The organism is Candidatus Kinetoplastibacterium crithidii (assembly GCA_027557655.1).
Lineage (GTDB): Bacteria > Pseudomonadota > Gammaproteobacteria > Burkholderiales > Burkholderiaceae_B > Kinetoplastidibacterium > Kinetoplastidibacterium crithidii_C.
On the sequence record CP064915.1, the window covers coordinates 692,060 to 749,730 of the forward strand.

59 protein-coding genes and 1 pseudogene (2 of these 60 running past the window's edge) are annotated in these 57,671 nt (G+C 30.1%); 31 read left to right on the top strand and 29 right to left on the bottom strand.

Translation table 11 applies throughout. The annotated features are described in order from the left end of the window. Positions 1-242, bottom strand: partial view of a type II 3-dehydroquinate dehydratase gene (aroQ, locus tag I1N47_03220; protein WBF65431.1) — the 5' portion only. It extends 193 nt beyond the left edge of the window; only the first 242 of its 435 coding nucleotides appear in the window; it begins with the start codon at positions 240-242; its stop codon lies off the left edge, out of view. A 360-nt stretch (positions 243-602) separates the two neighbouring features. Here aroQ and I1N47_03225 point away from each other — a divergent pair, with 360 nt between their 5' ends. The 4 genes and pseudogenes from I1N47_03225 to I1N47_03240 all read left to right on the top strand — a co-directional run bounded on the left by I1N47_03225 (position 603) and on the right by I1N47_03240 (position 5,002). After that, a complete protein-coding gene (locus tag I1N47_03225) occupies positions 603-2,495 on the top strand; it encodes an RNB domain-containing ribonuclease (protein WBF65432.1) in 1,893 nt (630 codons plus the stop codon). Between the two features lie 98 nt (positions 2,496-2,593). Then, a complete protein-coding gene (gene aroE / locus I1N47_03230; protein WBF65917.1) occupies positions 2,594-3,457 on the top strand; it encodes a shikimate dehydrogenase in 864 nt (287 codons plus the stop codon). 19 nt (positions 3,458-3,476) lie between these two features. Beyond that, positions 3,477-4,203 (top strand): annotated as a pseudogene (locus I1N47_03235) (LptF/LptG family permease). Beyond that, positions 4,172-5,002 (top strand): symmetrical bis(5'-nucleosyl)-tetraphosphatase, encoded by an 831-nt coding sequence (locus I1N47_03240; protein WBF65433.1) that lies wholly within the window; start codon positions 4,172-4,174, stop codon positions 5,000-5,002. Before I1N47_03235 ends, I1N47_03240 begins: the two are co-directional and overlap by 32 nt. 9 nt (positions 5,003-5,011) lie before the next feature. Here the strand turns inward: I1N47_03240 and ruvX are convergent, their stop codons facing one another. Together ruvX and I1N47_03250 are read right to left on the bottom strand one after the other, a co-directional pair. After that, a complete protein-coding gene (gene ruvX, locus I1N47_03245; protein WBF65434.1) occupies positions 5,012-5,413 on the bottom strand; it encodes a Holliday junction resolvase RuvX in 402 nt (133 codons plus the stop codon). Positions 5,414-5,448: 35 nt separating this feature from the next. After that, complete coding sequence (locus I1N47_03250; GenBank protein WBF65435.1) at positions 5,449-5,613, bottom strand: rubredoxin; 165 nt, start codon at positions 5,611-5,613, stop codon at positions 5,449-5,451. Positions 5,614-5,733: 120 nt separating this feature from the next. Between I1N47_03250 and I1N47_03255 the strand changes: the two genes are divergently transcribed. Both I1N47_03255 and hemL read left to right on the top strand, forming a co-directional pair. Then, on the top strand, positions 5,734-6,381 hold the full coding sequence (locus I1N47_03255; protein WBF65436.1) for a thiamine phosphate synthase: 648 nt from the start codon (positions 5,734-5,736) through the stop codon (positions 6,379-6,381). Between the two features lie 4 nt (positions 6,382-6,385). Then, positions 6,386-7,672, top strand: a complete 1,287-nt coding sequence (gene hemL / locus I1N47_03260) for a glutamate-1-semialdehyde 2,1-aminomutase (protein ID WBF65437.1) — start codon at positions 6,386-6,388, stop codon at positions 7,670-7,672. A gap of 6 nt (positions 7,673-7,678) precedes the next feature. Here the strand turns inward: hemL and I1N47_03265 are convergent, their stop codons facing one another. After that, complete coding sequence (locus I1N47_03265) at positions 7,679-8,536, bottom strand: pantoate--beta-alanine ligase (GenBank protein WBF65438.1); 858 nt, start codon at positions 8,534-8,536, stop codon at positions 7,679-7,681. A 47-nt stretch (positions 8,537-8,583) separates the two neighbouring features. Further along, positions 8,584-8,772 carry a DUF3460 family protein gene (locus tag I1N47_03270; protein WBF65439.1) on the bottom strand — a complete coding sequence of 63 codons (189 nt, stop codon included), beginning with the start codon at positions 8,770-8,772 and terminating at the stop codon, positions 8,584-8,586. Between the two features lie 441 nt (positions 8,773-9,213). On the opposite strand from I1N47_03270, the gene rplU reads away from it, so the two are divergent. The 3 genes from rplU (at position 9,214) to obgE (ending at position 10,943) form a co-directional block, all read left to right on the top strand. Further along, the gene (gene rplU / locus I1N47_03275) at positions 9,214-9,528 is read left to right on the top strand and encodes a 50S ribosomal protein L21 (GenBank protein WBF65440.1); all 315 of its coding nucleotides are present in this window, start codon (positions 9,214-9,216) and stop codon (positions 9,526-9,528) included. Positions 9,529-9,566: 38 nt separating this feature from the next. Continuing rightward, on the top strand, positions 9,567-9,818 hold the full coding sequence (gene rpmA, locus I1N47_03280) for a 50S ribosomal protein L27 (protein WBF65441.1): 252 nt from the start codon (positions 9,567-9,569) through the stop codon (positions 9,816-9,818). 96 nt (positions 9,819-9,914) lie between these two features. Then, a complete protein-coding gene (obgE, locus tag I1N47_03285) occupies positions 9,915-10,943 on the top strand; it encodes a GTPase ObgE (protein WBF65442.1) in 1,029 nt (342 codons plus the stop codon). Here obgE and moeB read toward each other — a convergent pair. The 3 genes from moeB to gpmA are packed head-to-tail and all read right to left on the bottom strand — an operon-like array spanning position 10,940 to position 13,896. Continuing rightward, entirely contained in the window at positions 10,940-11,701 is a 762-nt protein-coding gene (gene moeB / locus I1N47_03290) for a molybdopterin-synthase adenylyltransferase MoeB (GenBank protein WBF65443.1), read from the bottom strand. The genes obgE and moeB overlap by 4 nt on opposite strands. A gap of 57 nt (positions 11,702-11,758) precedes the next feature. Next, entirely contained in the window at positions 11,759-13,096 is a 1,338-nt protein-coding gene (locus I1N47_03295; protein WBF65444.1) for a S41 family peptidase, read from the bottom strand. A 56-nt stretch (positions 13,097-13,152) separates the two neighbouring features. Next, a complete protein-coding gene (gene gpmA / locus I1N47_03300) occupies positions 13,153-13,896 on the bottom strand; it encodes a 2,3-diphosphoglycerate-dependent phosphoglycerate mutase (protein ID WBF65445.1) in 744 nt (247 codons plus the stop codon). A gap of 130 nt (positions 13,897-14,026) precedes the next feature. Here gpmA and I1N47_03305 point away from each other — a divergent pair, with 130 nt between their 5' ends. The 3 genes from I1N47_03305 to I1N47_03315 are packed head-to-tail and all read left to right on the top strand — an operon-like array spanning position 14,027 to position 15,993. Then, positions 14,027-14,452: a rhodanese-like domain-containing protein gene (locus tag I1N47_03305; protein ID WBF65446.1), complete on the top strand. Its 426-nt coding sequence runs from the start codon at positions 14,027-14,029 to the stop codon at positions 14,450-14,452. A gap of 48 nt (positions 14,453-14,500) precedes the next feature. Continuing rightward, on the top strand, positions 14,501-14,917 hold the full coding sequence (gene secB, locus I1N47_03310) for a protein-export chaperone SecB (GenBank protein ID WBF65447.1): 417 nt from the start codon (positions 14,501-14,503) through the stop codon (positions 14,915-14,917). 20 nt (positions 14,918-14,937) lie between these two features. Continuing rightward, positions 14,938-15,993 (top strand): NAD(P)-dependent glycerol-3-phosphate dehydrogenase, encoded by a 1,056-nt coding sequence (locus I1N47_03315; GenBank protein WBF65448.1) that lies wholly within the window; start codon positions 14,938-14,940, stop codon positions 15,991-15,993. Here I1N47_03315 and I1N47_03320 read toward each other — a convergent pair. Then, positions 15,990-16,472, bottom strand: coding sequence for a tRNA (cytidine(34)-2'-O)-methyltransferase (locus I1N47_03320; protein ID WBF65449.1), 483 nt, complete (start codon positions 16,470-16,472; stop codon positions 15,990-15,992). The two genes, I1N47_03315 and I1N47_03320, sit on opposite strands and share 4 nt — an antisense overlap. A 79-nt stretch (positions 16,473-16,551) precedes the next feature. Between I1N47_03320 and I1N47_03325 the strand changes: the two genes are divergently transcribed. Further along, positions 16,552-17,442 carry a methyltransferase domain-containing protein gene (locus I1N47_03325; protein WBF65450.1) on the top strand — a complete coding sequence of 297 codons (891 nt, stop codon included), beginning with the start codon at positions 16,552-16,554 and terminating at the stop codon, positions 17,440-17,442. On the opposite strand, the gene I1N47_03330 is transcribed toward I1N47_03325, so the two are convergent. From I1N47_03330 to def, 4 genes are all read right to left on the bottom strand, one after another. Beyond that, complete coding sequence (locus I1N47_03330) at positions 17,439-18,131, bottom strand: response regulator (protein WBF65451.1); 693 nt, start codon at positions 18,129-18,131, stop codon at positions 17,439-17,441. The two genes, I1N47_03325 and I1N47_03330, sit on opposite strands and share 4 nt — an antisense overlap. 274 nt (positions 18,132-18,405) lie before the next feature. Then, entirely contained in the window at positions 18,406-19,746 is a 1,341-nt protein-coding gene (gene rsmB, locus I1N47_03335; protein WBF65452.1) for a 16S rRNA (cytosine(967)-C(5))-methyltransferase RsmB, read from the bottom strand. Positions 19,747-19,755: 9 nt separating this feature from the next. Next, positions 19,756-20,724 carry a methionyl-tRNA formyltransferase gene (locus tag I1N47_03340; GenBank protein WBF65453.1) on the bottom strand — a complete coding sequence of 323 codons (969 nt, stop codon included), beginning with the start codon at positions 20,722-20,724 and terminating at the stop codon, positions 19,756-19,758. Between the two features lie 16 nt (positions 20,725-20,740). After that, complete coding sequence (gene def, locus I1N47_03345) at positions 20,741-21,256, bottom strand: peptide deformylase (protein WBF65454.1); 516 nt, start codon at positions 21,254-21,256, stop codon at positions 20,741-20,743. Positions 21,257-21,377: 121 nt separating this feature from the next. Here def and I1N47_03350 point away from each other — a divergent pair, with 121 nt between their 5' ends. After that, the gene (locus tag I1N47_03350; protein ID WBF65455.1) at positions 21,378-22,079 is read left to right on the top strand and encodes a YggS family pyridoxal phosphate-dependent enzyme; all 702 of its coding nucleotides are present in this window, start codon (positions 21,378-21,380) and stop codon (positions 22,077-22,079) included. Between the two features lie 102 nt (positions 22,080-22,181). Then, a complete protein-coding gene (gene ilvA, locus I1N47_03355; protein WBF65456.1) occupies positions 22,182-23,690 on the top strand; it encodes a threonine ammonia-lyase, biosynthetic in 1,509 nt (502 codons plus the stop codon). A 58-nt stretch (positions 23,691-23,748) separates the two neighbouring features. Here the strand turns inward: ilvA and cydC are convergent, their stop codons facing one another. Genes cydC through I1N47_03380 form a run of 5 tightly spaced genes read right to left on the bottom strand, consistent with a single transcriptional unit; the run spans position 23,749 to position 30,069 of the window. Then, positions 23,749-25,437, bottom strand: coding sequence for a thiol reductant ABC exporter subunit CydC (cydC, locus tag I1N47_03360; protein WBF65457.1), 1,689 nt, complete (start codon positions 25,435-25,437; stop codon positions 23,749-23,751). 10 nt (positions 25,438-25,447) lie between these two features. Beyond that, positions 25,448-27,172 carry a thiol reductant ABC exporter subunit CydD gene (cydD, locus tag I1N47_03365; protein WBF65458.1) on the bottom strand — a complete coding sequence of 575 codons (1,725 nt, stop codon included), beginning with the start codon at positions 27,170-27,172 and terminating at the stop codon, positions 25,448-25,450. A 24-nt stretch (positions 27,173-27,196) separates the two neighbouring features. Next, positions 27,197-27,298 (bottom strand): cytochrome bd-I oxidase subunit CydX, encoded by a 102-nt coding sequence (gene cydX / locus I1N47_03370; protein WBF65459.1) that lies wholly within the window; start codon positions 27,296-27,298, stop codon positions 27,197-27,199. Positions 27,299-27,317: 19 nt separating this feature from the next. Beyond that, entirely contained in the window at positions 27,318-28,472 is a 1,155-nt protein-coding gene (cydB, locus tag I1N47_03375; GenBank protein WBF65460.1) for a cytochrome d ubiquinol oxidase subunit II, read from the bottom strand. Positions 28,473-28,512: 40 nt separating this feature from the next. Then, positions 28,513-30,069 carry a cytochrome ubiquinol oxidase subunit I gene (locus I1N47_03380; protein WBF65461.1) on the bottom strand — a complete coding sequence of 519 codons (1,557 nt, stop codon included), beginning with the start codon at positions 30,067-30,069 and terminating at the stop codon, positions 28,513-28,515. A 1,124-nt stretch (positions 30,070-31,193) separates the two neighbouring features. Here I1N47_03380 and raiA point away from each other — a divergent pair. Together raiA and I1N47_03390 are read left to right on the top strand one after the other, a co-directional pair. Beyond that, the gene (gene raiA, locus I1N47_03385) at positions 31,194-31,493 is read left to right on the top strand and encodes a ribosome-associated translation inhibitor RaiA (protein WBF65462.1); all 300 of its coding nucleotides are present in this window, start codon (positions 31,194-31,196) and stop codon (positions 31,491-31,493) included. 269 nt (positions 31,494-31,762) lie between these two features. After that, on the top strand, positions 31,763-32,689 hold the full coding sequence (locus I1N47_03390; GenBank protein ID WBF65918.1) for an HPr kinase/phosphorylase: 927 nt from the start codon (positions 31,763-31,765) through the stop codon (positions 32,687-32,689). Positions 32,690-32,713: 24 nt separating this feature from the next. On the opposite strand, the gene I1N47_03395 is transcribed toward I1N47_03390, so the two are convergent. Together I1N47_03395 and rsmI are read right to left on the bottom strand one after the other, a co-directional pair. Then, positions 32,714-33,235, bottom strand: coding sequence for a methylated-DNA--[protein]-cysteine S-methyltransferase (locus tag I1N47_03395; protein ID WBF65463.1), 522 nt, complete (start codon positions 33,233-33,235; stop codon positions 32,714-32,716). Continuing rightward, positions 33,228-34,166 (bottom strand): 16S rRNA (cytidine(1402)-2'-O)-methyltransferase, encoded by a 939-nt coding sequence (gene rsmI / locus I1N47_03400; GenBank protein ID WBF65464.1) that lies wholly within the window; start codon positions 34,164-34,166, stop codon positions 33,228-33,230. The genes I1N47_03395 and rsmI overlap by 8 nt, the downstream gene beginning before the upstream one ends. A gap of 156 nt (positions 34,167-34,322) precedes the next feature. Here rsmI and I1N47_03405 point away from each other — a divergent pair, with 156 nt between their 5' ends. From I1N47_03405 to I1N47_03420, 4 genes are all read left to right on the top strand, one after another. Next, complete coding sequence (locus I1N47_03405) at positions 34,323-34,943, top strand: BON domain-containing protein (GenBank protein WBF65465.1); 621 nt, start codon at positions 34,323-34,325, stop codon at positions 34,941-34,943. A 228-nt stretch (positions 34,944-35,171) separates the two neighbouring features. After that, the gene (gene argB / locus I1N47_03410; GenBank protein ID WBF65466.1) at positions 35,172-36,068 is read left to right on the top strand and encodes an acetylglutamate kinase; all 897 of its coding nucleotides are present in this window, start codon (positions 35,172-35,174) and stop codon (positions 36,066-36,068) included. 199 nt (positions 36,069-36,267) lie between these two features. Continuing rightward, on the top strand, positions 36,268-37,758 hold the full coding sequence (locus I1N47_03415; protein WBF65467.1) for a DASS family sodium-coupled anion symporter: 1,491 nt from the start codon (positions 36,268-36,270) through the stop codon (positions 37,756-37,758). 9 nt (positions 37,759-37,767) lie between these two features. Then, entirely contained in the window at positions 37,768-38,811 is a 1,044-nt protein-coding gene (locus tag I1N47_03420; GenBank protein ID WBF65468.1) for an Ldh family oxidoreductase, read from the top strand. A 38-nt stretch (positions 38,812-38,849) separates the two neighbouring features. Here the strand turns inward: I1N47_03420 and rodA are convergent, their stop codons facing one another. Genes rodA through I1N47_03445 form a run of 5 tightly spaced genes read right to left on the bottom strand, consistent with a single transcriptional unit; the run spans position 38,850 to position 44,375 of the window. After that, complete coding sequence (gene rodA, locus I1N47_03425) at positions 38,850-40,004, bottom strand: rod shape-determining protein RodA (GenBank protein WBF65469.1); 1,155 nt, start codon at positions 40,002-40,004, stop codon at positions 38,850-38,852. Positions 40,005-40,045: 41 nt separating this feature from the next. Next, complete coding sequence (gene mrdA, locus I1N47_03430) at positions 40,046-41,887, bottom strand: penicillin-binding protein 2 (protein WBF65470.1); 1,842 nt, start codon at positions 41,885-41,887, stop codon at positions 40,046-40,048. 9 nt (positions 41,888-41,896) lie between these two features. Further along, positions 41,897-42,445 carry a rod shape-determining protein MreD gene (mreD, locus tag I1N47_03435; protein ID WBF65471.1) on the bottom strand — a complete coding sequence of 183 codons (549 nt, stop codon included), beginning with the start codon at positions 42,443-42,445 and terminating at the stop codon, positions 41,897-41,899. Between the two features lie 5 nt (positions 42,446-42,450). After that, positions 42,451-43,293: a rod shape-determining protein MreC gene (gene mreC / locus I1N47_03440; protein WBF65919.1), complete on the bottom strand. Its 843-nt coding sequence runs from the start codon at positions 43,291-43,293 to the stop codon at positions 42,451-42,453. A gap of 38 nt (positions 43,294-43,331) precedes the next feature. Beyond that, positions 43,332-44,375 (bottom strand): rod shape-determining protein, encoded by a 1,044-nt coding sequence (locus I1N47_03445; GenBank protein WBF65472.1) that lies wholly within the window; start codon positions 44,373-44,375, stop codon positions 43,332-43,334. Between the two features lie 175 nt (positions 44,376-44,550). Here I1N47_03445 and gatC point away from each other — a divergent pair, with 175 nt between their 5' ends. From gatC to gatB, 3 genes are read left to right on the top strand one after another with little or no spacing between them, the layout of a single operon-like run. After that, positions 44,551-44,865 carry an Asp-tRNA(Asn)/Glu-tRNA(Gln) amidotransferase subunit GatC gene (gene gatC / locus I1N47_03450; GenBank protein WBF65473.1) on the top strand — a complete coding sequence of 105 codons (315 nt, stop codon included), beginning with the start codon at positions 44,551-44,553 and terminating at the stop codon, positions 44,863-44,865. Positions 44,866-44,867: 2 nt separating this feature from the next. After that, the gene (gene gatA / locus I1N47_03455) at positions 44,868-46,394 is read left to right on the top strand and encodes an Asp-tRNA(Asn)/Glu-tRNA(Gln) amidotransferase subunit GatA (protein WBF65474.1); all 1,527 of its coding nucleotides are present in this window, start codon (positions 44,868-44,870) and stop codon (positions 46,392-46,394) included. Positions 46,395-46,403: 9 nt separating this feature from the next. Continuing rightward, positions 46,404-47,849, top strand: a complete 1,446-nt coding sequence (gene gatB / locus I1N47_03460) for an Asp-tRNA(Asn)/Glu-tRNA(Gln) amidotransferase subunit GatB (GenBank protein WBF65475.1) — start codon at positions 46,404-46,406, stop codon at positions 47,847-47,849. Between the two features lie 12 nt (positions 47,850-47,861). On the opposite strand, the gene pyrE is transcribed toward gatB, so the two are convergent. Further along, on the bottom strand, positions 47,862-48,539 hold the full coding sequence (pyrE, locus tag I1N47_03465; protein ID WBF65920.1) for an orotate phosphoribosyltransferase: 678 nt from the start codon (positions 48,537-48,539) through the stop codon (positions 47,862-47,864). Positions 48,540-48,642: 103 nt separating this feature from the next. Between pyrE and xth the strand changes: the two genes are divergently transcribed. The 5 genes from xth to I1N47_03490 all read left to right on the top strand — a co-directional run bounded on the left by xth (position 48,643) and on the right by I1N47_03490 (position 53,927). Then, on the top strand, positions 48,643-49,428 hold the full coding sequence (xth, locus tag I1N47_03470; GenBank protein WBF65476.1) for an exodeoxyribonuclease III: 786 nt from the start codon (positions 48,643-48,645) through the stop codon (positions 49,426-49,428). A 159-nt stretch (positions 49,429-49,587) separates the two neighbouring features. Beyond that, complete coding sequence (locus tag I1N47_03475) at positions 49,588-50,223, top strand: LysE family transporter (protein WBF65477.1); 636 nt, start codon at positions 49,588-49,590, stop codon at positions 50,221-50,223. Between the two features lie 43 nt (positions 50,224-50,266). Beyond that, entirely contained in the window at positions 50,267-50,992 is a 726-nt protein-coding gene (locus I1N47_03480) for a uracil-DNA glycosylase (protein ID WBF65478.1), read from the top strand. 300 nt (positions 50,993-51,292) lie between these two features. After that, positions 51,293-52,690, top strand: coding sequence for a DEAD/DEAH box helicase (locus tag I1N47_03485; GenBank protein ID WBF65479.1), 1,398 nt, complete (start codon positions 51,293-51,295; stop codon positions 52,688-52,690). A gap of 22 nt (positions 52,691-52,712) precedes the next feature. Next, the gene (locus I1N47_03490) at positions 52,713-53,927 is read left to right on the top strand and encodes an SAM-dependent methyltransferase (GenBank protein WBF65480.1); all 1,215 of its coding nucleotides are present in this window, start codon (positions 52,713-52,715) and stop codon (positions 53,925-53,927) included. Here I1N47_03490 and I1N47_03495 read toward each other — a convergent pair. Then, entirely contained in the window at positions 53,904-55,001 is a 1,098-nt protein-coding gene (locus tag I1N47_03495) for a tRNA nucleotidyltransferase (GenBank protein WBF65481.1), read from the bottom strand. The genes I1N47_03490 and I1N47_03495 overlap by 24 nt on opposite strands. Before the next feature lie 82 nt (positions 55,002-55,083). Here I1N47_03495 and I1N47_03500 point away from each other — a divergent pair, with 82 nt between their 5' ends. Beyond that, entirely contained in the window at positions 55,084-55,728 is a 645-nt protein-coding gene (locus I1N47_03500; GenBank protein ID WBF65482.1) for a 5-formyltetrahydrofolate cyclo-ligase, read from the top strand. A gap of 97 nt (positions 55,729-55,825) precedes the next feature. Here the strand turns inward: I1N47_03500 and I1N47_03505 are convergent, their stop codons facing one another. Next, positions 55,826-56,029, bottom strand: coding sequence for a DUF1289 domain-containing protein (locus tag I1N47_03505; GenBank protein ID WBF65483.1), 204 nt, complete (start codon positions 56,027-56,029; stop codon positions 55,826-55,828). A 23-nt stretch (positions 56,030-56,052) separates the two neighbouring features. Further along, positions 56,053-57,210 carry a methionine adenosyltransferase gene (locus I1N47_03510; protein WBF65484.1) on the bottom strand — a complete coding sequence of 386 codons (1,158 nt, stop codon included), beginning with the start codon at positions 57,208-57,210 and terminating at the stop codon, positions 56,053-56,055. A gap of 395 nt (positions 57,211-57,605) precedes the next feature. Between I1N47_03510 and dapF the strand changes: the two genes are divergently transcribed. Further along, a protein-coding gene (gene dapF, locus I1N47_03515; protein WBF65485.1) for a diaminopimelate epimerase crosses the window boundary here: on the top strand, positions 57,606-57,671 show its beginning. Its footprint extends 825 nt past the window's final position; the window shows 66 of its 891 coding nt (coding positions 1-66); the start codon lies at positions 57,606-57,608; its stop codon lies beyond the right edge, outside the window.

Below are 57,671 nucleotides of genomic sequence, written 5' to 3' on the forward strand. Positions count from 1 at the left end.
GTAAAAGCTGCTGCATTAATAATAATAAAATTAACTCTACTACTATATGCTGTATGGATATGCTCTATCATCCTGCTTTCACTATTCTCTTGATGAATAGAAAGATGCACATCAAATTGTTCTGCTATTTTTTCTAAATGAGAATTTATCTCTTGTAGAGTACTACTACCATATATATTTGGTTCTCTAGTACCCAATAAATTCAAATTTGGACCATGCAATAACAATATTTTTTTTGCCATAATAATATCAATCCTCTAGCAAAATAGTTATACTAAAAATATGTCAATAACCATGTATTATTTATAATAGACTATAGTTTATATTTGGAAAATGAGAATATATTTAATTTAAAAATGATAATTTTTATATAAATTAAATATAAAATTACTAATTATACTCTAATTTTACCTATCAAATATTTGCATAATTTGTAATTTACAGCATACATTACAAATAAGTAAAAATAATTTAAAATTATATAAAGACTATTTAATTAATAGAAATAAATAATACATGATTATAAACATTAGCTAATAAAATAGTAATAAAAATATAATAATATAAAAAATAAAAGCGTTATAGATAAATGGAATATAAACATGTATTTGCTTTATGAAGATAACGGCTGTCTAAAAACTGGCACCATAATATCTAAAACAGAGTCTAATCTGCTAGTAGAAACAGAACATGGCAAAAAAATTAAACTTAAAAATCATAGTTGTTTATTGCAATTTGATGATCCTTTACCTAGCAAATTAATAGAAGAAGCTACTGTTATAGCTAATAATATAGATATAAATTTTCTCTGGGAATGTGCCTCACAAGATATATTTTATGCGTATGAATTAGCAAATGAATATTTTGGTCATGATCCTAGTGCTGTTGAACAAACAGCGATACTACTTAAACTACATTATTCTCCTATTTATTTCTATAAAAAAGGAAACGCTCAATATAAATCAGCAACCAAGGATAAACTATTGCTAGCTCTAACAGCAATAGAGAAGAAAAAAATACAGGAGCAAGAAGAAAAAAAACTAGTAGAGGCACTAATTAGTGGAGAATTACCTCCCATAATAAAGGAAAATGCTCTTGATTTAATTATAAAACCTGATAAAAACACTATATACTGGAAAGCTTTAGAAAAAGCATCTGTTATTTTACATAAAACACCAGAAAAACTATTACTAGAATTAGGAGCCTGGCCTAATCTATTAACCTTTTTAAGAAAAAAATTTATAAAAAACAATTTTCCAAGTGGAATTGACTTTCAAGATAATATATCCGCAAACATTACAGATGACTTACCAATTTCAGATGCTGAAATCTACTCTATAGATGATATAAGTACTACAGAAATAGATGACGGAATATCAGTTAGTAAGATAGATGAAAAACTTACAAAAGTAGGCATACATATAGCAGCTCCTGCATTGGGCATACAACATGGTAGCATGTTAGACAAAATTGCAAGATCACGTTCTTCTACAATTTATTTGCCTGGAGAAAAGATAACTATGTTACCAAGCAAAGTAATAGAAGAGTTTTCATTGCACTCTGACAAATTATCACCTGCTATATCTTTATATGTTATATTAGACGACAATGGAATAATTGTAAAATCAGAGTCATTAATAGAAAAAGTTAAGATTAAAAAAAATTTACGAATTGCAGATATAGAAAATATATTTACAGAATCTAATCTTAATAATCTAGATGTAGATATTCCATTTTCCGATTGGATAAGACCATTATGGAAAATAGCACAACTTTTATCTCTAAAAAGAGAGCAAAGAAGAGGATATCCAGAAAACTTATCTCGTCCAGAATATAATTTTCGGATATGTGGTGATACTGATAATCCGAGTTCTATAATTACAATAGAAAAGAGATCAAGAAATAATCCTGTTAGTAGGATTGTAGCTGAATTTATGATTCTAGCTAATAGCGTATGGGCCAACTTATTAAAAGAATATGGAGTAACTGGAATATATAGGTCTCAACAAATGTTTGGAAGAGTAAGAATGAGTACAATCCCATTGCCTCATGAATATATTGGAGTTGATCAATATATTTGGAGTACATCCCCTCTAAGAAGATATATAGATTTAGTTAACCAATGGCAAATTATATCAATAATAAAACATAATGTATCTGCACGACTAGCATCTCCTTTCAAAAATAAAGATAGTAATTTATTTACTATAATTCAAGAATTTGAATTTAAATATAATGCAATTTGTGCATTTCAAAACGAGATTGAAAACTTCTGGTCTGTACAATGGTTAATACAGAAAAAAATAGAAATAATAAACGGATTCATAATAAAAGAAAACTTGGTCAAGATAGATGAAGTCCCTATTATTATAACAGTTGATAATCTTCCAAAGCTAGAAAAAGGAACACATATAAAAATTAGAATTATCTCAATCAATTCTTCTACACTAGAAATAAAAACTCAATATATAGAGAGTATTGATTGTGAAAGTTAATCAAAATTTTTGCTGTAAGTTTTACAATCAAAAAAATGACAATTAACAATAACCAATACACAAAACATCTATTTTAGCCTCTATTTTTTTAGGAAAGTATTATGCTTACACACAATATTCCTTGCTATGCAGTTGTTGGAAATCCTATAGAACATAGCAAATCACCAATAATACACAAAGCCTTTTCTATACAAACAGGAATATCTATAAAATATGATAAAATCCTTACATCAGAAGATAATTTCTCAAAAACAATAAAAAATTTCTTTGAATCAAATGGACTGGGATTAAACATAACAGTTCCTTTCAAAAAAAAAGCATTCGAAATAATCCCTTATAATAATATTTCTGAAAGAGCTAAACTAGCCAAAGCTATTAATACTATTTGGAAAAAAAATAATAATCTGTATGGATGTAATACAGATGGAATTGGATTATTAAAAGATCTTCATCGTCTGAATTTCAAATTAGAAAATACTAACATACTAATTATCGGAGCTGGTGGAGCGACCAGAGGAATTTTAGGACCATTAATCCTCGCTAAACCATCAAAAATACATATAGTTAACCGTACAAAAATTAATGCAGAAAACCTGTTAAATGATTTTACTCAATCATCACTAATAAAGACAAACTTAAACATAAGCTACGGAGGACTGAGTGAAACTGACTCAGATAAACCATGGGATATAGTCATTAATACTACAGCTAGCGAACTAAATGGAGAAGATTTAAATTTACCAAAATTAACATTCAATCCAAAGCAATCATTGGCATACGATATTATGTATAGTTCCCACAAAACTTCGTTCTTATTAAAATCTGAAAATGAAGGAGCTACACAATGTGTTGATGGACTAGGTATGCTAATAGAACAAGCAGCTGAGAGTTTTTTTATATGGCACGGAATTAGACCTGAAACCAATACCATTTTAAATGAACTAAGACAACTAATACAATAGAAAAATAATTCAATAAATTATGATTTTAACACATTATATTGGGAAAGAGATATATAAGTAAACAACTATATCTTTATTGTTCTTAACAAGTTTATTTAGTTTTTTCATTTGTAGAATACATAAATAACTTAAATGATGAATTGACACTTATAGAATTCCTAACTACTTATATGAAATTTTACCTATTGCTGTGTTAATAGGCGCAACTATATCAATAGCAAAGCTTTCTAGAAATCATGAGATTGTAATTTTAAGAACTTCTGGAATAAGTAATTTAAATTTTTAAAAATTTTATGGACTATAACAGTACCTATACTACTATTCTCTATAACATTATCAGAGTATATAATACCTACTTAAAGAATAACCATAAAAAATATTTTTCTAAAAATTTCTTAGATTATGTAGAAATAATAAGTTCACTAAATCACAAAACAATAATGTATAGCATATTAAACCCAGACCATATGTCCATGAATATGCCAGTTGATTATATGAATAATATAGCAAATCTTCAAATCGATACATATAAACACAAAGATGCTTTCTATAGAAGATTATCTAATCCTCTCGCATTCTTCATAATGATCTCAATAGTCATACATTCAGTTACTATACAATCAAGAGAAAATAAATTGGATAATGAGGTTTTTATATCTATAATTTTAGGAACCATTTTTTTGCTAATTAATCAACTATTCTCAAAGGAAAAAAGTGAAAGAAGAAAATACATGGGTTATTGGTGATGTACAGGGATGTTATTGTCATCTAAAAAAATTACTATCTCATGAGGAATTCATAAACAATTCAAATACTCGCTTCTGGTTTGCAGGAGATATTGTAAACCGAGGCCCAGATTCTTTAAAAACTATTGAATATATTATGTCTCTTGAGGAAAAAACAGTTTGTGTTCTTGGTAATCATGATCTAACTCTATTAGGTATTTTTGCTGGTTTAAAAGAACATTCTACATCAGATGATCTTAATGATATACTACACTCCCCTAACTCAACAAATATTATAAATTGGTTAAGACATAGACCATTAGCGCATTTTGAACATAATTATTTGATGGTCCATGCTGGAGTGTTGCCCCAATGGGATATTAATAAAGTTATCTCATTAGCATCTGAGATACAAACATTATTAAGAAGCACAAATTGGCAAAAATCTATAAAAAAAATTTTTGGAAATAAAGTGATTCGATGGAATGAAAATTTAACTGGAGGGAAAAGGATCCGTACTATAGCAAATGTATTAACTAGAATTAGATTTTGCAATGCTGACGGTAGTATGAATTTTTCTCAAAAAAAATCCCCAGAAAACCAAGAAACAAAACAACTAATACCATGGTTCAATATGCCAGATAGAGCAACTGAAAATATTAAAATAGTATTTGGACACTGGTCATCTTTGGGACTATTGATAAAAAAAAATATAATGTGCCTAGATAGTGGCTGTGTTTGGGGAAGGAAATTGACAGCCATGCGCTTAAAGGATAAAAAAATCATACAAACATCTTGCGCAGACCTACTAGGTAAATAATATAATACTTTATATAGATAGAGAATTGAAATATCTTTGCAAGATTAAAGCCGCAGCAATTGCATCATCATTCTTATCATTTTTTCCTAACAATGACTGTGCCTCAATGCTAGAATAGCTTTCATCTACTAGTTCTACTGCAACTTGGAACCTACCTTTTAATCTATTAGCAAATCTATAAATAGATGCCGTTATTACCTGTTCCGATCCATTAAGATCTAAAGATAATCCCACTACTACTCTTTTTACGCCCCAATAATTAATTAGATAGCCTAATCTGGCAAAACAATCATTTTTATTATGATTAGGAACTATTTCTAATGGTCTATAGGTAAAACTAAAAGTATTACCTATAGCAACACCAATTTTCTTTTCTCCATAATCAAAAGCCAAAATTATTTCTTTTTCCATAAAAAACGAAATCAAATTAATGAAGATGATAACAATTAAATTTCCATCAATTCAAAATCTTCTTTCCTAGTCCCACATTCTGGACAAACCCAGTTCGGTGGAATATCTTCCCATTTTGTTCCAGGAGCTATTCCATCCTCAGGAAAACCAGTGTTTTCATCATATACCCAACCACAAATCAAACACATCCATGTGCGCATATATAAACCCCTAGAAATAAAAAATGTATAATGAAGAATCCTAGTTTAATAATAATTAAATATTAGTAATTGAATAATTACTAATATTGTAACTAAAAATTTATTTAATGAATACATAATATGCAAAAATCAAAATTACCAATTGGGCTATATGGAATAACCCCAGAATGGGATGACACTAAAAAACTTATCAAAGCAGTAATTAGTGCAGCTGAAGGTGGAATGAAAATACTACAATTAAGAAGAAAAAAAACAACATATGAAAAAATAAAGCTGCAAATAAGTGAACTATCTAAAGTATGTCAAGATGTTAATGTTAAATTTATAATAAATGATTTCTGGGAACTTGCCTTAGAATATAAGACTGATGGATTTCATCTTGGAATTGATGATTTTGATTTCAATAACATTAAAAATAAATTTGATAAAAACTTTATAGTAGGCGTCTCTTGTTATAATGATATAAATAGAGCAAAGATGCTAATACAAGCGGGAGTAGATTATGTTGCATTTGGAGCTGTATTCAACTCAAACACCAAACCACTAGCTTGTCATATTTCTCTAAATGAAATTAAAGAAGCTAGAAACAGAATTAATATCAACAAACCTTATTCAATAGTGGCTATAGGGGGAATTAATATAGATAATGCAAAAACAATTATTGAGTCCAATGTAGATAATATTGCGGTGCTAAATGGACTTTTTGAGTCTAATAATATTTTTGAAACAGCCAAAACTCTTTCTTCTTATTTCATAAAAAGAGACTAAGATAATGACAAATAATGCAGAAATTTTCAAAAAAGCTTCTAAATTTATTCCTGGGGGAGTAAACTCACCAGTTCGTGCCTTTTTATCTGTTGGAGGCACTCCTAAATTTATAGAGAAAGCATCCGGACCTTATATTTGGGATATAGAAGGCAAAAAATATATTGATTATGTTGGTTCTTGGGGTCCTGCCATCCTTGGACATGCACATCCAGAAGTAATCGAAGCAGTAACAAAAACAGCACAACTCGGACTTTCATTTGGAGCTCCAACAAAAGGTGAAGTAATTCTCGCTGAAATGTTAGTATCAAGAATACCTTCTATAGATAAAATCCGCTTAGTAAACTCTGGAACAGAAGCTACAATGACAGCTATTCGTTTAGCTCGAGGATATACAGGAAGAACAAAGATAGTAAAATTTGAAGGGTGTTATCATGGACATTCTGATAGCCTATTAGTAAAAGCTGGATCTGGACTGCTAACTTTTGGAAATCCAAGTTCTGCAGGGGTCCCTGACAATTTTGTAAAAGATACAATAAGTTTAGAATACAATAATAGCGATATAGTAAAAGAAGTTTTTCAAGAATATGGTCATGAAATAGCTTGCATAATCGTAGAACCCATTGCAGGCAACATGAATATGGTCAAACCAAAAAAAGGATTCCTAGAAGATCTTAGAACTATAACTAAACGACATAAATCACTGCTTATATTTGATGAAGTAATGACAGGTTTTAGAGTAGGACCCACTGGGGTACAAGGGATATTAAATATATCACCAGATATTACCACTTTTGCAAAAATAATAGGTGGAGGAATGCCAATTGGTGCAATAGGTGGCAAAAATGAAATCATGAGTCACCTTGCACCAGAAGGAAAAGTTTATCAAGCAGGTACTTTATCAGGCAATCCTGTAGCTGTTGCGGCTGGTATTAAAACATTAGAAATAATAGCAAGATCTGGTTTTTATGAAAAACTTTCTACTCAAACAGAAAAACTATCTAAAGGTTTACAGGAAATTGGCAGAAAAAATGGATTCAAAATATCATCAGATTATATTGGAGGTATGTTTGGCCTTTATTTTTGTGAAAAAATACCAACTTCATTTGCAGAAACAAAAAACTTTAATAGTGATCTTTTCAAAAAATTCTTTAATAATATGTTAAATAAAGGAGTATATTTATCACCATCTGCATTTGAAGCTGGATTTGTATCTTCTTCTCATACCGATAATATTATTGAAGAAACTCTACATATAGCAGATAAATCATTCAAAGAGATCTTATCAGTTTGATATAAATTAAATCTCTATATTATCTATCAATCTGGTGTTGCCTAAGGTGGCAGCACCTAAAACTACTAAAGGTATTTTGCTTTTAATATCCTCAATATTTAAAACAGACAAATCAGATCTCCTACGAATAGCAATATAGTCAGTTTTCCATCCTCGAGCATTTAATTTTAAAGAAGCTTTATTCTCTAATTCTCTAAATTGATCTAATTTTAAATCAGGATATAAACTAATATGCTTCTTAATGCTAACTAGTGTATTATACAAATAAGTAGCTTCAATTCTTTCTGATTGACTTAGATACCTATTTCTTGAAGAAAAAGCTAAACCATCACTACAACGCACAGTTTCTTGACCTATAACTTTAATAGGCAATCTAAATTGGCTACACATATTCTCAACAATAACAAACTGTTGAAAATCTTTTTTACCTAAAATAACTATATCTGGATTAATATTTGAAAAAAATTTTAAAAGAACAGTACATACTCCAGAAAAAAAATTTGGTCTGAATTTACCTTCTAAATCATCAGCAATAATCTTTGCAGGTTGAACATAAAAATTCTGTTCAAATGGGTAAACCTCATCCTCTTGAGGAATAAATAATAAATCGACTGAATTAGTTTTGGACAATAAATTTATATCGTGGTCAATTATTCTTGGGTACTTTTCAAAATCTTCTTTTGGGCCAAATTGCAAACGATTCACAAAAATACTAGTAACAATACACTGACTATTATTCTTTGCCGTATCAATTAATCTTAAATGGCCATCATGAAGACTACCCATTGTTGGAACAAAAGATATTGATGAATTGATTTTTTTTAAATGCGCACGCATTTCTTCAAATGAATTTACAATTATCATATTTTCAATATTTGAAATAATAATTTATAGAAATATATGTATATAAATCAGTCAACTTGATATACATATGGTTTTTGTGGAACTCTTGCATAATCAAAGTCATTTTTTAATTGTTTGTCTGTAACTCTGTCCCATAAAATTGAACGTCCAGTATGTTGCTTTAATTCTATATTTGGATTTGCCTGTTTAAAATTGCGCAAAAAAATAGTAATTTCTGACTCATATTGATTTGACATTAGTATCTCCACATAAATATTTTCTGAGTAAAACACTTGAGACATAAATAAAACCATGCATGCAAAAAATAATAGTATTACTCTATATATGAATTAAGGTTAAACTCAAAAAATTAAAATAATATAAAACTTAATAAGTTATATATAATATACACAACAAAAAAAATCCTAACACATTATTAATAATAGTTTAATCTAACTATTATTAGAATAAAAAATTATTAATAGCGATATATAAATATATTTAGTCAACTTATTATAATACTTAATAACTATTGTTTTGACTTTTATAAAATCTAATAATAAAATAGCATGTTAACAGGACAAAAAATTGTCTGTGAACATAATAGTCTATTAATAATAAAATCAAACTAAAAATTTTTAGCTAAATAAATTAGATACTTATATATAAGCATTCTGCATAACAAATAAGGGAATTCCATGTACGCGGTCATAAAAACTGGTGGAAAACAATATCGTGTAACCACTGGCCAAAAAATTAAGATAGAACAGATACCTGCAGACATTGGGCAAGAGATTATAATTAATCAAATTCTTTTGTTGGAATCTGATGGAAAAGTAATCATTGGCACTCCTACAATATCGGGAGCAACAGTAAAAGCCACAATCCTTGCACAAGGCAAACACGACAAAATAAAAATATTTAAAATTAGACGTCGCAAACATTACCAAAAACATCAAGGTCATAGGCAAAAATATTCTGAAATTATTATCAAGGAAATTTGTACAAATTAGTTTCTAAGAAATTAAATTAAAACTTTAGGGTATTAAAGATGGCACATAAAAAAGGCGGAGGCTCTACTCGAAATGGGCGTGACTCAGAATCAAAAAGATTAGGAGTTAAAATGTTCGGCGGACAACAAATTACCGCTGGATCAATAATTGTTCGCCAAAGAGGAACAAAATTTCATCCAGGAATTAATGTAGGAATAGGTAAAGACCATACATTATTTGCTTTAAAAAATGGAATAATACAATTTAAAGTAAAAGGTCTACTAAAGAAACAAACTGTTTCAGTTTTATAAAAAAACTTTTCTTTGTTTCATAATAAAATCGCCTAATATATTAATAATAATAATTAGGCGATTTTATTATGAAAATGCTCTTAAATAACGATAAATATGAAATTTGTAGATGAGGTAACAATTGATGTTATCGCTGGGAATGGCGGTAATGGAGTAGCTAGTTTTAGAAGGGAAAAATTTATTCCTAAAGGAGGTCCGAATGGAGGAGATGGTGGAAGAGGAGGAAGCATACATGCAATAGCGGATGAAAATATAAATACTCTAGTAGATTTCCGTTACACCAGGACCTTTAAAGCAAAAAATGGTGAAAATGGAAGAGGCTCAGATAAATATGGAGCTGCAGCTGAAGATATTTTTATTAAAGTTCCAGTCGGAACCTTAATAAAAAATGCTAATACTAATGAATTATTGGCAGACCTTAATAAACATGGAGATATTATTACCTTAGCAAAAGGCGGTCGCGGAGGATTAGGTAATTTGCACTTTAAATCAAGTGTAAATAGAGCTCCTCGTCAGTTTACACTTGGTGAAAAAGGTGAAAATTATAAAATTCAATTAGAATTAAGAATTCTAGCTGATGTTGGTTTATTAGGATTGCCAAATAGCGGCAAATCTACATTAATATCAAAAATATCAAATGCACGACCAAAAATTGCTGAATACCCATTTACTACGTTATATCCAAATTTAGGTGTGGTACGCGTTTCAGAATCACATAGTTTTACTGTAGCAGATATTCCAGGTCTTATACCAGGAGCCTCAACAGGAGCAGGTCTTGGTCACTTATTTTTACGTCATTTAACTAGATCTATACTACTACTACATATTATCGATATTTCATCAATAAACTATGAAAAAAATCTTAGCAAAATTGAGCAAGATTTTAAAGATATTCTTCTAGAATTATCCTCTTACAGTAATGATTTAACACAAAAACAAAGATGGCTGATACTGAATAAAAGTGATCTAGTACTAGATCAGAATATACATGAATTAGAATGTAATATTCAGAAACAACTAAAATGGAATGGTCCTATATTTACGATATCAGCTATAACTAAAAATGGATTAGAAAAACTAATATATGCAATCCATAAATATTTACTCACAATTAAAGAAACTTAGCACTTACACACTAAACAATTATCATCTTTATCAAATTTGGATATTTTAAAACTCATATTAAGAATATTTAAATGAAGAAGTTTTCCTATTAAGCTCTCATCCTCACTACCTATTCCTGCTAGGATCTTTATTGTTTCAGAAGCTTGTATGCTACCTACTATACCAACTACAGGAGCAAAGACTCCTGTAGTTGAACAATTCTCATTCTCCAATAAATCTACATTTTCAGATGGAAAAAGACAGTTGTAGCAAGGATTGTTTTGATTCCTTAAATCATACACACTTACTTGACCACTAAAACGTATAGCAGCACCTGAAACAAGTATTTTCTTAAACTTGAAACACATTCTATTTAGTAAATACCTAGTTTCAAAATTATCAGAACAATCTAATACTACATCTATAGGAGCTAAAATATTATTTAGCAATTCCTCATTAACTCTGGAATGAAAAACGGTAACATTGACCTCAGGATTAAGATCTAAAATAGTCTTTCTTGCAGAATCAACCTTTAACTGTCCGATTCTTTTAGAATTATGTAGAATTTGCCTTTGTAAATTACTAACATCAACTACATCATTATCTATTAAAGTCATATTTCCAATACCAGAAGAAGCTAGGTAAATAGATGCTGATGAACCTAAACCACCTAAACCTACTACTAGTATATTCGAGTTCATGATTTTTTTCTGTTGGTCAACACCATAATTCTCTAGTAAAATATGGCGGGCATATCTCATTAACTGTTGATCATTCATTTAGTCATACTCTTAAAATTATTTACAGATACTCTTCTAACCATTTTTTCTGCTATCCTAATTATTTGTTAGAAGATCGGAAAAAATATGTATTGCTTGTTTCAATTGGAAATCATTATCATCACTAAAATTAAAATCCTTTCTAATATAAAATCTATCAGATTGTTGTTCTTGCGCATCCATTTCTGACAATGAAGTATCGTTAATATTATTCAAGTGTCCTTTTAAATCTATCTCTCTTCTTTTAAAAGTTGACTTATTACTATGATTCTCTGTGAGGATATAATCTGGATGTATACCTCTTGCCTGTATAGACTTACCTACAGGAGTAAAGTATCTTGATATTGTTAGCTTCAATCCTGTGGAATTATCTAATGGTAAAACAGCCTGAACAGAACCTTTACCAAATGTGATTTCACCAAAAATCTTTGCCCTTTCATAATCTTGTATAGCCCCAGCGACTATTTCTGAAGCAGAGGCAGATCCAGAATTTACTAAAACCAACATAGGAATATTTCTAAGTAAAGATCTAATATTAGCAAAAGAACTATAACGATCTTCATTACAAGAGAAATAATCAATATTTGAGTCTACTGTCCTTCCTCTGGTTGATACAATTAAAGTATCAGAATCTAAAAAAATTCCTGCTACTTCTATAGCACTACTGAGAAGACCTCCAGGATTATCTCTTAAATCTAAAATCAAAGCCTTGATTTTTTTCTGATTATTCTTTTGTTTAAAATGCTCAATCATTTCTAGCATGGTCTTGTCCTGGAAATGCATGATGCGCATATATAACATATCACCATTCATTATTTTACTTCTAACACTATCTATTTTAACAACATCACGAACAATATTAAACACTAGAATTGTATCTGGATTCTGCCTCAATATATTCAATACAACTGATGACCCTGGTTCTCCTCTCATCATTTTTACTGCTTCATGTAAAGTCATACGTTGAGTTAGCATATGGTCAATTTTGATTATCTGATCTCCTTGATTTATTCCTGCCAAATCGGCAGGAGATCCTTCAATAACAGATACAACATTTATAAGACCATCAACAAAGCTAACCTCAATACCAAGCCCTCCAAATTTACCATCAGTAACTGACTGAATTTCTTTATAATCATCAATATTTAAATAAGAAGAATGTGGATCTAAATTTGAAATCATGCCAGATATAGCATTATCTATCATTACTTTATCATCAATATTCTCAACATAATTATTCTTAATAATAGCAAAAACATTACTAAAGTACCTAAGTTCATCTAATGGTAGAATAGAGTAACTTTTTTGAGGTAAATTACCTGACCTAGCATTAAAAAATAGAATTATAAAACAACAACATAATACTAAAAAAATAAATAATCTTCTAATTTTCATTCATTATTCACTGACAAAATCTTATATAATTTTCATGATCAATGTTATACGTTAATCTATGCTTTACCTTGGTTTCTAACCGCATCTAAAGATTTCTCTATATCCCCTGAATTCCCAAGATAGTAGCTCCGAATTACTTTCAAGTCCTTATCTAACTCATATACTAGAGGCTGACCCGTTGGAATATTCAAATTCATTATATCTTCATCAGGTATATTATCTATATGTTTTATTAAAGCCCTCAAACTGTTGCCATGAGCAACTACAAGAACATTTCTTCCTGAACGTATAGCTGAAGATATAGACTCATTCCAGAAAGGCACTACTCTATTTACAGTATCTTTTAAACATTCAGATAAAGGCAGATATTTTTCTGGAATTTTGCTGTATCTAGAGTCAAATCTAGGATGACGACTATCTTCCAAAGATAAAGGCTCAGGAGCAATATCATATGAACGTCGCCATATTAATACTTGCTCCTCTCCATATTTCTTAGCCGTATCCGATTTATTTAAACCCTGTAATTGTCCGTAATGCCTTTCATTAAGACGCCAACTCAAACCTATAGGAGTATGCATAATATCCATACTATCTAAAGCTATCCATAAAGTCCTTATTGCTCTTTTCAACATAGAAGCATAAGCCAAATCAAAATTATAACCAGCCTCCTTCATAAGGAGGCCAGCTTTGTTAGCTTGTTGACGTCCTTTTGTTGTTAAATCAACATCAGACCACCCAGTAAATCGATTTTCTGCATTCCATTCACTTTCTCCATGGCGCATTAAGACCAACTTATACATAAATAACTCCAAAAATATAATATTTATTAACAATAAAATTATTTTATAATGAAATACTATTAAATATTAATTTAAAATTAAATGAAACATTAAGTATAATGATCAATTGCACCTATTTAAAGGATATTAAGTGAATTTCATAAATTTTGTTACTCAAACAAAAAATATATTTTTTTTTGCATCTGCTCTATTAACAGGTATCTATCTAGTAGTAATAAGCAATAAGAAAAATATTTTTGCAATTAATGTCTTAGAAACAATAAATTTAATTAATAATAAGCATGCAATTATTCTAGATCTAAGAATATATTCTAATTTCCAGAAATATCATATAGCACAATCTATAAATATTCAGATCGATAGTTTGGACTCATATTTAAAAAATATTTCTCAAGATAAGAATATTATATTTATACATGATGATAATAGCTTCATAGAGAAATTAATCATGAAATTGAGAAAAGAAGGTTTTATAAATACATTTTATCTGTCAAATGGTATGGATGCGTGGATTAGTAATGACCTGCCTGTGATTAAAGACCTAGACAAAAAATAATACTATATCCCTAACTATAAAATACTAAGTAATTAGAAAAAACATAAAATGAACCAAAAAGCAAAATTTAGTTTACAACGTATATATCTAAAAGATCTATCTATAGAAATGCCAAATGCACCAAAAATATTTATCAATCTAGATAAATATAAAATAGATGTTAATATTCAAGTAGATACCATTAAACTATCTGAAAACATCTTTGAATCCAGCATAACATCAATAGTTAAAGCAACAGTGGATGAAAAAATTATTTATATAATAGAAGCAACACAAGCTGGAATTTTTGAATTTGCAAATCTTAGTCAGCAATATATAGATGAATTATTAAGTACAAACTGTTATTCAATAATATATCCTTATTTAAGAGCAAACGTTTCTGATTTTATATCAAGAACATCACTACCTTCCGTCAATTTGGAAGAACTAGATTTCAATTATTTGTATAAAAACAGTACTGATTAGATTATATATTTTTATAAAATATGGATATTGATATTACAAATAAAAAAAAATCTTTAAATGTACTCGTTCTTGGTTCTGGTAGCTGGGGAACATCACTTGCTCTAGCCACTAATAAAAACTATAGCACCTGTTTATGGTCAAGAGATAGTAACCAAGTACAAAACATGTATAAAAATAAAGAAAATTCTAAGTACTTACCTGGAATAAAATTACCTACTAACCTTAAAATTACAGATGATATAGATAATTCTTTGTTAACATTAATAAATAAAGAAAATAAATCTTTGATTATAGTAAGCGTACCTATATCTGGCATCAAAAATATTTGTTCTATATTACTAGAAAAAATAACCAAGTTAAATCTCATAGATACTCCAATTATTTGGACATCTAAAGGATTTGAAAATAATAGCAGTAATTTATTGCATGAAATCATAGAACAAAATTTAAACATAACAAATTTGAAATATGGAATTCTTTCTGGTCCTTCTTTCGCAAAAGAAGTAGCATTAGAACTACCCACTGCTCTAACCATTGCTAGCAAGAATACTGAGGTTTGCGAATTAGTTATACGAGCTTTACATAGTAAATCATTACGCGTTTATGCTAGTAACGATATAATTGGAGTCGAAGTAGGAGGAGCTTTAAAAAATGTTATTGCAATAGCCTGTGGTATTTCAGATGGACTTAAGCTTGGTTCGAATGCCAGAGCTGCCCTTATAACAAGAGGGCTACACGAGATAAAACGTTTTGGAATTGCATTAGGCGCGCAAGAAAATACCTTCTTAGGATTATCTTGTTTGGGAGATTTAGTTCTAACATCCACAGGTGATTTATCAAGAAATAGAAATATAGGAATTCAAATTGGACAAGGTTTTCCAATTAAAAATGTAATAAATTCTAATATTACAACTGAAGGTGTCAAATGTGCTCTTGCTATAAAAAATAGAGCAAAAAAATTAAATATAGAGCTACCAATTATAGAAACTGTTTGCTCAATATTGTTTGAACAATTAGATCCAAAACAAGCAGTATCCATATTATTACAAAGAAAGTCAAAATATGAGAATATTTAAATTTGTTTTTTAAAAGATCCATTATAATCATTCTGACGCCATGCTTCATATATTGCTACGGCCACAGCATTTGATAAATTTAAACTTCGCTGTGTAATAAGCATAGGAATTTTTAAAAGCTGATTGTTTTTCAAAAAATGAATATCTTGTTTGGCAAGACCTGCTGTTTCTCTACCGAATATAAACACATCACCAGGACAAAATTTAGTATCTGAAAAACTGTTTTCTGCTTTCGTAGTAAAAGCAAAACACCTATCAGTACTAATACCAATAAAATCTAATGCATTATCCAAACTTTCATGTAATCGAACTGGCTGCCATTCATGATAATCTAAGCCAGCTCTTTTTAATTTTGCATTATCCATATCAAAAGAAATAGGCTTGACCAAATGTAAAAATGATCCTGTATTAGCACATAACCTAATAATATTACCAGTATTAGATGGTATTTCTGGAGAAACTAATATTATATTAAACATAGCTATAAAATTAATAATGTATGATAAAAATAATTATTACATAAAAAACTTAATGAATAATCCTTAAACAACTAATTATATGAAAAAAAAATTACATAAAAACATAGATCCTAGTCATGTTATTAAACAATTTACAAAACGAAGAAATCTAGCAAAAGCTCAATTCCTACATAGTGAAATAGCTACTAGAATGATTAATAATTTAAAATTTATCAAAATAATACCAGAAACCATACTAGACGTTGGATGTGGATCTGGTGAAAACATTAATTTATTAAGATCTTTATACAAAAAAAGCAATTATATAGGCTTAGATAATTGTTCTACCTTACTAAATGAATCAATCAAACAGTTTAAAACATTAAATTTTTTCATAAAAAAATTATTAACAAGAGAAAAAAGTCCTTCTTTTATTCAATCTGATATGTCTTCAACGACTTTCGATAAAAATTCATTTGATCTAATATGGTCTAATCTTTCTATACATTGGCATCCGATGGTTTATAATGTATTCGAAGAATGGGATAGGATAATAAAACCTAACGGCTTAATAATGTTTTCTTGTTTTGGCCCAAACACTTTAAAAGAAATTAGACTAGCTCTAAAAATGGCAAAATTAAATACTAAAATGATGGATTTTATTGATATGCATGATTTTGGTGATATGTTATTAGATATCGGATTCGAAAATCCAGTTATGAGTCAGGAAACAATAAATCTAACATACCAAACTCCACAAAATTTAATAAAAGATATTCATAATCTTGGAGGCAATCCTTCAAAAGAACGAAAAACTAGTCTTACTAGCAAAAAATGGATAAATAATTTATATGAACAAATAGACAAACAACGAGATCAATCAAATTCAATCAATCTTACAATCGAAATAATATATGGACAAGCATGGAAAAAAACAGAGAACTATTGTAACAAGCAGGTAAAAATTATTCCAATTAAAAAGATATTTTAAGTTTTATCTACATTTCTTTTACGAGAAGTTGTAGTGATACCTAATTGTTTTAGTTTCCTATATAGATGTGTACGTTCTAACCCTGTTCTTTCAGAAACTCTAGTCATACTATAACCATCTTTCATCAAATGATACTCAAAATATACTCGTTCAAAAGCATCTCTAGCATCTCTTAGCGGTAAGTCTAATGATACACTACCTAGTTTACAACCAGCATTGTATTCAATAGGGACTAGACATGACTCTACCCAAGAAGAACTATTTTTACTAGCAACAGTCTCTTTAACCATCTTCCTAGCTGTCTTTACATCAGGTAATATTGTCCTATTATGTGATAAACCAGCAGAAACTGTTTTTAATAATCGTTGTGGAGATATTGGTTTTTCTAAAAAATCTGTAGCCCCAATTCGAGTAGCTTCTACAGCAATATCTATACCTGCATGCCCACTCATCATGATTACAGGCATATCCAATAAACCCTGTGATATCCACTCCTTTAAAAGGCTAACGCCATCAGTATCTGGCATCCATATATCCAACAACACAAGATCTGGCCTTGAACGTAAACGAGCTTCTCGAGCTTGTGCTGCATTCTCTGCCTGTTCGACAGAATGACCTTCATCATATAAAACTTCCGACAATAATTCTCGGATTCCAATTTCATCATCAACCACCAGAATTCTGGCCATATACTTGTCACCTATACCAATCTATCATTTAACCTTCAAATATAACATATTGAACTAATCATTCACAGATCTTAGTCACCAAATTTATCAATAATCGTATCATGCATGATCTAATTTTATATAAATCTTATTCATAAGACTTATATAATAATTTAGTAATAATCATAAAATATAAAATACACTGCAAATAATTTTATAAAAATTATATATAGCATTATAGATATACACAACATTGCTTTTTTAATTTTTATATCTAATCAAAATATAATATTTTTCAAGTTTCGACCTTAGTCAATAAAGCAAAGAAAAAACCGTCATGACCGACTGTTAAAATATTATTTCTAGTAGGTAAAATTTGACCTGGAGAGTCTAAAAGAAAAGCATCTTTATGTTTCTCTAAAAATAATAAAACCTGATAAATACATTCCTCTGGAAATATAGAACAGGTGCTATATAAGAAACGTCCTCCTGGGAGCAATGTCTTCCAAAGAGAGTCTATTATTCTACTTTGGACCAATCTAGCAGTTTCTACATCCTCTTTTTTCTTTATCCATCTTATATCAGGATGTTTTCTAACAATACCTGATGCTGTACAAGGCACATCTGCAAGAATAATATCAAATAATTTTCCGTCCCACCATTGGTCTATTTGCTGGGCATCTCCCTCTATAATCTTGATTTTCTTAGAAAATAAATTTAAACGATCCAAATTTTCCTGCAAACGCCCTAACCTAAATTTATTAGAGTCTAAAGCTACTAAATCAATTTCAGCTAATTCTAGCAAATGAGATGTTTTGCCACCTGGAGCAGCACAAGCATCCAAGACTTTCATTCCATCCCTAACACACAACAAAGAAGCTGCCAATTGTGCCCCAGGATCTTGCACTGACCACATACCTTCTTGGAATCCTGGTAACTCTTTAATAGAATAGGATTTTCCAAGCACAATGCCACTAGATCCAAAAGCTTTAGCTTCAAAACCATTGTCATTAAAAAGACTTAGTACATTATCTCTATGCCTATTTTTCATATTAACTCGTAATGTCAATGGAGCCTGAGTATCCGCACAAGATAATATTTCTTCCCATCGACTTGGATAATTATTTTTTATTTTTTCTATCCACCATTCTTGGTAATTCCAAATAGCCTGAGAAGATTTTTTTGCTAAAATTGATATTTCTAAAACATTTCTTAAAAAAGATCGTAGACTAGCATTCAACAATCCTTTATATGGCCTAAGAAATGGAATAGAATTAGCTACTCGAACACTTTCATTCACTATCGTAAAATCTCTATAAATTGGAACTTGTAAATCTAAGTTTCTGTTATAAAGTGACGAAAATTTTAATAAAGTTAATGACAATAGAAATAAAGATCGAAAAAGTCTATTTGGATAAGTTTTGACTAAATGCTTACCAACAAAATCAGCCCAACCTAAATTCCTAAGAGCATGAAAAGTTAAAGACTGCACCGATGGTCTGATATGATAATCAAGATTATCTAAAAACAAGTTCAATGAATGACCATTTAATACCTCATCTAAAGCGCAAGAAGATACATATATCTGCAAAGATAACTTATCACTTTTAAAATGAAATTTATATATAGGTTCCATATATGTAAACTATTTTGAATATTCTAAATCTATAACTTTCATACCTAATGATAATCTATCCTTATGACCACGAATAAAATCTGATACGCTACATTTATTACAACCTGACTTCTGAACTTCCTTTAAACGTAAAATACCCTTACCTGTCGATATATCTATACCTTTATGAACATTAATATCTACAATTACTCCTGATGGTCCCTCAAAACTAGAATTAAAAGCTAAGGCTTGCCATACTTTTATTGGTTTATTAAAAGTTGGTAATCTAACTATAGCTCCTGGAAATGGATTTAAAGCTCTTATCTTTCTTTCTAAAGAGAAAGCATCATTTGAAAAAATTAATATTGACTCTGATTTCTCAATCTTTTTAGCATAAGAAACTCCATCTTTCGGTTGAGGATGAGCATGTAATTTGCTAAAATTTTCAATAACATAAATAAGAGATTTAACACCTTCAGAAGCTAATCTTGCCTCAAGATCTTTAGAACAGAAACTATCCAAAATAGGAATTTTAGACTGCAATAAGATGCATCCTGTATCTAGGCCAGGATCCATTTTTATAATTGTAATACCACTATATTTATCACCATTTTCAATAGCTCTTTGTATAGGAGCAGCGCCTCTCCACCTAGGTAATAAACTAGCATGAACATTAATACATCCCAATTTCGGCATGTTAAGCAGCCAAGAAGGCAAAATTAAGCCATATGCTACTACAATAACAATATCTGGAATTTCCTTATTTAAAAAATCTCTCAGATCATCAGATAAATCTTCCTTTCTTAAATTAGAAGGTTGAAAAATCTTTAAACCATTTTCTAAAGCAACCTGTTTTACAGGACTACTTGTTAACTTCATCCCTCTACCAGAAGGACGATCAGGTTGTGTAAAAACTGCAGAAATGTCATAACCCAATGACAGTAAATGTACTAGATGAAATCTAGCAAAATCTGAAGTTCCAGCAAAAATTATACGCATATTTATTAAACTATTATTAAGAAGTTTTATTTTTTAACTTATTAAGTTTTTTTATTCTATTAAAAATGCGATCTCTTTTAAGAGAAGATAAATAATCTATAAAAAGTCTACCATTTAAGTGATCTATCTCATGTTGTATACATCTTGACAATAAACCACAAGCATCAATCGTTTTTGCGACTCCATATTGATCATATGCCTTACAAATTATACTATAAGATCTTGGAACTTTTTCATAAGTATCAAGCACAGACAAACATCCCTCTTCTGATAATTCTTTTGTATCACTACAAGTAACTATTTCTGGATTAATTAACACCATCAAATTATTGCGCTCTTTTGAAATATCTATAACAATAATTCTCTTATGAATATCAACTTGTGTAGCAGCCAAACCTATACCATTGGAATGGTACATAGTATATGCCATATCTTCAACAATTTTAATTATCTGCTCATTAAAATTTATAATGTGATCTGCCACTATATTTAAGCGGTTATCTGGATATTGAAGAATAGGAAGTAACATCATTGATTTAAAAATAAATAATTGAAAGACTGTCTCTTTTAAGATCATAATCTGTAAAATTTGCTTAACAGTCAATAATAATACGATATTATTTTTTATTTTGTTACTTTTTTATACATATACTATGAATAACGACAAATTTCTAGAAGAAAGATTAGAATCAATTAATGAAAGAATAACAAAAACATGTCAAAGAACTGGGTGTGATAAACAAATCTCTATTTTGCCTGTTAGTAAAACTTTTAATTCTGAAATTATTGCAAAAACTATACAGGTTCTTAAAATGAAGAGATTTGGGGAAAATAGAGCACAAGAAATAAAAACTAAATACCATGATTTATTAGAACATAATATTGAATGGGTTATGATAGGTAATCTACAACTTAATAAAGTAAATTCAATAATAAATTGTATAGGAGAAATACAATCTTTAGATAGACTTGAATTAGCCAAAGCTATTAATAATCAGCTTCAAAAAAACAACAAAACAATAAAAGCCTTGGTTCAAATTAAAACTTCTCCAGAACCAACAAAACATGGAATTTATCCAGACGATTTACTAACATTCCTTCAAAAGATATCTGATAATTTTCCAAGAATAAAAATTTCTGGCCTTATGACAGTTGCCGAACTAACTGAAGACAAAGATAAAATAAGATCATGTTTTCGAACAATTAGAAAGTTAAGAGATAAAATTTCGAAGTATAATATAGCATCAGTAAATATGGACAATCTTTCTATGGGTATGAGTAAAGATTTTGAAATAGCCATTGAAGAAGGTTCTACAGAGATAAGATTAGGATCTATTCTCTTCGGACATAGATAATTACAATCCATAATAAATTTAATATTTTATTAAAATGAAATAAATTATTATTGTATTATCTTTGATAAGCATTTTAATTTTAACCTTTTATATTCTACAAATATGTCTACAGATTATTTAAAACGTATACTTACAGCAAAAGTGTATGATGTCGCTCGTGAAACACCATTAGAGGCTATGCCTTTACTTAGCAATCGCATTTCAAATAATATTTTCATAAAACGTGAAGATACTCAACCAGTTTTTAGTTTTAAGCTGAGAGGAGCTTACAATAAAATGGCTAATCTCCCTCCTGAAGCCATTAAACATGGAGTTATAGCAGCATCAGCTGGAAACCATGCTCAGGGAGTTGCTTTATCAGCAAAAAAAATGGGATGTCGTGCTGTTATAGTAATGCCAACAACTAGCCCTCAATTGAAAATAGATGCAGTCAAAAGACTAGGAGGAGAAGTTGTTCTAGTAGGAGAAAGCTATACAGATTCTTACAATCATGCTGTTTTATTAGAAAAAGAAGAGAAATTAACATTTGTACATCCATTTGATGACCCAGATGTAATTGCTGGGCAAGGAACCATTGGGATGGAAATACTAAATCAACATACTAAACCTATAGAAGCTATATTTCTAGCCGTAGGTGGTGGAGGTTTGATCTCTGGAGTAGCTGCTTATGTTAAGCAATTACGTCCTGAAATAAAAATAATAGGTGTACAAACAGAAGATTCAGATGCTATGTATCAAAGCATTAAGGCTGGTAAAAGAGTTGAATTAAAAGATGTCGGCCTATTCTCTGACGGAACAGCGGTAAAATTAGTTGGAAAAGAAACTTTCAGACTAGTACAAAAATATGTTGATGATTTTATTATAGTTAATACAGATTCCATATGTGCTGCTATCAAAGATGTATTCCAAGAAACACGCACAGTGTTAGAGCCAGCTGGAGCAATGGCAATTGCTGCTGCAAAAAAATACGTCTCCGAAAAGAAAATATCAGGAAAAAACTTAATAGCTATATCTTGTGGTGCAAATATTAATTTTGATAGATTAAGATTTGTCGCAGAAAGAGCAGATGTGGGAGAAACGAAAGAAGCCGTTTTTGCTGTTACAATACCAGAAAAAAGAGGAAGTTTTAAAAAATTTTGTGAGCTATTAGGCAAAAAAAATATTACAGAATTTAATTATAGAATATCGGATGAAAAAAATGCTCATATTTTTGTCGGAATAGCAATATCTTCTCTAGAAGAAAAAAATGAACTGGAAAATACATTTCGAAATAATGAATTTCAAGTAATGGATTTAAGTTCTGATGAATTAGCTAAAGCACACCTAAGATATATGGTAGGAGGTCGTTCTAATTTAAGCAATAATGAATTATTATACAGATTTGAATTTCCTGAACGCCCAGGAGCTCTAATAAATTTCCTTAATACTATGAATCCTGAATGGAATATCAGTTTATTTCATTATAGAAATCATGGAGCAGATTATGGAAGAATTCTTGTGGGTATTCAAGTTCCAAATTCTGACAAAGAAATATTTAATAATTTTCTAAAAGAATTATCCTATCCTTACTGGGATGAGAATAATAATCCTGCATACAAGATTTTTTTATAGCAACAATAGATTTGATTGGGTCTTTGTGAGAAAATTATTTTCAATTACCAGAGACTCATCAATCTTTCTTAATCAATTTACCCATATTTAATTGATATATGTTATGAAATATACCATCTGGTATTTCAGCATGCGTCACTAAAATAATACTTCTCTCATAAAATTTATTTATATTTTTTAGATCCATGAAAAAATCTTGTTCTAGTTTATAGTCAAGACCAGCTGTTGGCTCATCCAAAATTAGTATAGAAGATTTTGATAGTAAGGCTCTTGCTAAACATAATCTTCTTGCTTGACCCACTGATAAATTAGAACCATATTCTCCTATCCAAGTATCCAAACCATATGGCAATGAACTTACAAAATTATCCAATTGTACATGAATAAGAACCTGCCATAACTCGTCTTCACTAGCTAGTGAATTACCTATAATAAGATTACTTCTAATACTACCCATAAAAACTGGGGAATCTTGGCTAAGCAATAAAATTCTTTTATGAAGTTCTGACTGAGAACTTTCCTTAATATTACAACCACCAAAACTTATTGATCCATTAATTGGATCTTCCAATCTAATTAACAAGCTTAATAAGGTAGATTTACCAGAACCACTTGGACCAACAATAGCAATTTTTTCTCCAACATTTAAATCAAAACTTAGATCTTTTAAAACATAATCACTATGACTTAATATCCTACTACTATTATAAGTAAAACTAAGATTTTCTACTGATAAAACTCCCTGTAAAGGTAATCTCTTGGGATTAACTTGATCACATATACTAACTTCGCTATTCAAGATCGTATTGACTCTATCGGCACTACCAATTGCAGTCCCTAATTTAGTAGATCCTCTAATAACAGCATTAAATATTTCTAAGAAACCAAAAATACTTAGTAAAATTCCCACAAAAATAGGAAAATCAATTACTGTACCATCAATATAGCGAAAAGTTACAAAGAGCATACCAACTATTAATAATCCTGATAGCAAATTATTTAAATAAATAGCTGTACTTGAGAGAATAGAATATTTTTTTTTATTTGAAGATAAATCTTTGCATAATTTATCAAAATCATATTGTCTTTGTTTAAAAAGATCAAATACAATGACATCTGAATGAGATCTCATTGTTTCTAAAATTGATTCTCTAATTTCAGCTGAGAATTTCTGATTATTCAACCCTAACTTTTTAGAAAAGGTAATTACTATGTAAGGAATCACAACGATTGTTAAAATGATAAAAGGTAAAATAATAAATATACCTATAGGCATAAATTTTAAAGAAAAAATAATAAAACAAATACTTAATATTAAAGCCACAATCATTGGCTCTAAAAATAAAAGAAATACCGTATCTAATGTATCTATATCGTTGGTCATTCTAGATACCAAATCTCCATTACGGTATTTTGCTAGATCTTTTGGAGTAAATCTAATTAATGATTCAAATAACTTTATACGAATATCCGATAAAAGATGCAATATGGCATTATGACCTGTTATTTTCTCAATATATCTTGATATAACTTTTATAATAGAAAAAGCTCTAATCAACGCAGATGGAACAAAAAGGTTAAAATACATACTAGATACAACTAAAACAGATGCAGTCAAAAGCCAACCAGAAACATATAATAAACAAATTCCAGATAAAATAGTTATGAATAAAAAAAACGATGAACAGAGCAAATTAAATTTTCTTTTCTTAAAGAATAGCCATAAAGTATTTAATAATAATTTCATATATCACTAACTAATTTTTTTCTAAAACCCACCTAATAGAAAATCTTTCAGAAACTTGTTTTGAGTGGGTAACGATCAAAAGACTTTTATTTTGAGAGAATGAAATAATTTCTTCCATTAATCTAAGTTCCGTTACTGAATCTAAATGTGCTGTTGGTTCATCTAATAATATGAGAGCTGGATTTCTTAAAAATAGTCTTGCAATTGATATCCTCTGAATTTGCCCCCTTGATAATCCTCGACCATTTTTACCCAACACTGTATCCAAACCATTTTTTAAATCATTTGCAAAGTCTAATACCAATGATCTATTTGCCGCATTTAACAAATCTTTATATGTTGCACATGGATTACCAATCATTATATTCTCAGCAATAGTTCCTTCAAATAAATATGGACTTTGTCCAATTAAACAAGTTTGCATACGCAAACATTTCTTAGGCCATAATCTAGAATCAGTATTATTTAAATCAATATTACCAGTATAATGTCTCAACCCAACTATAGCTTCTAATAAAGAAGTTTTGCCAACTCCACTAGGACCTAGCAAACAAACATGCTGTCCTGGTAATATATCCAAATTAATATTTTTTAATACGTAATCAGAGTTACCTTCATAACATAAATCTAGATTTCTAATACTTAACTTTATTGAATTACTATTAAATTGTTCACAATCAATTTCATTAACTGATATTTCATTAACAGTATTAACATTTTGGTTTAGATCAGGTAAACCACCAAATATATTTCTAATATTATCTGATGCTGCACGAGCTGCAGCTCTATCATGATAATGCAAAGCCATCTGTCTTAATGGAAAATATACCTCGGGAGCCATCAACAAAAAAAATAAACCTATTTGAAATACTAAAGTATTATTACTATTGAGAAAACCTAAAAAATTCAGTCCTATATACAGTGCTACACTAGCAACACCAAGGGATGCAAAAAATTCCAATGCAGCAGATGAAATAAATGCAATTTTTAAAACATCTAATGTACTATATCTTAAAGAATCACAAACTTTTTTCAAATGGGTTAACTCCGCTTCTTCTCTGCCATACATCTTAAGAGTATCTAAACCTCTCACCCTATCGGCAAAAAAACCTGATAATCTAGCAAAAGAACTCAAATGTTTTTTGCTTGCTTCTTCCGCTCCAAATCCAATTAAAACCATAAATAATGGTATTAGAGGAATAGTAATCAGTAATAATATTCCAATTGTCCTATTAAACAACATAATAAAAATAGAAAATGCTATAGGAGTAATAATGGCATTTATTGCAACTGGAATATATTTAGAAAAAAATCCGTCTAAAACTTCCACTTGATCAATTATGCTAGCAGCAATTTCTCCTGAGATTCTTGTTTTAGACCATTGCGGACCTTGGGTCCATATGCAATAAAATAATAGCTGTCTTATCTTATATTTAATATTTTCTGATGCAAATATACCTGCTATATCACCTAAATAAATAGTCGAAGATCTTAATAAATACAAAAATACAAAAATAGATATTTGCTTATACAAGTCCGTAATTATCAAATGATCTATAACAATACCTGATACTATTTTAGAGAAAAACCATAATTGTAGAATTAAAAAAACACCACTTAACAATGGTGCTAATATAGCAATAAACATTGCAAGAGGCGTAAATTTAACCAGTCCTCTAAGCCAAGACCCTAAGGCCTTGGCTATCTCTTTTGGTAATTTATTTTTTATTTCCACAGAGAAAAATTATAATTATAACGTTTAATTATCATCTGTTTTATTTTGATATTCAAATAAAACAGCACTAATTATACTAAGAGAAGCAGCAAAACATAGACCAATTATCCATGAAAAATACCACATAGAACTCTCCGAAATATTATTAATAAGAATTTGGCGTATCATTAACAGAAGCTTCTGTAACAACTCCTCTCATAACCCTATATACCCAAGAAGTATACAATAATACGATTGGTAATAATAATACTACTACTAACAACATAATCCACAAAGTGAAACAACTTGAAGAAGCATCCCATAAGGTCAAACCTCCTCTACAATCACCTAAAGAAGATGGCAATAAGAAAGGAAATAAGGAAACACCGACAGTTACTATAATTCCTATTATCGCACAAGTAGAACCCAAGAAAGCTACTCTATAACTTTTACTTAGAAAACCCATAATTGATAACAAAGATCCAATAATTCCTAAAATAGGGACTAACCACATAGCAGGAAACTTCTCATAATTTAGTAACCAACCTCCCTCCCTAACCTCTACTATCTTCAACAATGGATTTGACGCAGCATTATAATCTATATTATTTACTATAATTTGCCCATCCAAGCTCTTAACCCAGAAACCACCTGCTATAAATAGCAAAGCTGTAAGCAAAGCAAAAACAACTCCTAATTTCCAAGCCCGATCCTGAATAATACCATCAGTTTTAATTGCTAAAAAAGCAGCTCCATGCGTTAACAACATAGATACACTTAAAAAGCCAGCTAACAAGGCAAAAGGACTAAATAATTGCAAAAAAGAACCTTCATAAATCACACGAAGTGTAGACTGATCAAAACCTAAAGGAACTCCTAATATAACATTACCAACAGCAACCCCAAATACAAGTGACGCAACCACTCCAGTAAATGATAATGCCATGTCCCATGAATTTCTCCAAGACGGAGATTCTAATTTGCTTCTATATTTGAAAGCAACTGGTCTTATTATTAAAGCTACCAAAAGTAAGAGCATAGCCAAATAAAAACCAGAGAAAGCAGCTGCATATATTAAAGGCCAAGCAGCAAAAATAGAACCTCCTGCAGTTATAAGCCAAACTTGATTACCTTCCCATACTGGCCCAACTACATTAATAACAACTCTCCGTTCATTATCACTCTTTGCCACGAAAGGAAGTATAGCAACAATCCCTAGGTCAAAACCATCAGTTAAAGCAAAGCCAACCAACAAAACTCCCAACAGCACCCACCAAATTATCCGTAAGGTAGCATAATCTAAAAACATGATAGATTCCATAACAGTCTCTCTTTAATTATTGAATTTCATTCTATTTATTTTATCGAGAAGTTATTTCAGAAATAGAAACATCATCTGCTAACATAGGCCCTTTTCTAATAGCATTCAACATAACTTTAAAGCCCAATATAAATAAAACCGTATATATTAATAAAAATATTGTCAAGCTAATTGAAAGATCTAGAATTGTCAAACCAGAAGCAGCATAACAAGTAGGAAGAACTCCTTCAATAACCCATGGTTGCCTACCATATTCTGCAACCAACCAACCACAATCTATTGCAATCCAAGGAAGAGGTAAAGTGAACAACGCCAATTTTAAAAGAAATTTAGATTTATAAAGTTTGTTCTTCCACGATAACCATAGAGATACTGAAAATAAAAGTATAAAATAAAAACCTAATAACACCATAATTCTAAAAGCATAGAACAAATAAGTTATTCCACCAGGAATTACATAAGAAGCTGCCTTATCTATATCCTCGTCTGTTATATTATTAAAATCTGTTTTATAACGTTTCAATAAAAGGCTATATCCAAGATCACTCCAATGTTCATCAAATACTTTCCTTGCTTCATCATCTTGCGAATTAGATCTAATTTTTTCAAGTGCATTATAAGCAAGAAGACCATTTTTTATTCTAATCTTAGCTAACTCTACCAAATCATTAATACCAATTAATTTTTCATCTAAAGAACGAGTTGCTATGATACCCATAACGTATGGAATCTTTATCTCAAAATCATTCTTCCTTTTTTCTGCATTAGGCCATGCTAATAAATTAAAACCAGCTGGGGCAGGCTCAGTTTCCCACATGGATTCAATAGTAGCAAGTTTCATTTTCTGATGATCACTAGCTAAATAACCACTCTCATCACCTAATATCACTGCTGATATAGAACCACAAAAACCAAATGCTACAGCCACAGCTACAGATCGCTTCGCGATATCTGTATATTTGTTTTGTAATAAATACCATGCACTAATAGCAAAAACGAACACTGCACCAGTAATGTAACCAGCACTAACAGTATGGACAAATTTTGACTGAGCAACAGGATTAAAAAGCACAGCAGTAAAATCTGTCATTTCCATACGCATTGTGTCTGGATTAAAAACAGCACCAACTGGATTTTGCATCCAGGCATTCGCAATCAAAATCCACAAAGCTGAAATGTTAGAACCTATTGCAACTAACCAGGTTACTATCAAATGACTGATTTTTGATAAACGATTCCAACCAAAGAAAAATAATCCTACAAAAGTTGCTTCTAGGAAAAAAGCCATTAAACCTTCTATAGCGAGCGGAGCTCCAAAAATATCACCTACATAATGACTATAATAGGACCAGTTCATACCAAACTGAAATTCCATCACAACACCAGTTGCAACGCCAAGAGCAAAATTTATACCAAATAACGTACCCCAAAACATCGTTATTCGCTTCCATATCTCTTTGCCAGTAATTACATAAACGCTCTCCATTATTGCTACTAATACCGATAAGCCCAATGTTAAAGGGACAAAGATAAAATGATAAAAAGCTGTGGCAGCGAATTGAAATCTAGACAGGTCAACTACATCAATATCAAACATTAAATCGCCCCTCAATACAAAGATAAGCAAATAGATTTAGATAAAAATAGCAAGTATGCTAAAACATTGTCTTAAAAACAAATTATTTAACAGAATATAATATAAAAACAATTCAATTTAAAACAGGAATATTATAACTTACCTTGCAATAATATTATGTTGTCTTATCACAATATATTAAAACAAAATTTAAAATATTATTAGTGACAAGCTATAACAAACTTTACTAAAATACATAAAATTTGACATCACAGGATAAACCATCCAACTATATTAAATAGAGAAATATTACGATAATAACCGTACATTTCAATATAGAAGCTAAGAATTTTGTTTATTTTTCGGACTCAAAAGTTGAATAAAAACAAACAAATATTAGATTTTTATGTAATTTTAATTCGTAATATAAGTTATATCGCTATCATACAATAATTTTAAGTTATAGAACACATTAACAAATTAATAGATATAAATAATCGATAAAATTATAAACGATAGTTTAAGAATTACAGCAACCAGAATATTAATAATTATACTATTACTAATCAGTTGGTCTCTGCTGTCTGAATATAATTATATAGAAACAAGCGAAAAAATCTGTAAACAAAAAACTGTAGACACGAACTTTAAAGTAATCAAAACTGATTCTGAAGGATACATCAATAAAGTATTTACAGGAGATAGCATTAAACAGATAAATAGTCAAAATATTGAAGCTGTAAAACACAATATTATTATTATTTTGGAAAAATATTAAAATGTCTAATTTTAAATATAGAAATAACAAGAGCATTAGTGACAGATCCAAAATTCTTGCTACTACTATTTGAACCATTTGCTGGTATTTATCCTATTTCTATTGTCGAAATACAACATATTATAAATTTTCTAAAAAAACCGCGGTCTAGGTGTATTAATCACAGATCATAATGCGAGATAAACACTAAAAATATGCAACAGAGCCTATATCATTAACAACTGAAAAATGATAACTAGCGGTAGTCCTAAATAAATAGTAACAAATAATTCTGTAATAAAAATATACCTAGGGAATAATTTTTCAATTATAGTATCTACAAATTTTTAGATTTATTAAATGACTTATTCTATTAGAGAGCACCGATATGGATATACAAATAATAGGAAAAAATATAGAAGTAACTCAAGCCTTACATGATTATGTTTCTTGTAAGATTAACCATGCCATTAAACATTTTACAGACGTAAATAAAATTACAGTATCTCTTTTTATAGAAAATGAACAACATACTGTAGAAGTCAACATTAATGTAGACAATAAGATTATACACTGCAAAGCTTCTGAAAAAAACTTGTATACATCTTTAGATATAATTGCTGAAAAAATAGAAATAATATTACATAAAAATAAAGAGAAGAAACAACTAATTAAACATATTAGTTAGGACAACGAATAATTTATATTATTATTCAATCATTATTGATTATAGACCATCAGCAATTTCTTTGACAGGTATTAGAAACCAATATTCTTAATTATAAAATAATCAACTTGCTTTTATTTTATTAGGTCAATGAAAACTGGTCTGGAAAATATACAAACGTGTTGGATAAAATATCAAAACACTTACTAAATAATCGATATTCTAAGAATCAGAGAAAGAATATATCCGTTGCCATTTTTAAAAAATCAAAATACCTTTTATATATAACAATGCTTACACTAAAAGAAATAATCGCTGATAATAATGAAGAAATTGGTTTTCAGTGGATTACAGGAGAAGAACATGAAAAATATATATCATATGGTGACAAAGCCTCTGCAACAAGTCTAATAGGACATTTAAATTTAATTCACCCTTCTAGAATCCAAGTATTAGGAAATGAAGAACTTGAATACTATACTAGATTAGATATAAATAGAAGATTATATAACATTGAAGAATTAGCAGCTGGGAATGTTTCTGCAATATTAATAGCAAATAACTTACCTATACCAAATGACCTAATAGAAAAATGCTCCTATTATAAAATACCTTTACTATCTACTAAAACTGATGCTGCGCAATTAATAGATTTATTAAGATCCTATATAGATAAAAAACTAGCACCTACTGAAATAATACATGGTGTATTCTTGGATGTATTTGGAATAGGAGTACTAATAATAGGAGAGTCTGGTCTTGGAAAAAGTGAACTTGCTCTTGAATTAATTTCAAGAGGTCATGGATTAATTGCAGATGATGCTGTAGAGTTATTTCAAATTGCACCAAATTTTATAGAAGGAAGATGCCCTTCACTTTTACAAAACCTATTGGAAGTTAGAGGTCTGGGATTGCTAGATATAAAGACTATATTTGGAGAAATTGCAGTTCGCAGAAAAATGAGGCTCAAGTTGGTAGTACATTTGCTAAGAACTGTTGCCAATGATAATTATGAAAGACTACCACTTCAAAATAATATAACACAAGATGTTTTAGGAGTATCTATAAGAAAGGTTATGATACAAGTTGCAGCTGGCCGTAATTTAGCAGTAATTGTAGAGGCTGCAGTTAGAGATATGATACTAAAAATGAGAGGAATAGATACTCTAAATGATTTTATAAACAGACAAGCTATCGCCATAATAAATAATAAATAACTATAACTTGATGATAAATAATTATTAAATTCCAATATATTCCATAGACTTAACGTATTTTTTATATAAAAGATTCTCTCTATATAATAGAATCTTTTTGCGCCATAGTCCTTGTGAAAAACCTTTCAATCGTTTGTCCTTACCAATAACACGATGGCAAGGAATGAATATAACGATTGGATTTTTAGAAATTGCTGTACCTACTGAACGATATGCATGATTATTTCCTATATTTTTAGCTATTTCACAATAACTCACAAACATACCAAAAGATATACCACTTAAAGCCATCCAAACTTTTTTCTGAAAATAACTTCCATCTGGATTTAATGGCACACTAAAATTAGTTCTATCACCTAAAAACCATTGTCTCAATTCTACAATAGCCTGATCTAATAAGTTATCTTTTTGCATTTTTATCATAGAATGACTTTTAATCTTTTCAGATTTTTGATCTAAAAAATAAGCTTCCACAATACTAATTCCAGAAGAAACTATTCTTATAGGTCCCAAAGGAGTAAAGTCATCTTTATAAAACTTATGCATTTTTAGACACTAATTTAAGGGAATGCTCGTAAAGTCTGCTTTTAGAAATGCCTGTTGTTTTGGCAATCACCTTAACTATGTCACTCAGATATAATCCTTCTGAAATTAAAGACAAGATAGCATCATCGAAACTTCTAATTAATTCCTCATCACTGTTATGATCTTGGTTAGAATGTATTATTACAACAAATTCTCCTTTATTATCATAAGTCATAGCAAATTTTTCAGAATAATCTTGCAACTTAAAAGTGGAAATTTCTTCAAATTTTTTCGTTAATTCTCTCGCTATTGTTATATATCTTAATGGACCAAATATATCAAGTAAATCCTTTAAACTGCTTATTATTCTATGAGGAGACTCAAACATTACCAAAGGAATATTTAGATTTTTATTTTTTTTAAAAAAACTCAGCCTCTGAATATGTTTAGTTGGAATAAATCCAGAAAAAATATAACAAGGATTATCATAACTTGTTATTCCAGCACCCATTAAGGCTGTTGTAACAGCACTAGCTCCAGGAATGGGCACAATCCTATAACCTTGATCTCTAACAATTTTGATAACCATTGAACCAGGGTCACTGATTACTGGAGATCCTGCATCAGATATTAAAGCTACTCTATTGCCTAGTTTTAATTCTTTACAAATTCTAACAGCAACTTCTTTCTCACTATATTTGTGTGCAGAAATCAATGTTTTTTTTATTCCATAGAAATTCAGTAGAATACTACTTACTCTAGTATCTTCAACAGCTATTAAATCCATAATATTTAAACAAAACAAAGCCCTCAAAGTAATATCCCCTAGATTACCTATAGGGGTTGCGACTATATATAAAACAGATCGAGGCCAACTTTGTAAACTAATATGATCTAAAGAATTAACTATCTTATTTACATAAGCATCAGAAGATTTTTTTTCACTTAACATAAACTTGAGCTATATATTCTGCAAATAGAAAAACAATAAATTTCATCAGGAACATTCAAACAAAACTATAATTATAGAATAATTAGTTATAATCAATTTAAAAAGATCTATGACTAGATAAGTTCTAATAGAAATTACATATATGAAAATTACAAAATGATATCAAACCAAAATAAATTTATAAAACGTTATTTTAAACTATTTTTAATATTAATTATAACGTCATCATTATCAGCATGTTCATTAATGCCAGTTATTATTGGAGGAACAACATTAACAACTATATCATTAGTAAGCGATAGAAGAAATATGCTCACTCAAATTGAGGATTGTGCTTTAGAAATAAAAATAAATAATGCGATTAATAATGTTTTAAAAAAGAATAACTCTCAAAATTTTGCAATAAATGTAAGATCTTATAATAAAATAGTATTGATTACAGGATATGTAGAAAAACCATATGACATTGCACTTGCAGGCAAAACATCTTCTTCAATAAGCAATGATATTATGATAATTAATCAATTACAGGTCAGGAAACCTACTAGTTCTTTTGAGAAATCAAAAGAGAGATTCCTAGCTTCAAAAATCAAAGCATCTTTCTTAAAAGACAAAAATGTACCTTCTGCTACAATAAGTATTATTGCAGATCAAAAAAGAATATTCTTAATGGGAAAGGTTACTAAACTTGAAGGAGAAAAAGCAGCTCGCATAGCTGCAAATACTAGTGGAGTAGAACATGTTATAAAATTATTCGAATATATAGATAATAAATAATAATAAAAGATAAACAATGCTTAACAAAAACTCATCCATCTTTGAAAACATTCAATATAATGTTTAATATCCCAGGTGATTAATGTTACTATTAGTTTATAACGAATATAATATGAAGAATTACATTTCTAAACAGAAAAAAATATTTTATAATTATTCAAGTATCTTAGACAATTCATAGATCTCCATTAAACGAATTGATTTATTAAATGCTTATATCTTTTTATTATGAATGATATCCACAATAACATACAAAAAATTTCCTCAGAAATAAAAGCTTGTATTCTCTCTGAAGCGCTACCGTATATTAGAAAATTCCACGGGAAAACCATAGTAATTAAGTATGGCGGTAATGCAATGACTGATAATAATCTACAAAGAAGCGTAGCAAATGATCTAGCACTTCTAAAACTAGTAGGATTAAAGCCAGTCTTGGTACATGGGGGAGGTCCTCAAATCGATAATGCTCTGCTTAAGATAGGAAAAAAAGGTTCCTTCATAGAAGGAATGCGAGTAACAGATTCTGAAACTATGGAGGTTGTTGAATGGGTTCTTGGTGGTCAAGTTCAACAAGATATTGTAATGATGATTAATGAGTTTGGTGGTAAAGCTGTAGGATTAACAGGCAAAGATGGAACATTAATTCAAGCAAGAAAAAAACTTATCCCTAGTAAAGAGAAAGCCAATGAGTTTTTAGACCTAGGATTTGTTGGAGAAGTTGATAAAATTGACACATCAGTTGTAAAAGCGTTACAAAATGACCAGTTTATTCCAGTAATATCACCTATTGGTTATGGAGAAGACGGAACTGCTTATAATATTAATGCTGATCTTGTTGCTGGTAAACTTGCAGAAACATTAAAAGCTGAAAAATTAATTATGATGACTAATACAAGTGGCGTCTTAGATAAAAACGGAAAACTGTTAAGGAACCTTACAGAGATAGAAATTGAACATTTATTCAATGATGGTACTATTTCTGGAGGAATGATGCCAAAAATATCATCTGCACTAGAAGCAACAAAAAACGGAGTTAACTCCGTTCATATAGTAGACGGCAGAGTACATCATTGTTTACTTTTAGAATTATTAACTGATCAAGGAGTAGGCACTATGATTTCATAAATGAATATTTTATGAAATTTTCTTAGCATTATATTAGTAAAATAAAAAATTTTTAGATATATATTTATCAACTTGTTTTGATTAATATCAATAAAATATCTAATAAAATATCTAATAAATTTAGTTAGAAGTATTAAAATTAGTATTTTAGTTGTTCATTTCTTTTTAAACTTAAATTAAGCTGTATTGGAGAGTAAGTATGACTAAGTCAAAAGCAATTCCTCCCTCCCCAGCGGGCAAATCTAAGCTTCCCATTGGATTATTAATGGGAGTCTTTGCTCTTATTGGGGTTCTTTTACTGCCTCTGTCCGGAGATCTTCCGGTAGCAGGGCATCGTATGTTGGCAATATTAGCTTTTGCTGTGATTGTATGGGTTACTGAAGCTGTTTCATATGAAGCTAGTGCGATAATGATTACAGTTTTAATAGCTTTCTTAATAGGAACAGCTCCTAATGTTAAAAATCCAGATGTGATATATGGAACATCAACAGCTATGGGTTTTGCCTTATCTGGATTTTCTAATTCTGCATTAGCATTAGTTTGGGGAGCATTATTCATTGCTGGAGCCATGACTTTTACAGGACTTGATAAAAGGATAGCTTTATACACTTTATCAAAAGTTGGAACCAGCACCAAACGCATTATGATTGGGGCTATAGCAGTAACAATTATACTTAGCTTAGCTGTTCCTAGTGCAACTGCAAGAAGTGCAGCGGTTGTACCAATCATGATGGGAATAATAACATCTTTCGGCATTAATAAAAGATCGAATATAGCCGCCGGAATAATGATAGTAGTTGCACAAGCAACAGGTATATGGAATATAGGAATTAAAACTGCCTCAGCACAAAATCTACTTACATCTGGATTTATGAGCAAAATGCTAGGAGAGGCACCTTCTTGGTCTGATTGGTTCATAGCTGGAGCTCCTTGGTCAGCAATTATGTCAGTATTCCTAGTGGCATTAGTACTAAAAATGTTACCTCCAGAACCTGGTGGTATAACCTTTGGAAAAGAAGCTGTTGAGAAATCTCTGTTAGAACTTGGACCAATGACTTCTCCACAAAAACGTTTGCTACTAACATCTCTATTTCTATTATTTTTCTGGGCTACTGAAGGCAGTTTGCACAATTTTGATACCACATCAACCACATATGTAGGTTTAGTATTACTAATCATGCCTGGTTTTGGTGTAATGTCATGGAAAGATATACAATCTCGTATACCTTGGGGTACAGTTCTGGTATTTGGTATAGGTGTAAGCTTAGGCACAACCTTACTAACTACAGAAGCAGGTCAATGGCTAGGAAGACAAGTGGTTTTAAATACAGGTATAGATCAACTCTCTCCTGTAGCTATCTTTGCTATTCTTGCTGCTTTCTTGATAATAATACATCTTGGCTTCGCTAGTGCTACAGCCTTAGCGTCAGCTTTATTGCCAATAATAATATCAGTTTTAACAACAATGCCTGGAGACTTTAATAGAGTAGGCATGACCATGTTATTAGGATTTGTTGTAAGTTTTGGATTTATTTTGCCAATAAACGCACCTCAAAATATGGTTTGTTTAGCTACAGAAACATTCAATGTTAAACAATTCGCAATTATAGGAACAATTATAACCATAGTAGGTTACCTTTTAATGTTGCTATTTAGTGTTACTTACTGGCATTGGTTAGGACTTTTATAGGCTAAAAATATGAAACTAGATATCCAACAAGCTATTACCTTTGGTCAAAAAATACTAATAGCACAGGGAGTGCCTGTGGATATTGCATTTGACGTTTCTGAGCATTTAGTTACTTCCGATCAAGTAGGATATACAAGCCATGGTTTGTCTATCCTACCAACTTATCAGAAAGTTTTAGCAAATGGTTTTATTAAAGCAGATGGAAGGCCAGAACTTTTTAATGATCAACCTGCTATTATAGGCTTTAACGGAAACAAAGGCTTCGGTCAACATGTTGGAAAAGTGGTTATAAAGCAAGCAATTGACCGTGCAAATAAACATGGTCAATGTATAGTTACAGTTAACAACTGCCATCATTTGGGAAGAATGGGTTATTACGGAGAAATAGCGGCAGAAGCTGGAATGATTTTATTAGCATTTACAAATGTTATTAATCGCGAACCTACAGTAGCTCCTTATGGGGGGGCTACTGCTAGGATGACTACTAATCCACTATGTTTTGCAATACCATTACCAAATGGACGCCCATATTTTATAGTTGATATGGCAACTAGTTCTATGGCTATCAATAAAGCTAGAGTTTTAGCTACTAAAGGACTGCAAGCTGATAATGGTAGCATGATAGATGCTACTGGTAGACCAACTAATGACCCAAATGTTTTGTTTACAAATCCACCAGGTGCATTATTACCTTTTGGTGCACATAAAGGATATGCATTAGGTTTAACGGCAGAACTATTGGCCGGCATACTAACAAATGGCGGCACAATCCAGCCTGGTAACCCAAGACTAGGAGCTGCTATGAATAATATGTTTGCCATAATTATTAACCCTGATCTTGTAAACAAAAACAATAACTGGAGAGATTTAGAAAGCAATGCTTATATAGACTACTTGCATTCTTGTCCACCACAACCTGGAGTTGATAAAGTACAATATCCTGGTGAGTATGAATACAATAATAAAATTAAAAATAATGAATCTATAGAGTTTGAAGATTCAATTTGGGAAAACATCTCATCCTTAGCAACTAGGCTTAATGTTACTTTATAAATAAGTTATGCTCTAATACAAAGGATTAATATAACCTATTAAATCCTTTGTATTTTTATTTTAGATTCATTTTTAATATTCATTAAAAGACCACAAGATATTCCTATATTTAAAAATGCAGATCCGCCATAGCTCATAAAAGGTAACGGAACACCTACTACTGGCAATATTCCAGTCACCATCCCTATATTTACAAACACATAAACAAAAAACATCATTGAGATGGAAGCTGATAACAATCTAGAAAATGATGTTTTTGCTGATATAGATATTTTTAAACCAAGCAAAATTAATAAAAAATATAATATTAGCAAAAAAATACAACCATATAAACCAAACTCTTCTGCAAAGACAGCAAAAATAAAATCAGTCATCCTTTCAGGAATAAAATCTAGATGTGACTGAGTACCTTGCATATAACCCTTACCATATAAACCTCCAGATCCAATAGCTATCATAGATTGTATTGTATGAAATCCATTTCCTAAAGGATCAGATAAAGGATTTAATAAAGTACAAATTCTATTTTTTTGATAATCATGCAAAAAAAACCAACTAACTTCTGAAGAGCAAAGAACATCTTTATAGAAAAGCAATACTAATATCAAAGAAATAATTAATACTACAATAGGAACTATTATCCTAAATGATAACCCAGCAAAATATACAACAAAAAAACCAGATGCGAATACTAACAAAGATGTTCCTAAATCAGGCTGAAGAAGAATAAGAAAAAATGGAACTATCAAAATTACAAATGCAATAAAAAAATCTCTTTTCTGCAATCTATCATTATTTTGGACTCTATCAAAATACCATGCTAGCATCATAGGAACCGCGATTTTCAACATCTCTGATGGCTGTATTCTTGTAAATCCTATACTTAACCAACGAGTTGCTCCCTTAGTAGTCTCTCCAAAGAACTCTACACATAAAAGCAAAAATATGCCAAATATGTAACAAGGTAATGAAAAATTTCTCAGCCATGTTGGAGGTAGTATAGAAACAAAAAACATAGCTAAACATGCAAGAATACAATTGTATATTTGAGCTGAAAAACGCAAATCATAGTATCCTACGGCTGAACGTAAAGCAACTAGACCCATAATAGAAAGAACGAAATATATAACTAATATAAAAAAATCTATACCATTGATGAATCTATGAAAAATATCGTAAAAAGAAAATTTCATAAAAGCCCTTCTATATAAACCAATGCTATCTCCAAATGATACTAATTATTATTTAATAGCCAATAATCAAAAATTTTACGAGCTATAGGGGCTGCTTCTTTTGAGCCCCACCCCCCATTTTCAACAATAATAGCAACAGCAATTTTAGGATTATTTGAAGGAGCAAATCCCATAAATAAGGCATGATCACGCAATTTCTCATTTATAAAATTAGCATTGTACTTACTACCTCGCAAACTAAATACTTGAGCAGTTCCAGTTTTTCCTGCTACAGAATAAGGAGTACGTAAAAAAGCATTTCTAGCTGTTCCATAATTTATAACATCTTCCATAGCAGATTTTATGAAACTAACGTTAGAATCCTTTAATAGCACTTGATATAATGGATTATACAAAATTTTTTCTTCTTTTTCTGACATAGGTGACTTAGTTTTATAAACTAAATGAGGTTTTCTATATAACCCATTATTTGCTAAAACAGTAAGACCCTGCGCTAATTGTAACAACGTAAATGAATTATAACCCTGACCAACCATTAAAGAAATAGTATCTCCTAAATACCATTTTTGCATTTTTTTATTAGAATATTTTTTACGTTTCCACTCAGTTGATGGAAGAATACCTTGTTTTTCACCATCTAAATCTATATCTAACTTTTGACCAAAACCAAATTGTTTAATAAAGTCGTGTAGTTCATCAACACCCATATCTAGGCCAAGAGAATAAAAATATGTATCAGAAGAAACAACTATAGCTTTATACATATCTACCATACCATGAGCAATACTACCTGGATTACGAAACTTCTGACCTCCACATTCAAAATATCCTGGATCCATAATTTTATCATTAGGACTTCTTTTCCCTAACTCTAAAGCTGCCAACGCTACAAATGGCTTATAAACAGACCCTATTGGATAGGTCCCATATAATGCTCTATTGATTAATGGATAATCAAGTGAATTATTAAGTAAACTCCAACTATTTTTATCTATGCCATCTACAAACAAATTTGGATCAAATGATGGCATAGAAACCAATGCTAAAATTTCCCCTGTATTTGGATCTATTGCAACAACAGCTCCTTTCTTAGAGCCAAAAGCATTAAAAATAGTCTTTTGTAATCCTATATCTATAGATAGAAAAATATCTTTACCTGGAATTGGATCTATCGACTTTAATACACGAACAGGTTTTCCTGCTGCTGTAACCTCTATTTCTTTAAAGCCTGTATAACCATGCAAAGTTGTTTCCCAAGTCTTTTCAATGCCTTTCTTACCAATTAATTGACTACCACGATAATTAGCTATTTTAGTATCATCCAAATTACTAAAATCACTGTCAGATATTCTACCGATATAACCAATAACATGAGAAACTTCATAACAATAAGGATATTCTCTTATCCATCTTGACTTGATTTTTAGTTCTGGGAATTTAAAAGCATGAGCAGCAAACCAAGACACTTCAAACTCATCTAACTTATTGCGAATAACAATAGGCTTGTATCTACCATACTCTATAATCTGGCGAGCTATTCTACGCTTATTACTCTCACTGATTTTAATTGCTGGCTCCAACTCTTGGAACAAAGCTTCTAACTTATCAGCTTTTACTGAAGACATCTCTAATGTATAAACACAATTACTACAAGCGAGAACTTCCCCATTACGATCAAAAATACTACCCCTCTTTGGAGGCATAGGAACAACAGATATACGATTATTATCAGCCTTCTCAGATAAGCCTTCATATAAACTAACTTGTAAATACCATAATCTAATTATCAATATACAAAAACCAAACAAAAAAAATAGAACACCTATTATGATTCTTTCTGAAAATCTTTTGATTATTTTTACTTGACTATCAAGCTCTAACATAAAAATAAATTATTGAACGGTTGGTGAGTCAGAAATGACCGCTGGACGTTGGGGAATAAGCAAAAACCAACCAACTAATGGCCACATTAAAAGAATAAATAGAACCTCTTTTGACCAGCCCCATCCTACCCATCTAATATTTATCCAAGAAACAAAAAGCTTACTAATAAATGAAGAAAAAAATAATATGGGAGCAAGATGTACAGCTTGGATAAACAATCCGAAACGCAACAATCTTTTACGAATTACTAAGGCAAAGTAAGCAAAAAGAGTAAAAAATAAAGCATTTTCTCCCAAAAAAAATGTCCCTTGTACATCTACTAAAATACCAAAACAAAAAGCAGTTAATAAGCCTATTCTTGATGAATCATGAACACACCAAAATACTATTACTGTCACTAATAAATTTACAGGAAATGAAGGTACTAAAGATAGCATCCAAGATAAAAATATACTACTCCAAACAAATTTCGCCTGAGCTGGCCTAGCTACTTGATCAGGCTCCACATTACTTGGCATACCAATTCTTCTATATTGGGATAATTGTTTATCTTTCATTTTGTTTAATTCATTTCTATTTTTAAAACAATAAAGTGACGATAATATTCAGGATGAGCAACAGATTCAGCAATAGCACGAGAGTATCCTGAGATATGATCTTTTTCAACTTTTATAACTTTAGCTACAGGTAATCCAACTGGAAAAATGCCTCCTATCCCACTTGTTACCAACAAATCATCAATTTTTATATCAAAATTATCAGTTAAATAACGAACTTCCAATAAACCTGGTATTCCTAATCCAAAAGTGATTAAACGAAGACCATTTCTAGTTATCTGCACTGGAACTGAAACATTATGATCAGATACTAAAGCAGCTTCAGCAGTCACTGGAGTTACCCTAATAATTTGACCTACAACACCTCCTTCGCTAATTACAGACATTCCCGGAGAAATACCAACTTTGCTGCCTTTATTAAAAATTAAATGTTGATTAAAACTATTATTAGACTCATATAAAATTTCAACTACTATTGAATATTCCTTGATGGAATCTGTAATTCCTAGTAATTTACGTAATTGATAATTCTCAGTAGTCAGATGTGAAAGTCTTGTTGTGATTTGAGCCATTTCAATATATTGTTTTTGCAACAATTCATTTTCTCTACGTATCATATTTGCTGCATTAAACCAATTATTAATACATCGAAAAGTATCTCTAGGAATCAGCACTATACGCTGGAAAGGATAAATAACAACTGACACCAGTTTCCTAACCGGCTCTACCGTATTAGGAAATCTAGCATCACAAATTAACAAAATTAAAGCCACTAACAAAGCAATAAACAGCTTGATTTCTAAAGATATTCCACGCCTAAATAAAGGCCGTACCCCTTGACGCTGTATATCCATGTATTACTTTATTACTATCAGTATAAAAATTTTCAATCATTAATAAAAATAGAACCAAGTTTTTCCAAATGCTCTAATGCCTCACCACAACCTCGTACCACACAAGTTAAAGGATCATCCGCTACTACTACAGGCAAACCTGTTTCTTCTTGTAATAAACGATCTAGATCTCTTAGTAAAGCTCCCCCACCTGTAAGCGAAATTCCTTTATCTGTAATATCGGCACCTAACTCAGGAGGTGTTTGTTCTAAAGCAATTTTAACCGCTGAAACTATTTGATTTAAAGGATCAGTAAGCGACTCTAGAATTTCACCAGAAGACACTGTAAAACCTCTAGGAACACCTTCCGCTAGATTCCTACCTTTTACTTCTATTTCTTTTACATCAGAACCAGGAAAAGCAGAACCTATGCTTTTTTTAATAAGTTCAGCCGTAGGCTCTCCTATCAACATACCATAATTACGTCTTATATAATTTACTATGGACTCATCAAATTTATCACCACCAACTCTCACAGAACCTTTATAAACCATGCCTCCAAGAGATATTACAGCAACCTCCGTTGTCCCTCCACCTATATCTACAACCATAGAACCACTAGCATCTGAAACAGATAGACCTGCGCCAATAGCAGCGGCCATAGGTTCTTCTATTAAATAAACATGAGATGCACCTGCTCCTAAAGCTGATTCTCTAATAGCTCTTCTCTCAACCTGAGTAGAACCACATGGAACACAAACAATAATCCTAGGGCTTGGAGCAAGCATATTACGTGGATGAACCATCCTGATAAATTGCTTAAGCATCTGCTCTGTTACAGTGAAATCTGCTATCACCCCATCTTTCATGGGACGTATTGCCTCGATATTCCCTGGAACCCTACCAAGCATTTGTTTAGCCTCATGCCCCACAGCTTGAATAATCTTCTTGCCATGAGGACCTCCATCATGTCTAATTGCAACTACAGATGGCTCATCAAGAACAATACCCTTACCTCTAACATAAATCAAAGTATTAGCTGTTCCTAAATCTATTGCCATATCACTGGAAAAATAACTGCGCAAAAAACCAAACATCTTAACTCAGCTTAAAAATAATTTCTTAGAATTCTATCAAACTATTAAAATATAAATTTATAATACTTACGTAATATGCTATAAGATATTATAATTTTCAATAGTAGGATAAACTGTTTTTTGTATTAAATAACTGTCAAAACATCATTAAACATTCTAACACATACATTTTTTTATGGCTCTTAATAAAATAGATATTAATAATATTGCAACTATTTCTAAAATAGAAATCAAAGAAGAAGAAATTGGAATATTTGAGAAAGAATTAAATAAAGTTATCAAAATAATTGAGAAAGTACAAGATGTACAGATAGATATAGATGCTATAGAACCATTAGTAAGTCCAATTTCTATAATAGATGATTATAAGAACCATTTACGTGAGGACGTAACCCCTCAAACATGTTCTCAAGAATTTATGAAAACAATTATTCACAATTCACCAAAATTTGAAAACAATCTATTTGTAGTACCTAAAATTATTGAATAATCATGACAAAAAAACCACTACATACACAATTTAATGGAATAAATGAATTACGCAATGCAATCTTACAAAAAGATATTAGTGTATTAGAAATTACAAAAAGTGCTCTAGAAAAAGCCAAAGAATTAGAACACCTCAATATATTTTTGCATTTAGATGAAGAGTTAACATTGCAACAGGCTAAAAATGCAGATAAAAACTCTTCAGATTTATCAAGGACATTAATTGGAATACCAATAGCTCACAAGGATAATATTGCAACGAAACAGTGGCGTACGACTGCAGGTAGCAAAATGCTAGAAAACTATATTAGTCCATTTGATGCTACTATAGTCGAGAAACTAAAAGAACTTGGGAGCATTTCATTAGGCAAGTTGAACTGTGATGAATTCGGCATGGGTTCAAACAATGAAAACTCTGCTTATGGCCCAGTAAAGAACCCTTGGGACATAAAGATAACTCCTGGAGGATCTTCTGGAGGCTCTGCTGCTGCTGTTGCCGCACGTATAGTCATGGCTTCAACAGGGACAGACACAGGAGGATCAATTAGAATGCCTGCTGCACTTTGTGGAGTTTGTGGGATAAAACCAACTTATGGAACTGTTTCAAGATATGGTGTTATAGCATTTGCTTCTAGCCTAGATCAAGTTGGAGTCTTTGCTAACAATAGTCTGGATTTATTGGAAGTAATTAATGCCATTAGTGGCTATGATCATAAAGATTCCACAAGCATTAAAAGGTATTGCTCAGAAGAAATAAAAAATGGTTGGATCAAAAAATCTTTTAACAATATTCAAAATACTTTCAAAAAAAATTCTAGCTCTCCACTAAAAAACATCAGAATAGGTATACCAAAAGAATTTTTTAATATGCCGATGAATGAAGATATATTAAAAACAACTCAAGAAGCAATACATTTATTTGAAAAACTCGGTGCAGATATAATAAATATATCTATACCACATACAGAAATTGCAATACCAACCTATTATATAATAGCCTCAGCAGAAGCATCTAGCAATCTAGCTCGTTACGATGGTGTTCACTATGGCTATAGAACATCAAATTTTAAAAACATAGAAGGAATGATCTCCCGCTCTAGAGCAGAAGGTTTTGGAAATGAAGTTAAGATACGTACATTGCTTGGAACATATTTGTTATCTAAGAATAATTATGAACAATTCTATTTAAAAGCGCAAAAAATACGAAGAATTATACTGAATAGCTTCCAAAAAACGTTCCATACTCAATGTGATCTTATAATGGGTCCAGTAACCACAAAAAATACAAAAAAAATTGGAATAAAGAATATAAATGATACAGACTGGTTAGATGATATATACACAGTAAGTGCTAATTTAGCAGGGTTACCATCAATGTCAATACCTTGTGGATTCAATAAAAGTGATGACTCACACCCTATCGGTTTACAAATTATTGGCAACTATTTTTCAGAACCTCTCATGATAGCAACCTCAGATTGTTATCAGCAAAATACTAATTGGCATAAAAAATTACCAGATAACATATAGGATACGCAAATGAACTCCAAATGGGAAACAACAATAGGTATTGAAACCCATGTGCAACTCTTAACAAAAACAAAAATATTTTCTAGTAGTAATTGCTCTTTTGGTGGAAAACCAAATCAAAATACCGATGAAATAGATATGGCCTTACCTGGTAGTCTACCTGTTGCTAATCTGGAAGCTATAAAGTGTGCAATAAAATTTGGCTTAGCAGTGAATGCAGAAATATCTTGTGATTCAAGATTTGATAGAAAACATTATTTTTATCCAGATTTACCAAAGGGTTATCAAACAAGTCAGTTCTACAAACCCATTTTACAAGGTGGAAACATCTGTTTTTATGAAAACAATGTAAAGAAAAGAGTAAATCTTGTAGAGGCTCATTTAGAAGAAGATGCTGGGAAATTAATACATCAATCATTCTCAACTGGAATCGATTTAAATAGAGCAGGAATGCCTTTATTAGAAATAGTAACACATCCTGAAATTTGCTCAGCACAAGAAGCTGTTGCTTACGCAAAAACATTACATAATTTAGTAATGTGGCTCGGTATATGTGACGGCAATATGCAAGAAGGATCATTTCGTTGTGATGCAAACGTATCTGTGAAACTAAAAAATTCAAAAAAACTTGGAACAAGAACGGAAATAAAAAATATAAATTCTTTTAGATTTCTAGAAAAAGCAATAATATTTGAATACAAAAGACAAATCAACTTATTAGAACAGAATAAATTAGTTATACAAGAAACCAGGTTATATGATTCTGATAAAAATGAAACTAGAAGTATGCGTAATAAAGAAGATGCTATAGATTATAGATATATGCCTGATCCTGATTTACCTATAATATATATAAGCACAGAATTAATAGAAACAATAAGAAAAAGCTTACCAGAATTACCTGAGCATAAAAGGATAAGATTCGAAAAAGAATACAACTTATCAAAATCTGATGCCTCACAATTATCAAGCAATATAAATATAGCTAATTATTTCGAATCAATAGTGCTTGAACTACCAAAAGGCAGTGAAAAAATAGTAGCTAACTGGATGATCGGCGACCTCAATGCCTTTTTGAATAAATATAATAAAACTATAGAAGATATGCCAATAGGATCAAAAACCATAGCTAACATGATAGAAAAAATAATAAATGGTACGTTATCAAACAAAAATGCAAAAGATGTATTTGAAATACTATGGAATAATGAACAAAGTAATATTGACGATATTATAGAGAAGAATGGACTAAAGCAAATTAATGATGACAGTATTATTATTGATATAATAAACTCTGTTTTAACTAATAATAAAAACATAGTAGAAGATTATAAATCTGGTAAAGAAAAAGCTTTCAACTCACTAATAGGCAAAATTATGAAAGAAATCAAAGGGAGAGCTGATCCCTCACAAATACGTCAATTACTTCAACAACAGCTCTATAAAGTTCATTAAAATATTATGAAATTAGTCTATGCCATACGATGATCTATATTTAGATACTTTTTCTGCATGTTCTGCAAAATCTTGATTTTTTTGCACTAAACTTAATATGTTTTCAAGAGAAGCTATACTAATGACCGGCAAATCATATTTACTGGAGATGCTATTCGAAGCAGAATTTCCTTTATCAAAAATACTGGAAATTAAATTAGGTCTTTCCATTCTATCTAAAGCTACTAATACAGCAACTACCTCTGCTCCCTGAGTATGAATGATCTCTATAGACTCATTAACAGAAATACCTGAAGTTATTACATCATCTATAACAACAACTTTACCTTGAATTGGAGCTCCTATTAGGATTCCTTTTTCGCCATGAGTCTTTGCCTCTTTACGATTAAAAGCGAATGGAACTCCTTCATTTATATAATTACTACTTAAGATCATAGATGTTGCTATAACTAAAGGTATGCCCTTGTATGCAGGGCCGAATAGCATATCAAATTGTATGCTTGATTTTTTCAAAATATTTGCATAAAACCTTGCTAATTTTGCTATAGATTTCCCATCATTAAATAAGCCTATATTAAAAAAATATGGACTTATTCTATCTGATTTAGTTTTAAAATCTCCAAATTTCAAAGCACCAATATCTAGTGCAAATTTAACAAAATCTAAAGCTTCATTCTCATCGATAACCATAAAGACCTCTTTTATATTAAGCAAAAAACTTCCTAAACTATTAATATTATTGTAATAATATATACATACTATCATTATGTTCATTCTAACTGGAAACCAAATTGTGTTAAGAATAACTTCTATAAATGTCAATGGAATAAGATCCGCAATTAAAAAAAAATTCCTAGATTGGCTATATGATAAAAATCCTGATATTGTTTGTTTACAAGAAATTAGAATTGCTAATAATAATATCAATAATGAATTGCTTAACCCATTAGGATTCAAAGGTTTTTTCTATCCAGCAGAAAAAAATGGTTATAGTGGCGTGGGCATATATACAAAAAAACAACCAATCAAAATCACTAAAGGATTAGAAGATAAAAATATTGATTCAGAAGGTAGAATTATAAGACTAGACTGGGAAACAATTTCAATTATAAGTGTTTATTTCCCATCTGGTTCAAACAATGATAGACAAATAGCAAAATTAGTATTCTTACAAAAGTTTGAATTATATTTAGCAACAATTTACTCTGAATCTATAATATCTAAACGTAATTTCCTTATATGTGGTGATTGGAATATAGCACATACTCAAATAGATATAAAAAACTGGAAAAACAACATAAATAAACCTGGATTTCTTCCTGAAGAAAGGAATTGGCTCTCTAAAATTTTGAATACCTATAATTTAGTAGATGTTTTTAGAAAACTACATCCACATAAGGAGCAATACACTTGGTGGAGCAATAGAGCAAAATCATGGGAAAGAAATGTTGGCTGGAGAATAGATTATCAAATAGCAAACAGTTCTTTCGCAAATCTTGCAATCTCATCTGAAGTTTATATGAAAACAAGGTTTAGCGATCATGCTCCACTAACAATAGACTATAAAACTGAAATTTAATTGTTATATTAAAAATTACATGATATATTTTCATCATCTAGAATTGTCTAAACTAATGTTTACAAAATCATTGTAATGACAGGCACTTATTATAAGTTACAGATCTTATTAGATCTCATCACTTGATAATTATTAATAATATTTTTTTGAAGTTTTAAAATGCTAACTTCATTTTTCTCATCTATTACTTTCCAAGCCTGGTTTAACGGACTTTTAACCGGCCTCGGATTGTTCGCAGTGGTAGGAGCTCAGAGTGCTTTTATAATTCGTCAAGGATTAATGCGTTCTCATATAATGACAATTATAATTGTTTGTTGTCTAACAGATGCTATTTTCATTTTTTCTAGTGTAATAGGACTAAAGGAACTAATATTACGGGCTCCTTGGTTTAAGGATTTTATCCTTATACTAGGAATAATTTTTTTATCATGTTACTCATGGAAATCTGCAAAAAAAGCATTTAAAAAATCTTCTAATATAGAATCTACAAATTATATAATATATTCTAAACAATCTGTAATTCTAACAACTTTAGGATTTAGTTTATTAAATCCACATTTTTGGCTAGATATGATCTTAATTGGATCATTAGCTAACGTATATGAAAATGCTAGTATGGCCTATGCTTTTGGTGCTTTAACTGCTAGCATATTATGGCTTAATCTTTTAGGATTAGGAGCAAGATTATGTGCTCCTATATTTTCTAAACCAAAAGCCTGGAGAATATTAGATGGTGCCATTGCCATTATTATGATGGCAATGGCTATTCTGCTACTCAAACAATATATTAGTTAGCAATTGAACATATATTGTTTGCAATAGAAATAATTATTAATTTATGAGTAATAAACTAATAAAAAAAAACCTATACAAAGATTTTAATAATCTACATAAAATCTGGAAAAACTGTTTTTTACAAAATAATCTTGAGCAAAATTTCAAAGAAATTTTTAACTATATTGAATCAGAAATAGATAAGGGTGTTCTAATATATCCAGCAAATCCTTTTAGATCACTATACAATGTAAAAAATTTATCAAAAATTAAAGTGGTTATATTGGGACAGGATCCGTATCATAATGAAGGACAAGCGGATGGCTTGGCCTTTTCTGTTCCGTCTAATTGTAAAATGCCACCTAGTCTTATGAATATAAACAAAGAATTAAAACAAGAATATAATAATATTGATTTAGAAACAGCAAAAGATCTATCATTTTGGGCAATGCAAGGAGTATTTTTATTAAATACTATTTTAACAGTGGAACATGGCAAAGCAATGTCTCATGCTAACCATGGATGGGAATTAATAACAGACGCAATTATAAAATTAGTCTCCGCTAATAACTCACCAAAAGCATTTTTATTATGGGGTTTAGCTGCACAAAAAAAAACAAAGCTAATTACAAATAAAATACATCTAATATTAAAATCTAATCACCCGTCTCCATTATCTGCTTATAGAAAACCAATCCCTTTCATAGGTTGTAATCATTTCATAAAAACAAACGAATGGCTGATTTCAAATAAAAAAAAACCAATTAAATGGCTAACATCTAAAAAATGAAATATTACTGTTTGCTTTTATAAAATTCTCCTGATAAAATAATTGCTATTAGAGATAGTATCCAGAATTTAATATTTTTTGGAAATTGTCAACTCGGTAGCTCTGAAAATATATAATATCTAAGCTTTTGCTTGAGTATTATCATCGATTATCTGACCTCCTTTAGCCTTGTAAGTTATAAAATACACCGTAACGAACGGTTGATGGGTCGGCACGATATTGTTACCCTTTCAACTGTTAGCAAATAGATTTTAAGAAAAACTATTTGCTGATGTAACTATATATTAGCAAGGAAAATAAATGTCTTTTGAAAATCTTGGTATAAACGCAAATATATTGAATGCAATCAAAGCCACAGGATTTGAATCACCTACACCAGTACAACAAGCAACAATCCCTAAAGCAATAATGAGACAAGATTTAGTTGTTTCAGCACAAACTGGTAGTGGCAAAACTGCTGCTTTTATGCTACCAATATTACAGCTCTTGTCAGAGAAAAAAGCACAGAATGCTTCAATACAAGTATTAGTGTTAACTCCTACAAGAGAATTAGCTATGCAAATTACTAAAGCAGCCTCTGTTTATGGAAGTAATCTTCCTTGGCTACGTGTAGCTACAATAGTTGGTGGTATGCCATATAAAGCACAAATCAAAGCTCTATCTAAAAGAATTGATATTCTAGTGGCTACTCCTGGTAGATTGATTGATCAAATGCAATCTGGTAGAGTAAATTTGAATAATGTTCATACTTTAGTTTTAGATGAAGCTGATAGAATGTTGGATATGGGGTTTATAGATGATATACAAACGATAGTTGCTGAATTACCTAAAGAAAAACAAACAATGTTATTTTCTGCAACAATAGATAATAGCATTATGAATCTGGCTAAAAAAATGATGAATAACCCAGAGAGGATTAGTCTAAATAATAATAAACAAAGCCATAACAATATAGAACAAAAATTAATTTATATAGATGATTACAAACATAAAATAAAAGTTTTACAGCATTTACTAGGTAAAGAAAATATTGATCAAGCAATTGTTTTCACTTCAACTAAGAGAGGAGCTGACGATTTATCTAACCATTTATCCGATAATGGATTTGCTGTTGCTGCACTTCATGGTGATATGAACCAAAGACAAAGAACAAAAACTCTATCACAGTTACAAAAAAAACAATTACAAATATTAATAGCTACTGATGTAGCTGCTAGAGGGATAGATATCCAAGGCATTAGCCATGCTATTAATTTTGACTTGCCAATGCAAGCAGAAGATTATGTACATCGTATAGGAAGAACAGGCAGAGCTGGTCGCAATGGAGAAGCCCTAACTCTTGCTTCACATGCAGAAAAACACAAAGTTCGTAGAATAGAGAACTATATTGGCAAAAATATTAGTATAGAAGTAATAATTGGTTTAGAGTCTACAAATACTTTTAAGAAAAATATAAAAGAAAGTAGACCTAGAAATCATAGTTATAAAATTGATAATAATAAAAAAACTAGAACATATAATAATACTGCTAAACCATTATTCAATGATAGGACTAGAGAAGATAAACTCTTTTCTTCTAAGACTAATAATGATAACAAAAAAAGAAGTAGTATAAACTTTACAAAAAAACCATCATCTCCAAAAAGCATAAGAAACAAAGGATTCACTACATATAGAGAACACTCAAATAACTTATGATATTAAAAAAACACTCTAATTAATGCAAAGTATAATTTCTACATTATTAAACTCATTAGACGAATACTCTAAACATCACGTTCGTCTAATGAAATCACATTTGATTGAACAAATCAAACAATCCAGAGATTGTATGATATCTTTCGAATCATGGATGGATGAAGCATTATATGCTCCTAATTTAGGCTATTATTCATCCAAAAATAAAATTTTTAGTTCTAAGAATCAAGAGTCAATGAAATATCCAGCAGGAGATTTCATTACAGCACCTGAATTAACGTCAATATTCACAAAAACATTATCCATACAAATAGCAGAAATTCTCAAAAAAACTAATACAAATAAAATTCTCGAATTTGGAGCTGGTACAGGTAAATTATCATATGATCTAATAACAGAATTAGATCATATGGGAATAAAAGTAGAATATGAAATTATAGAGATATCCAGTAATCTTACATTGTTACAAAAAAGAACTCTAGAACCATTTATAAAACGTGTAAAATGGCTTAAAAACATGCCATATGAGTTCAATGGTTGTGTAATAGCAAATGAACTTATAGATGCAATGCCAGTAAAATTGTTTCAATGGAATGAACATAATTGCTTGCTAGAAAAATATGTTGGAATAAACAATAAAGAAGAGTTTATCTGGATAAATAAACCTGCTAATGATAAATTGACAAACACTGTATATAGCAGAATGGAACCATTACCAGGATATGCATCAGAAATTAACTTAATTGGAGAAGCCTGGCTCACAAACATTATACAAAATATTACAAATGGCGTACTATTGATTATAGATTATGGCTTTCCACAAGAAGAACTATATCATCCACAAAGATATACAGGAACCTTAATGTGTCATTTACATCATATAGCTTACTCAGATCCATTTATTGCTCCAGGCATACAAGATATAACAGCTCATGTTAACTTTACAGCATTAGCATCCACGGCTTTAAAAGAGAAATCTCAAATTCTAGGATATACTTCCTTAGCCAGATTTTTACTCAACTGTAACATACTAAAAATATTGGAACAAATGGATCTTTCTTCTGCAAACAAACAGATTGAAATACTAGGTCCAGCTCAAAAATTATTATCAGAGAATGAAATGGGAGAATTATTCAAAGTGCTAGCTATAGGAGTAAACTGGAAAGAAAATGAGAAACTAATTGGATTTAGAAAAAGAGATAGATCAGAAAAATTATTCACAACTCTGAAAAACTAATAATCTAGCTTCCCTAACTAAATTTTTTCTTTTTCTTTGATCGGCTTCCATCAAATAATCTCCTAAATTAATATCTAAAACCTTCTCTAATCTAAACAAAATATCCTGTACATTAATCTTTAATATACATTCACAAGATTTTAATAAATTTATAAAACGACTATATCTTCTAAATGCATCACATTTTTCTAAAATTAAAAATTGATCATTTAAAGAAGTATCTCTCTCTAGCATCTTTAAGATATACGGTAATAAGGTAGCATAAGTTCTACACATAGATTGAACAGCCAAACGCTTACTTAATAAACATCTATCTGCTGTATCCATACATAGGAAGGCATATCTTGTACATAAATCTATTTCATCGGGAATATTTTGTAAAAAATGATTTACACGATTAGACAAAATTAGTTCAGGCATAATTATATCTAGTGCTTCTACTTCCTTTAAGAAATTGAACATGTTTATGGGTGTTTTTACCATAAGTCCTTTGGATATTTCTTTCCAAATACGTTCTTTACTCAAAGATTCTAACTCACCATTTTTCGTCATTATTTTACAAAAATCTATTGTATCTTTAGAAATACTAAATTTATCAAATTTTGCACTAAAACGAGCCAATCTAATTAGTCTTAATGGGTCTTCTCTAAAAGATGGACTTATATGACGTAAAATACCAAACCTAATATCTCTAAGACCATTAAAAGGATCAATAATTTTTCTGTTTATGCAATCATAAGCAATGGCGTTTATGGTAAGATCCCTTCTAAATAAATCATCTTTCAGAGTTATATAAGAATCAACATTAAATTCAAAACCTTTATGTCCGATGGCAACTTTATGTTCTGTTCTTGCTAAAGCGTACTCTTCCTTAGTTATTGGATGTAAAAAAACAGGAAAATTTTTACCAACTTTTTTAAAACCTCTACTCTCCATTTCTTCTGAACTAGAACCAACAACTACCCAATCTCTATCTTCTTGTTGAGGCAAACCCAATAGCCTATCTCTCACAGCACCACCAACAATATAAAATCTTAAACCCTTTGTGAACACATCTTCTTTTATATCAAACATTTCTTTTAAAATCTAATATCTTGTATCATTTAAATTTATATAGTTAAAAACTATAAACTAAAAATAACATTAGGAATTGAGAATGACAATATTAGAAAATAAATATAATAATATTTCTGAAATAATACGGTCTAATTTGAAACAAATAAGATCTAAACTATCAAAAGATGAAATATATATCGGGAGCAAAAAAATAGAATCATTACTATTGGAATGGATATTATCAATAACTAATAATATAAATTTAAAAACAGCTAATGATAAAATAAATCTTGCTGGATTCTGGCCATTAAAATATGAACCTTGTCTTATAGATTTTTTACATATATGTTCCTCAAATCAAAAATTAAATATTTGTTTACCTACAATAGAAAAAATAGATCATGCTCTTTCATTTAAACTATGGACTACTAAAACAGTTATGAAAATAGGAAAATTTAATATTCTAGAACCAGTATCAAATAAATATTTAATCCCACATATACTATTAATACCAACTCTAGGATTTACCAAAAATGGAGATAGAATAGGATATGGAAAAGGTTATTATGATAGAACATTATCAAGCTTAATCGAAAATGGACACAAATTTATCTCTATAGGAATCTCTTGGGAATGTGGCTTAATAACAGATATATCTTATAAAGCAGCTTCTCATGACATAACATTAGATGCTATTTTAACAACAAAAGGATGGGAAAAAGAACCAACTATAAAATTTAAATGAGTCAGTACAATTAATTCTTTTGCCATTACAAGATCTATACTATAAACATAATAATATAACAATAATTATTAAAATAAATAATTATAAAACAGAGCTTTTAAAGTTTTGGATAACCTTCTTTTCTAATTCTATTCCATATTTCTGTCTTTTGTTTATCGGTAAATGATACCCAATGAGAAACCTCATAAACAGTTCTGCCACAACCTTTACAAATATCATCGAATAAGGTAGAACAAACTGCTATACAAGGGGAATCTGACTTCAAAGATATACTATCAAAATGATTTTTTTTATAAGACATAGCTTGTTGTATGATATATCCAGTTATAAACTTTTTCTAAAAATAGTAGTTTGATCAATATTTTCCCAAGTAAACTCTGGTTCTAAACGACCAAAATGACCATAGGTAGCTGTTTTGAAATATATAGGCCTTTGTAATTTTAATAGATTAATAATACTCTTTGGACGAAGATCAAAATTATCACGAACTAGCCTAGACAATTTCTGATTAGGCATCATACATATATCACCTGTATAAACACTAACATTTATTGGCTCAGATATACCTATAGCATAACTAATTTGTACTTGGCATTTTCTTGTTATGCCAGAGGCAACTATATTTTTCGCAATATATCTTGCCATATATGAAGCAGATCGATCGACTTTAGATGGGTCTTTCCCTGAAAAAGCCCCTCCTCCATGAGGACATGCTCCACCATAAGTATCAACGATAATCTTACGACCTGTTATTCCACAATCTCCTTTAGGTCCACCTATAACAAAACGACCAGTAGGATTAATTAAGAATTTTGTTTTATTATTAATAAATTTATCAGGAAAAGATGGTTTGATAATTTCTTCTATCACAGCTTCTCTTAAATTATTTATCCCTATATCTGTAGAATGCTGTGTAGAAAAAACAATAGTATCTACTTCAACTGCCTTACCATCTATATAACGAAAAGTTACCTGTGATTTCGCATCTGGTCTTAACCAAGGTAATCGCCCATCTCTTCTCAGCTCGCTTTGCCTTTGTACTAATCTATGAGAATACCATATTGGAGCAGGCATAAAATCTGGAGTATCATCACAAGCATAACCAAACATTAAACCCTGATCCCCAGCACCTTGATCTAACTCGTCCTCTGCAATTAATCCAATAGCAATATCAGGAGATTGCTGATTATAAGTCATAAGAATATGACAATTTCTATAATCAATTCCATCATCAATATCTTTATAACCTATATTCTTAATGGTATTACGTGCTACACCGACATAATCAACACTCGCATCAGTAGAAATTTCACCAGTTAAAACAACTATATTGTTGCCACATAAAGTTTCAGCAGCAACACGAGCATCAGGATCCTGAGCTAAAATCTCATCCAATATAGCATCTGAAATCTGATCAGCAACTTTATCAGGATGTCCTTCAGAAACTGATTCTGAGGTAAACAAAAAATCTTCACTAATCACAAAAAATCCTTCTAAATTTCTATTTTTATTTAACTTAGCATTAATATTACTAACATGTGTAGCTTTAGATGGTAAAAATAATCATTATTATGATATGAGAATAACAAACAAATATAACATTTTTAAAACTAGATTAATCTAAAGATGTATCATATGTTTAAAAAAATTTTCAAATAGAAATTACTATAATAAAAATTAGCTCATATAGACTAATTCTAATAAGACTTAGAAATTAAAAATAAAATTATTTAAATAAGAATTAATACAAAATATAATTGTTCATATGCTAACTAGAATACCTAAGATAAAAAATATACTTGAAATTTTTAGAACATGTATTATATAAAAGGTGTTGAATAGATACTAACAATTTAAAATATTAAATAAGGTTTAATATGACATATCTAAATTTTACCAAAATGCATGGTATTGGTAACGATTTTATAGTAATAGACTGCATA

What these genes read in the sequence shown, in the direction of transcription:
- rsmI (WBF65464.1), bottom strand. Translation starts at nt 34,166, where the DNA reads ATGTTAAGTGAAAAAAAATCTTCTGATGCTTATGTAAATAAGATAGTT.
- I1N47_03325 (WBF65450.1), top strand. Translation starts at nt 16,552, where the DNA reads ATGAAAAAAAAATTACATAAAAACATAGATCCTAGTCATGTTATTAAA.
- rpmA (WBF65441.1), top strand. Translation starts at nt 9,567, where the DNA reads ATGGCACATAAAAAAGGCGGAGGCTCTACTCGAAATGGGCGTGACTCA.
- ilvA (WBF65456.1), top strand. Translation starts at nt 22,182, where the DNA reads ATGTCTACAGATTATTTAAAACGTATACTTACAGCAAAAGTGTATGAT.
- cydX (WBF65459.1), bottom strand. Translation starts at nt 27,298, where the DNA reads ATGTGGTATTTTTCATGGATAATTGGTCTATGTTTTGCTGCTTCTCTT.
- cydB (WBF65460.1), bottom strand. Translation starts at nt 28,472, where the DNA reads ATGGAATCTATCATGTTTTTAGATTATGCTACCTTACGGATAATTTGG.
- rplU (WBF65440.1), top strand. Translation starts at nt 9,214, where the DNA reads ATGTACGCGGTCATAAAAACTGGTGGAAAACAATATCGTGTAACCACT.
- I1N47_03390 (WBF65918.1), top strand. Translation starts at nt 31,763, where the DNA reads ATGCTTACACTAAAAGAAATAATCGCTGATAATAATGAAGAAATTGGT.
- I1N47_03500 (WBF65482.1), top strand. Translation starts at nt 55,084, where the DNA reads ATGACAATATTAGAAAATAAATATAATAATATTTCTGAAATAATACGG.
- rodA (WBF65469.1), bottom strand. Translation starts at nt 40,004, where the DNA reads ATGAAATTTTCTTTTTACGATATTTTTCATAGATTCATCAATGGTATA.
- I1N47_03350 (WBF65455.1), top strand. Translation starts at nt 21,378, where the DNA reads ATGAATAACGACAAATTTCTAGAAGAAAGATTAGAATCAATTAATGAA.
- I1N47_03485 (WBF65479.1), top strand. Translation starts at nt 51,293, where the DNA reads ATGTCTTTTGAAAATCTTGGTATAAACGCAAATATATTGAATGCAATC.
- I1N47_03225 (WBF65432.1), top strand. Translation starts at nt 603, where the DNA reads ATGTATTTGCTTTATGAAGATAACGGCTGTCTAAAAACTGGCACCATA.
- I1N47_03380 (WBF65461.1), bottom strand. Translation starts at nt 30,069, where the DNA reads ATGTTTGATATTGATGTAGTTGACCTGTCTAGATTTCAATTCGCTGCC.
- mrdA (WBF65470.1), bottom strand. Translation starts at nt 41,887, where the DNA reads ATGTTAGAGCTTGATAGTCAAGTAAAAATAATCAAAAGATTTTCAGAA.
- I1N47_03480 (WBF65478.1), top strand. Translation starts at nt 50,267, where the DNA reads ATGAGTAATAAACTAATAAAAAAAAACCTATACAAAGATTTTAATAAT.
- I1N47_03315 (WBF65448.1), top strand. Translation starts at nt 14,938, where the DNA reads ATGGATATTGATATTACAAATAAAAAAAAATCTTTAAATGTACTCGTT.
- argB (WBF65466.1), top strand. Translation starts at nt 35,172, where the DNA reads ATGAATGATATCCACAATAACATACAAAAAATTTCCTCAGAAATAAAA.
- raiA (WBF65462.1), top strand. Translation starts at nt 31,194, where the DNA reads ATGGATATACAAATAATAGGAAAAAATATAGAAGTAACTCAAGCCTTA.
- I1N47_03420 (WBF65468.1), top strand. Translation starts at nt 37,768, where the DNA reads ATGAAACTAGATATCCAACAAGCTATTACCTTTGGTCAAAAAATACTA.
- gatA (WBF65474.1), top strand. Translation starts at nt 44,868, where the DNA reads ATGACAAAAAAACCACTACATACACAATTTAATGGAATAAATGAATTA.
- def (WBF65454.1), bottom strand. Translation starts at nt 21,256, where the DNA reads ATGATGTTACTTCCTATTCTTCAATATCCAGATAACCGCTTAAATATA.
- I1N47_03490 (WBF65480.1), top strand. Translation starts at nt 52,713, where the DNA reads ATGCAAAGTATAATTTCTACATTATTAAACTCATTAGACGAATACTCT.
- I1N47_03395 (WBF65463.1), bottom strand. Translation starts at nt 33,235, where the DNA reads ATGCATAAGTTTTATAAAGATGACTTTACTCCTTTGGGACCTATAAGA.
- I1N47_03270 (WBF65439.1), bottom strand. Translation starts at nt 8,772, where the DNA reads ATGTCAAATCAATATGAGTCAGAAATTACTATTTTTTTGCGCAATTTT.
- I1N47_03265 (WBF65438.1), bottom strand. Translation starts at nt 8,536, where the DNA reads ATGATAATTGTAAATTCATTTGAAGAAATGCGTGCGCATTTAAAAAAA.
- I1N47_03255 (WBF65436.1), top strand. Translation starts at nt 5,734, where the DNA reads ATGCAAAAATCAAAATTACCAATTGGGCTATATGGAATAACCCCAGAA.
- I1N47_03250 (WBF65435.1), bottom strand. Translation starts at nt 5,613, where the DNA reads ATGCGCACATGGATGTGTTTGATTTGTGGTTGGGTATATGATGAAAAC.
- I1N47_03415 (WBF65467.1), top strand. Translation starts at nt 36,268, where the DNA reads ATGACTAAGTCAAAAGCAATTCCTCCCTCCCCAGCGGGCAAATCTAAG.
- moeB (WBF65443.1), bottom strand. Translation starts at nt 11,701, where the DNA reads ATGAATGATCAACAGTTAATGAGATATGCCCGCCATATTTTACTAGAG.
- I1N47_03505 (WBF65483.1), bottom strand. Translation starts at nt 56,029, where the DNA reads ATGTCTTATAAAAAAAATCATTTTGATAGTATATCTTTGAAGTCAGAT.
- I1N47_03330 (WBF65451.1), bottom strand. Translation starts at nt 18,131, where the DNA reads ATGGCCAGAATTCTGGTGGTTGATGATGAAATTGGAATCCGAGAATTA.
- cydC (WBF65457.1), bottom strand. Translation starts at nt 25,437, where the DNA reads ATGAAATTATTATTAAATACTTTATGGCTATTCTTTAAGAAAAGAAAA.
- I1N47_03495 (WBF65481.1), bottom strand. Translation starts at nt 55,001, where the DNA reads ATGTTTGATATAAAAGAAGATGTGTTCACAAAGGGTTTAAGATTTTAT.
- hemL (WBF65437.1), top strand. Translation starts at nt 6,386, where the DNA reads ATGACAAATAATGCAGAAATTTTCAAAAAAGCTTCTAAATTTATTCCT.
- I1N47_03320 (WBF65449.1), bottom strand. Translation starts at nt 16,472, where the DNA reads ATGTTTAATATAATATTAGTTTCTCCAGAAATACCATCTAATACTGGT.
- I1N47_03405 (WBF65465.1), top strand. Translation starts at nt 34,323, where the DNA reads ATGATATCAAACCAAAATAAATTTATAAAACGTTATTTTAAACTATTT.
- gatB (WBF65475.1), top strand. Translation starts at nt 46,404, where the DNA reads ATGAACTCCAAATGGGAAACAACAATAGGTATTGAAACCCATGTGCAA.
- I1N47_03295 (WBF65444.1), bottom strand. Translation starts at nt 13,096, where the DNA reads ATGAAAATTAGAAGATTATTTATTTTTTTAGTATTATGTTGTTGTTTT.
- gatC (WBF65473.1), top strand. Translation starts at nt 44,551, where the DNA reads ATGGCTCTTAATAAAATAGATATTAATAATATTGCAACTATTTCTAAA.
- secB (WBF65447.1), top strand. Translation starts at nt 14,501, where the DNA reads ATGAACCAAAAAGCAAAATTTAGTTTACAACGTATATATCTAAAAGAT.
- mreD (WBF65471.1), bottom strand. Translation starts at nt 42,445, where the DNA reads ATGAAAGATAAACAATTATCCCAATATAGAAGAATTGGTATGCCAAGT.
- pyrE (WBF65920.1), bottom strand. Translation starts at nt 48,539, where the DNA reads ATGGTTATCGATGAGAATGAAGCTTTAGATTTTGTTAAATTTGCACTA.
- gpmA (WBF65445.1), bottom strand. Translation starts at nt 13,896, where the DNA reads ATGTATAAGTTGGTCTTAATGCGCCATGGAGAAAGTGAATGGAATGCA.
- ruvX (WBF65434.1), bottom strand. Translation starts at nt 5,413, where the DNA reads ATGGAAAAAGAAATAATTTTGGCTTTTGATTATGGAGAAAAGAAAATT.
- rsmB (WBF65452.1), bottom strand. Translation starts at nt 19,746, where the DNA reads ATGGAACCTATATATAAATTTCATTTTAAAAGTGATAAGTTATCTTTG.
- I1N47_03475 (WBF65477.1), top strand. Translation starts at nt 49,588, where the DNA reads ATGCTAACTTCATTTTTCTCATCTATTACTTTCCAAGCCTGGTTTAAC.
- I1N47_03445 (WBF65472.1), bottom strand. Translation starts at nt 44,375, where the DNA reads ATGTTTGGTTTTTTGCGCAGTTATTTTTCCAGTGATATGGCAATAGAT.
- obgE (WBF65442.1), top strand. Translation starts at nt 9,915, where the DNA reads ATGAAATTTGTAGATGAGGTAACAATTGATGTTATCGCTGGGAATGGC.
- I1N47_03340 (WBF65453.1), bottom strand. Translation starts at nt 20,724, where the DNA reads ATGCGTATAATTTTTGCTGGAACTTCAGATTTTGCTAGATTTCATCTA.